At 72.5% G+C, this 56,727-nt stretch carries 52 protein-coding genes and 3 tRNA genes (2 of these 55 running past the window's edge); 33 read left to right on the top strand and 22 right to left on the bottom strand.

Going from position 1 to position 56,727, the window contains the following annotated elements; genetic code table 11:
• The 8 genes from recF to IF89_RS0106375 form a co-directional block, all read left to right on the top strand.
• On the top strand, positions 1-1,057 hold the 3' portion of the coding sequence (gene recF / locus IF89_RS0106410; protein ID WP_030762478.1) for a DNA replication/repair protein RecF. Its footprint begins 80 nt before the window's first position; the window shows 1,057 of its 1,137 coding nt (coding positions 81-1,137); the start codon falls outside the window, past its left edge; the stop codon is at positions 1,055-1,057.
• Positions 1,058-1,164: 107 nt separating this feature from the next.
• Positions 1,165-1,644, top strand: a complete 480-nt coding sequence (locus IF89_RS0106405; RefSeq protein ID WP_051806859.1) for a DUF721 domain-containing protein — start codon at positions 1,165-1,167, stop codon at positions 1,642-1,644.
• 305 nt (positions 1,645-1,949) lie between these two features.
• Positions 1,950-3,971, top strand: coding sequence for a DNA topoisomerase (ATP-hydrolyzing) subunit B (gyrB, locus tag IF89_RS0106400; protein ID WP_030762470.1), 2,022 nt, complete (start codon positions 1,950-1,952; stop codon positions 3,969-3,971).
• A 42-nt stretch (positions 3,972-4,013) separates the two neighbouring features.
• On the top strand, positions 4,014-6,620 hold the full coding sequence (gene gyrA / locus IF89_RS0106395) for a DNA gyrase subunit A (protein ID WP_030762467.1): 2,607 nt from the start codon (positions 4,014-4,016) through the stop codon (positions 6,618-6,620).
• Between the two features lie 3 nt (positions 6,621-6,623).
• Positions 6,624-7,256, top strand: coding sequence for a DUF3566 domain-containing protein (locus IF89_RS0106390; RefSeq protein WP_078628124.1), 633 nt, complete (start codon positions 6,624-6,626; stop codon positions 7,254-7,256).
• A gap of 117 nt (positions 7,257-7,373) precedes the next feature.
• A tRNA-Ile gene (locus IF89_RS0106385) sits at positions 7,374-7,447 on the top strand.
• A 145-nt stretch (positions 7,448-7,592) separates the two neighbouring features.
• Positions 7,593-7,727 (top strand): DLW-39 family protein, encoded by a 135-nt coding sequence (locus IF89_RS47510; RefSeq protein WP_208809277.1) that lies wholly within the window; start codon positions 7,593-7,595, stop codon positions 7,725-7,727.
• A gap of 119 nt (positions 7,728-7,846) precedes the next feature.
• Positions 7,847-9,157: a hypothetical protein gene (locus IF89_RS0106375; protein WP_043193153.1), complete on the top strand. Its 1,311-nt coding sequence runs from the start codon at positions 7,847-7,849 to the stop codon at positions 9,155-9,157.
• Here the strand turns inward: IF89_RS0106375 and IF89_RS0106370 are convergent.
• Complete coding sequence (locus IF89_RS0106370) at positions 9,144-10,436, bottom strand: serine/threonine-protein kinase (RefSeq protein WP_030762459.1); 1,293 nt, start codon at positions 10,434-10,436, stop codon at positions 9,144-9,146. The genes IF89_RS0106375 and IF89_RS0106370 overlap by 14 nt on opposite strands.
• Positions 10,437-10,480: 44 nt before the next feature.
• The gene (locus tag IF89_RS0106365) at positions 10,481-11,029 is read right to left on the bottom strand and encodes a helix-turn-helix domain-containing protein (protein ID WP_030762456.1); all 549 of its coding nucleotides are present in this window, start codon (positions 11,027-11,029) and stop codon (positions 10,481-10,483) included.
• A gap of 161 nt (positions 11,030-11,190) precedes the next feature.
• Here IF89_RS0106365 and IF89_RS0106360 point away from each other — a divergent pair.
• From IF89_RS0106360 to IF89_RS49000, 4 genes are all read left to right on the top strand, one after another.
• A tRNA-Ala gene (locus tag IF89_RS0106360) sits at positions 11,191-11,263 on the top strand.
• Positions 11,264-11,646: 383 nt separating this feature from the next.
• A complete protein-coding gene (locus IF89_RS0106355) occupies positions 11,647-12,660 on the top strand; it encodes a ScbA/BarX family gamma-butyrolactone biosynthesis protein (RefSeq protein WP_030762453.1) in 1,014 nt (337 codons plus the stop codon).
• A gap of 42 nt (positions 12,661-12,702) precedes the next feature.
• On the top strand, positions 12,703-13,359 hold the full coding sequence (locus tag IF89_RS0106350) for an HAD family hydrolase (RefSeq protein ID WP_234327676.1): 657 nt from the start codon (positions 12,703-12,705) through the stop codon (positions 13,357-13,359).
• A 27-nt stretch (positions 13,360-13,386) separates the two neighbouring features.
• Positions 13,387-14,595: a cytochrome P450 gene (locus tag IF89_RS49000; RefSeq protein ID WP_030762447.1), complete on the top strand. Its 1,209-nt coding sequence runs from the start codon at positions 13,387-13,389 to the stop codon at positions 14,593-14,595.
• Between the two features lie 102 nt (positions 14,596-14,697).
• Here IF89_RS49000 and IF89_RS0106340 read toward each other — a convergent pair whose 3' ends face one another.
• Both IF89_RS0106340 and IF89_RS0106335 read right to left on the bottom strand, forming a co-directional pair.
• Positions 14,698-16,209 (bottom strand): FAD-dependent monooxygenase, encoded by a 1,512-nt coding sequence (locus tag IF89_RS0106340; protein WP_051806845.1) that lies wholly within the window; start codon positions 16,207-16,209, stop codon positions 14,698-14,700.
• Between the two features lie 200 nt (positions 16,210-16,409).
• Complete coding sequence (locus IF89_RS0106335) at positions 16,410-17,975, bottom strand: MFS transporter (RefSeq protein ID WP_030762441.1); 1,566 nt, start codon at positions 17,973-17,975, stop codon at positions 16,410-16,412.
• A gap of 119 nt (positions 17,976-18,094) precedes the next feature.
• On the opposite strand from IF89_RS0106335, the gene IF89_RS0106330 reads away from it, so the two are divergent.
• Both IF89_RS0106330 and IF89_RS0106325 read left to right on the top strand, forming a co-directional pair.
• Positions 18,095-18,406 (top strand): ArsR/SmtB family transcription factor, encoded by a 312-nt coding sequence (locus tag IF89_RS0106330; protein ID WP_030762438.1) that lies wholly within the window; start codon positions 18,095-18,097, stop codon positions 18,404-18,406.
• Positions 18,407-18,603: 197 nt separating this feature from the next.
• Positions 18,604-19,704 carry an NAD(P)/FAD-dependent oxidoreductase gene (locus IF89_RS0106325; RefSeq protein ID WP_051806844.1) on the top strand — a complete coding sequence of 367 codons (1,101 nt, stop codon included), beginning with the start codon at positions 18,604-18,606 and terminating at the stop codon, positions 19,702-19,704.
• On the opposite strand, the gene IF89_RS0106320 is transcribed toward IF89_RS0106325, so the two are convergent.
• Positions 19,701-21,158: an NB-ARC domain-containing protein gene (locus IF89_RS0106320; protein WP_063831256.1), complete on the bottom strand. Its 1,458-nt coding sequence runs from the start codon at positions 21,156-21,158 to the stop codon at positions 19,701-19,703. The two genes, IF89_RS0106325 and IF89_RS0106320, sit on opposite strands and share 4 nt — an antisense overlap.
• A gap of 173 nt (positions 21,159-21,331) precedes the next feature.
• Here IF89_RS0106320 and IF89_RS0106315 point away from each other — a divergent pair, with 173 nt between their 5' ends.
• Positions 21,332-24,520 (top strand): AfsR/SARP family transcriptional regulator, encoded by a 3,189-nt coding sequence (locus tag IF89_RS0106315; RefSeq protein ID WP_199820465.1) that lies wholly within the window; start codon positions 21,332-21,334, stop codon positions 24,518-24,520.
• Between the two features lie 98 nt (positions 24,521-24,618).
• On the opposite strand, the gene IF89_RS45850 is transcribed toward IF89_RS0106315, so the two are convergent.
• Both IF89_RS45850 and IF89_RS0106305 read right to left on the bottom strand, forming a co-directional pair.
• A complete protein-coding gene (locus tag IF89_RS45850) occupies positions 24,619-24,783 on the bottom strand; it encodes a hypothetical protein (RefSeq protein WP_158717818.1) in 165 nt (54 codons plus the stop codon).
• Between the two features lie 84 nt (positions 24,784-24,867).
• Positions 24,868-25,773, bottom strand: coding sequence for a hypothetical protein (locus IF89_RS0106305; protein WP_158717817.1), 906 nt, complete (start codon positions 25,771-25,773; stop codon positions 24,868-24,870).
• A 183-nt stretch (positions 25,774-25,956) separates the two neighbouring features.
• On the opposite strand from IF89_RS0106305, the gene IF89_RS40655 reads away from it, so the two are divergent.
• Positions 25,957-26,481 carry a LysM peptidoglycan-binding domain-containing protein gene (locus IF89_RS40655; protein ID WP_030762423.1) on the top strand — a complete coding sequence of 175 codons (525 nt, stop codon included), beginning with the start codon at positions 25,957-25,959 and terminating at the stop codon, positions 26,479-26,481.
• A gap of 67 nt (positions 26,482-26,548) precedes the next feature.
• Here the strand turns inward: IF89_RS40655 and IF89_RS0106295 are convergent, their stop codons facing one another.
• Positions 26,549-27,274 (bottom strand): DUF5324 family protein, encoded by a 726-nt coding sequence (locus IF89_RS0106295; protein ID WP_234327675.1) that lies wholly within the window; start codon positions 27,272-27,274, stop codon positions 26,549-26,551.
• A gap of 147 nt (positions 27,275-27,421) precedes the next feature.
• Here IF89_RS0106295 and IF89_RS0106290 point away from each other — a divergent pair, with 147 nt between their 5' ends.
• Positions 27,422-27,949 (top strand): peptidylprolyl isomerase, encoded by a 528-nt coding sequence (locus IF89_RS0106290; protein ID WP_030762418.1) that lies wholly within the window; start codon positions 27,422-27,424, stop codon positions 27,947-27,949.
• Positions 27,950-28,127: 178 nt separating this feature from the next.
• The gene (locus IF89_RS0106285; protein WP_030762416.1) at positions 28,128-29,003 is read left to right on the top strand and encodes a rhomboid family intramembrane serine protease; all 876 of its coding nucleotides are present in this window, start codon (positions 28,128-28,130) and stop codon (positions 29,001-29,003) included.
• Between the two features lie 115 nt (positions 29,004-29,118).
• On the opposite strand, the gene crgA is transcribed toward IF89_RS0106285, so the two are convergent.
• Positions 29,119-29,373, bottom strand: a complete 255-nt coding sequence (crgA, locus tag IF89_RS0106280) for a cell division protein CrgA (protein ID WP_030762414.1) — start codon at positions 29,371-29,373, stop codon at positions 29,119-29,121.
• 91 nt (positions 29,374-29,464) lie between these two features.
• Between crgA and IF89_RS0106275 the strand changes: the two genes are divergently transcribed.
• From IF89_RS0106275 to IF89_RS0106250, 6 genes are all read left to right on the top strand, one after another.
• Complete coding sequence (locus IF89_RS0106275; RefSeq protein WP_030762412.1) at positions 29,465-30,238, top strand: DUF881 domain-containing protein; 774 nt, start codon at positions 29,465-29,467, stop codon at positions 30,236-30,238.
• A complete protein-coding gene (locus tag IF89_RS0106270; RefSeq protein ID WP_078628122.1) occupies positions 30,210-30,959 on the top strand; it encodes a class E sortase in 750 nt (249 codons plus the stop codon). The genes IF89_RS0106275 and IF89_RS0106270 overlap by 29 nt, the downstream gene beginning before the upstream one ends.
• Positions 30,960-31,048: 89 nt before the next feature.
• The gene (locus IF89_RS46895) at positions 31,049-31,225 is read left to right on the top strand and encodes a hypothetical protein (RefSeq protein ID WP_030011120.1); all 177 of its coding nucleotides are present in this window, start codon (positions 31,049-31,051) and stop codon (positions 31,223-31,225) included.
• Complete coding sequence (locus tag IF89_RS0106260; protein WP_030762406.1) at positions 31,222-31,860, top strand: aminodeoxychorismate/anthranilate synthase component II; 639 nt, start codon at positions 31,222-31,224, stop codon at positions 31,858-31,860. Before IF89_RS46895 ends, IF89_RS0106260 begins: the two co-directional genes overlap by 4 nt.
• Positions 31,857-32,678, top strand: a complete 822-nt coding sequence (locus tag IF89_RS0106255) for a class E sortase (protein WP_063831255.1) — start codon at positions 31,857-31,859, stop codon at positions 32,676-32,678. Before IF89_RS0106260 ends, IF89_RS0106255 begins: the two co-directional genes overlap by 4 nt.
• Positions 32,679-32,692: 14 nt before the next feature.
• On the top strand, positions 32,693-33,418 hold the full coding sequence (locus IF89_RS0106250; protein WP_030762400.1) for a class E sortase: 726 nt from the start codon (positions 32,693-32,695) through the stop codon (positions 33,416-33,418).
• 193 nt (positions 33,419-33,611) lie between these two features.
• Here the strand turns inward: IF89_RS0106250 and pknB are convergent, their stop codons facing one another.
• The 6 genes from pknB to IF89_RS0106220 all read right to left on the bottom strand — a co-directional run bounded on the left by pknB (position 33,612) and on the right by IF89_RS0106220 (position 41,694).
• On the bottom strand, positions 33,612-35,645 hold the full coding sequence (gene pknB, locus IF89_RS0106245) for a Stk1 family PASTA domain-containing Ser/Thr kinase (protein ID WP_030762397.1): 2,034 nt from the start codon (positions 35,643-35,645) through the stop codon (positions 33,612-33,614).
• A gap of 195 nt (positions 35,646-35,840) precedes the next feature.
• A complete protein-coding gene (locus tag IF89_RS0106240; protein WP_030762393.1) occupies positions 35,841-37,307 on the bottom strand; it encodes a peptidoglycan D,D-transpeptidase FtsI family protein in 1,467 nt (488 codons plus the stop codon).
• A complete protein-coding gene (locus tag IF89_RS0106235) occupies positions 37,304-38,728 on the bottom strand; it encodes an FtsW/RodA/SpoVE family cell cycle protein (RefSeq protein ID WP_030762390.1) in 1,425 nt (474 codons plus the stop codon). The genes IF89_RS0106240 and IF89_RS0106235 overlap by 4 nt, the downstream gene beginning before the upstream one ends.
• A 28-nt stretch (positions 38,729-38,756) precedes the next feature.
• Positions 38,757-40,271: a PP2C family protein-serine/threonine phosphatase gene (locus IF89_RS0106230; protein ID WP_078628120.1), complete on the bottom strand. Its 1,515-nt coding sequence runs from the start codon at positions 40,269-40,271 to the stop codon at positions 38,757-38,759.
• Positions 40,272-40,364: 93 nt separating this feature from the next.
• Entirely contained in the window at positions 40,365-40,865 is a 501-nt protein-coding gene (locus IF89_RS0106225; RefSeq protein WP_030762384.1) for an FHA domain-containing protein FhaB/FipA, read from the bottom strand.
• A 10-nt stretch (positions 40,866-40,875) separates the two neighbouring features.
• Positions 40,876-41,694: an FhaA domain-containing protein gene (locus IF89_RS0106220; protein ID WP_030762381.1), complete on the bottom strand. Its 819-nt coding sequence runs from the start codon at positions 41,692-41,694 to the stop codon at positions 40,876-40,878.
• A 292-nt stretch (positions 41,695-41,986) separates the two neighbouring features.
• Between IF89_RS0106220 and IF89_RS0106215 the strand changes: the two genes are divergently transcribed.
• From IF89_RS0106215 to IF89_RS0106190, 6 genes are all read left to right on the top strand, one after another.
• Positions 41,987-42,069 (top strand) — tRNA-Leu (locus IF89_RS0106215).
• Positions 42,070-42,302: 233 nt separating this feature from the next.
• Positions 42,303-44,009: a sensor histidine kinase gene (locus IF89_RS0106210; RefSeq protein WP_030762378.1), complete on the top strand. Its 1,707-nt coding sequence runs from the start codon at positions 42,303-42,305 to the stop codon at positions 44,007-44,009.
• A gap of 9 nt (positions 44,010-44,018) precedes the next feature.
• Positions 44,019-44,678: a response regulator gene (locus IF89_RS0106205; protein WP_043193146.1), complete on the top strand. Its 660-nt coding sequence runs from the start codon at positions 44,019-44,021 to the stop codon at positions 44,676-44,678.
• 57 nt (positions 44,679-44,735) lie between these two features.
• Positions 44,736-46,163, top strand: coding sequence for a DUF2252 domain-containing protein (locus IF89_RS0106200; RefSeq protein ID WP_051806842.1), 1,428 nt, complete (start codon positions 44,736-44,738; stop codon positions 46,161-46,163).
• Positions 46,164-46,329: 166 nt separating this feature from the next.
• Entirely contained in the window at positions 46,330-47,091 is a 762-nt protein-coding gene (locus tag IF89_RS0106195) for a hypothetical protein (RefSeq protein WP_107047217.1), read from the top strand.
• A gap of 83 nt (positions 47,092-47,174) precedes the next feature.
• On the top strand, positions 47,175-47,519 hold the full coding sequence (locus IF89_RS0106190) for a rhodanese-like domain-containing protein (protein WP_030026908.1): 345 nt from the start codon (positions 47,175-47,177) through the stop codon (positions 47,517-47,519).
• Between the two features lie 22 nt (positions 47,520-47,541).
• On the opposite strand, the gene IF89_RS0106185 is transcribed toward IF89_RS0106190, so the two are convergent.
• From IF89_RS0106185 to paaA, 6 genes are all read right to left on the bottom strand, one after another.
• Complete coding sequence (locus IF89_RS0106185) at positions 47,542-48,684, bottom strand: acyl-CoA dehydrogenase family protein (RefSeq protein WP_030762361.1); 1,143 nt, start codon at positions 48,682-48,684, stop codon at positions 47,542-47,544.
• A gap of 134 nt (positions 48,685-48,818) precedes the next feature.
• On the bottom strand, positions 48,819-49,925 hold the full coding sequence (gene paaE, locus IF89_RS0106180) for a 1,2-phenylacetyl-CoA epoxidase subunit PaaE (RefSeq protein WP_030762358.1): 1,107 nt from the start codon (positions 49,923-49,925) through the stop codon (positions 48,819-48,821).
• Entirely contained in the window at positions 49,926-50,435 is a 510-nt protein-coding gene (gene paaD, locus IF89_RS0106175) for a 1,2-phenylacetyl-CoA epoxidase subunit PaaD (RefSeq protein WP_030762355.1), read from the bottom strand. It lies immediately after the preceding gene.
• Positions 50,429-51,166, bottom strand: a complete 738-nt coding sequence (gene paaC, locus IF89_RS0106170; protein ID WP_078628119.1) for a 1,2-phenylacetyl-CoA epoxidase subunit PaaC — start codon at positions 51,164-51,166, stop codon at positions 50,429-50,431. The genes paaD and paaC overlap by 7 nt, the downstream gene beginning before the upstream one ends.
• Positions 51,163-51,447: a 1,2-phenylacetyl-CoA epoxidase subunit PaaB gene (gene paaB / locus IF89_RS0106165; RefSeq protein WP_030026914.1), complete on the bottom strand. Its 285-nt coding sequence runs from the start codon at positions 51,445-51,447 to the stop codon at positions 51,163-51,165. Before paaB ends, paaC begins: the two co-directional genes overlap by 4 nt.
• Entirely contained in the window at positions 51,444-52,496 is a 1,053-nt protein-coding gene (gene paaA / locus IF89_RS0106160; RefSeq protein ID WP_030762348.1) for a 1,2-phenylacetyl-CoA epoxidase subunit PaaA, read from the bottom strand. Before paaA ends, paaB begins: the two co-directional genes overlap by 4 nt.
• A gap of 144 nt (positions 52,497-52,640) precedes the next feature.
• On the opposite strand from paaA, the gene IF89_RS37750 reads away from it, so the two are divergent.
• From IF89_RS37750 to IF89_RS0106145, 3 genes are all read left to right on the top strand, one after another.
• Entirely contained in the window at positions 52,641-53,303 is a 663-nt protein-coding gene (locus IF89_RS37750) for a DUF5819 family protein (RefSeq protein ID WP_234327674.1), read from the top strand.
• On the top strand, positions 53,300-54,505 hold the full coding sequence (locus IF89_RS0106150) for an HTTM domain-containing protein (RefSeq protein WP_234327685.1): 1,206 nt from the start codon (positions 53,300-53,302) through the stop codon (positions 54,503-54,505). Before IF89_RS37750 ends, IF89_RS0106150 begins: the two co-directional genes overlap by 4 nt.
• A gap of 95 nt (positions 54,506-54,600) precedes the next feature.
• Positions 54,601-55,371: a TrmH family RNA methyltransferase gene (locus IF89_RS0106145; RefSeq protein WP_030762340.1), complete on the top strand. Its 771-nt coding sequence runs from the start codon at positions 54,601-54,603 to the stop codon at positions 55,369-55,371.
• Between the two features lie 16 nt (positions 55,372-55,387).
• On the opposite strand, the gene paaN is transcribed toward IF89_RS0106145, so the two are convergent.
• A protein-coding gene (gene paaN, locus IF89_RS0106140) for a phenylacetic acid degradation protein PaaN (RefSeq protein WP_030762337.1) crosses the window boundary here: on the bottom strand, positions 55,388-56,727 show its 3' portion. Its footprint extends 343 nt past the window's final position; only the last 1,340 of its 1,683 coding nucleotides appear in the window; the start codon falls outside the window, past its right edge; the stop codon is at positions 55,388-55,390.

The raw sequence follows: 56,727 nt of genomic DNA, 5'->3' as shown, positions 1-56,727 counted from the left end.
TTTCGTGGGTCCCAACGGCCAGGGCAAGACCAATCTCGTCGAGGCGATCGGCTATCTGGCGACGCTCGGCAGCCACCGCGTCTCCTCGGACGCCCCGCTCGTACGGATGGGCGCGGACCGGGCGGTCGTCCGCGCCGCGGTCGTCCAGGGCGAGCGTCGGCAGCTGGTCGAGCTGGAGCTGAACCCCGGCCGCGCGAACCGGGCCAGGATCAACCGGTCCTCGCAGGTCAGGCCGCGGGACGTGCTGGGGATCGTCCGGACGGTGCTGTTCGCGCCGGAGGACCTGGCCCTGGTCAAGGGCGACCCCGGTGAGCGGCGCAAGTTCCTCGACGAGCTGGTCACGGCGCGCTCGCCGCGGATGGCCGGGGTCCGCTCGGACTACGAGCGCGTGCTCAAGCAGCGCAACACCCTGCTGAAGTCCGCGGCGATGGCCCGCCGCCACGGCGGCCGCTCGATGGACCTGTCCACCCTGGACGTGTGGGACCAGCACCTGGCGCGGGCGGGCGCGGAGCTGCTGGCACAGCGCCTCGACCTGATCGCGACGCTGCTGCCGCTGGCGGACAAGGCGTACGAGCAGCTCGCGCCCGGCGGCGGCCCGCTGGGGCTGGCGTACAAGTGCTCGGCCGGCGAGTCGGTCGACAGCGGCGCGGCGCGCACCCGGGAGGCCCTGTACGAGGTGCTCCTGGCCGCCCTGGGCGAGGTGCGCAAGCAGGAGATCGAGCGCGGGGTGACCCTGGTCGGCCCGCACCGTGACGACGTGCTGCTGCGGCTGGGGGAGCTGCCGGCCAAGGGGTACGCGAGCCACGGCGAGTCCTGGTCGTACGCGCTGGCGCTGCGGCTGGCCTCCTACGAGCTGTTGCGCTCGGAGGGCGGCGAGCCGGTGCTGATCCTGGACGACGTCTTCGCGGAACTGGACGCGCGGCGCCGGGAGCGGCTGGCGGAGCTGGTGGCGCCGGGCGAGCAGGTGCTCGTGACGGCGGCGGTGGACGACGACGTCCCGGGCGTCCTGGTGGGAGCGCGGTTCGGGGTGTCCGGCGGTGAGGTGACCCGGTTGTGAACGAGCACGGCAAGGACGCGCAGTACGGCAAGGACCCGCAGCGCAGCAACGACCCGCAGCACGGCGCGGACCCCCGGTCGGGCCGCAGGGCCCCCGAGGCCTCCGGGGTGGACCTGGCCCGGCAGGCCCTCGCGGCGGCGCGGGAGCAGGCGCGGGCCCGGGGCAACGCGGCGGCCGGCCGCAAGCGACAGCCGCAGCCGGGGCTGCGGTCCGGCGCACGCGCGGACGGCCGGGACCCGATGCCGCTGATGGCGGCGCTGGACCGGCTGCGCACCGAGCGCGGCTGGGAGATGCCGATGGCGGTGGCGGGCGTGATGGAGCGCTGGCCGCAGATCGTCGGACCGGAGATCGCGGCGCACTGTGAACCGCAGCGGTACGAGAACCGTGAGCTGGTCGTGCGGTGCGACTCCTCGGCGTGGGCGGCTCAGCTGAAGCTGCTGGCCCCGCAGCTGGTGGCGCGGCTGAACGCGGAACTGGGACAGGGCACGGTCCGTCTCCTCAAGGTGCAGGGCCCGGGCGGACGCCCGAAGGGGTACGGGCCCTGGCGGGCTCCGGGGAGCACCGGACCCGGCGACACCTACGGGTGAGTAGCAACCGCTGGCGGGGGGCGTGCCCGCGGCGGCGGGTGGCGTCCCTCACGGTAGCCGGAGGTTGACAGGCCGAAGCGCTGGGTGCCCGCGTGAGCCTCTTTGAGCCCCTCCCCGGATGTGGGGAGTCGGAGAGAGGAGGTTCAGGGCGGCACATGCGTACTCAGGTACCAGCAAACCCCCATTCATGTCCGTGGTACCGGTAGACTGGAGGAAATCCCGCCCGTTTGCGGGATCACGCAGACAACGCAGATCGACGCGGCCGCTCCGCTGGCGCACTCGCTGGGTCCGGAGTACGGGCTGCGCTGTGCCAGAAAGGGCGCTTCGTGGCCGATTCCGGCGACTCCAACGAGAAGAATTACGACGCCAGTGCGATCCAGGTCCTCGAGGGCCTGGACGCGGTCCGCAAGCGGCCGGGTATGTACATCGGCTCGACGGGTGAGCGTGGTCTGCACCACCTCGTCTACGAGGTCGTCGACAACTCGGTCGACGAGGCGCTGGCCGGGCACGCGGACACCATCGACGTGACGATCCTCGCCGACGGCGGGGTCCGCGTCGTGGACAACGGCCGCGGTATCCCGGTCGGCATCGTTCCGTCCGAGGGGAAGCCGGCCGTCGAGGTCGTCCTGACGGTCCTGCACGCGGGCGGCAAGTTCGGCGGCGGCGGCTACGCCGTGTCCGGCGGTCTGCACGGCGTCGGCGTGTCCGTCGTGAACGCCCTGTCGACCAAGGTCGCGGTCGAGGTCAGGACGGACGGCCACCGCTGGACCCAGGACTACAAGCTGGGCGTGCCGACCGCTCCGCTGGCCAAGAACGAGGAGACGGCGGAGACGGGCACCTCGGTCACCTTCTGGGCCGACGGCGACATCTTCGAGACGACCGAGTACTCCTTCGAGACGCTGTCGCGGCGCTTCCAGGAGATGGCCTTCCTCAACAAGGGCCTCACCCTGTCGCTGACCGACGAGCGCGAGTCCGCGAAGGCGACCGTCGGCGCGGACGACCCGGACGCGGACACGGCGGAGCCCACGGCGCGCACGGTGAAGTACTACTACGAGGGCGGCATCGTCGACTTCGTGAAGTACCTCAACTCGCGCAAGGGCGAGCTGATCCACCCGACCGTCATCGACGTCGAGGCCGAGGACAAGGAGCGCATGCTCTCGGTCGAGATCGCGATGCAGTGGAACTCGCAGTACACCGAGGGCGTCTACTCCTTCGCCAACACGATCCACACGCACGAGGGCGGCACCCACGAGGAGGGCTTCCGCGCGGCGCTGACCGGTCTGGTCAACCGCTACGCGCGGGACAAGAAGCTGCTGCGCGAGAAGGACGACAACCTCGCCGGCGAGGACATCCGCGAGGGTCTGACGGCGATCATCTCGGTCAAGCTGGGCGAGCCGCAGTTCGAGGGCCAGACGAAGACCAAGCTGGGCAACACGGAGGCCAAGACCTTCGTGCAGAAGGTCGTCCACGAGCACCTGAACGACTGGTTCGACCGCAACCCGGTCGAGGCCGCGGACATCGTGCGCAAGGCGATCCAGGCGGCCGCGGCGCGCGTCGCGGCCCGGAAGGCCCGCGACCTGACGCGCCGCAAGGGCCTGCTGGAGAGCGCCTCGCTGCCGGGCAAGCTCTCCGACTGCCAGTCGAACGATCCGACCAAGTGCGAGATCTTCATCGTCGAGGGCGACTCCGCAGGCGGCAGCGCGAAGTCCGGCCGCAACCCGATGTACCAGGCCATCCTGCCGATCCGCGGCAAGATCCTGAACGTCGAGAAGGCGCGTATCGACAAGATCCTCCAGAACACCGAGGTGCAGGCGCTGATCAGCGCCTTCGGCACCGGTGTGCACGAGGACTTCGACATCGAGAAGCTCCGGTACCACAAGATCATCTTGATGGCGGACGCCGACGTCGACGGCCAGCACATCAACACCCTGCTGCTGACCTTCCTGTTCCGCTTCATGCGCCCGCTGGTCGAGGCCGGTCACGTGTACCTGTCGCGTCCGCCGCTCTACAAGATCAAGTGGGGTCGCGACGACTTCGAGTACGCCTACTCGGACCGCGAGCGCGACGCCCTGGTGGAGCTCGGCAAGCAGAACGGCAAGCGGATCAAGGAAGACTCGATCCAGCGCTTCAAGGGTCTGGGCGAGATGAACGCCGAGGAGCTGCGCGTCACCACCATGGACGTGGACCACCGCGTGCTCGGCCAGGTCACCCTCGACGACGCGGCGCAGGCCGACGACCTGTTCTCGGTGCTGATGGGTGAGGACGTCGAGGCCCGGCGCTCCTTCATCCAGCGCAACGCCAAGGACGTCCGCTTCCTCGACATCTGAGTCGGCCCGACGCTGACCGCCCGAAAGGACTTCTGACCGGCAATGGCCGACGAAACCACCCCCACCGCAGAGAATCCCGCGGACGAGGAGCCCCAGCTGCGCATCGAGCCCGTCGGGCTCGAGACGGAGATGCAGCGCTCCTACCTCGACTACGCGATGTCCGTCATCGTCTCGCGTGCGCTGCCCGACGTACGGGACGGCCTCAAGCCGGTCCACCGGCGCGTGCTGTACGCGATGTACGACGGCGGCTACCGCCCCGAGAAGGGCTTCTACAAGTGCGCCCGCGTCGTCGGCGACGTCATGGGCACCTACCACCCGCACGGTGACAGCTCGATCTACGACGCCCTGGTCCGCCTGGCCCAGCCGTGGTCGATGCGCATGCCGCTGGTGGACTCCAACGGCAACTTCGGCTCCCCGGGCAACGACCCGGCGGCCGCCATGCGCTACACCGAGTGCAAGCTGATGCCGCTGGCCATGGAGATGCTCCGGGACATCGACGAGGAGACCGTCGACTTCCAGGACAACTACGACGGCCGCAACCAGGAGCCGACGGTCCTGCCGGCCCGCTTCCCGAACCTGCTGGTCAACGGCAGCGCCGGCATCGCGGTCGGTATGGCGACCAACATCCCGCCGCACAACCTGCGCGAGGTCGCCGCCGGTGCCCAGTGGGCGCTGGAGCACCCGAACGCCACGCACGAGGAGCTGCTCGACGCGCTCATCGAGCGCATCAAGGGCCCGGACTTCCCGACCGGCGCGCTCGTCGTGGGCCGCAAGGGCATCGAGGAGGCGTACCGGACCGGCCGCGGCTCGATCACGATGCGCGCGGTGGTCGAGGTCGAGGAGATCCAGAACCGCCAGTGCCTGGTGGTCACGGAGCTGCCGTACCAGACCAACCCCGACAACCTCGCGCAGAAGATCGCCGACCTGGTCAAGGACGGCAGGATCGGCGGCATCGCCGACGTCCGTGACGAGACCTCCTCGCGGACCGGTCAGCGCCTGGTGATCGTGCTCAAGCGCGATGCCGTCGCCAAGGTCGTGCTGAACAACCTCTACAAGCACACCGACCTGCAGACGAACTTCGGCGCGAACATGCTGGCGCTGGTGGACGGCGTGCCGCGCACGCTGTCGATCGACGCCTTCATCCGCCACTGGGTGACGCACCAGATCGAGGTCATCGTCCGGCGCACGCGCTTCCGCCTGCGCAAGGCGGAGGAGCGCGCCCACATCCTGCGCGGTCTGCTCAAGGCGCTGGACGCGATCGACGAGGTCATCGCGCTGATCCGGCGCAGCAACACGGTCGAGATCGCGCGCGAGGGCCTGATGGGCCTGCTGGAGATCGACGAGATCCAGGCGAACGCGATCCTGGAGATGCAGCTGCGCCGCCTGGCCGCCCTGGAGCGGCAGAAGATCGTCGCCGAGCACGACGAGCTCCAGGCCCGGATCAACGAGTACAACGCGATCCTGGCCTCCGAGGACCGCCAGCGCTCCATCGTGAGCGAGGAACTGGCCGCGCTCGTGGAGAAGTTCGGCGACGACCGGCGCTCGAAGCTGGTGCCCTTCGACGGTGACATGTCCATGGAGGACCTGATCGCCGAAGAGGACATCGTCGTCACCATCACGCACGGCGGGTACGTCAAGCGCACCAAGACCGAGGACTACCGCTCGCAGAAGCGCGGCGGCAAGGGCGTGCGCGGCACCAAGCTGAAGCAGGACGACCTGGTCGACCACTTCTTCGTGTCCACCACGCACCACTGGCTGCTGTTCTTCACGAACAAGGGCCGGGTCTACCGGTCCAAGGCCTACGAGCTGCCGGACGCCGGCCGCGACGCGCGCGGGCAGCACGTGGCGAACCTGCTGGCCTTCCAGCCGGACGAGAAGATCGCGCAGATCCTCGCCATCCGCGACTACGAGGCCGCGCCCTACCTGATCCTGGCCACCAAGGGCGGCCTGGTGAAGAAGACGGCGCTGAAGGACTACGACTCCCCCCGTTCGGGCGGCGTGATCGCGATCAACCTCCGGGAGACCGAGGACGGCAGCGACGACGAGCTGATCGGCGCCGAGCTGGTGTCGGCCGAGGACGACCTGCTGCTGATCAGCAAGAAGGCGCAGTCGATCCGCTTCACGGCGACCGACGACGCGCTGCGTCCGATGGGCCGTGCCACGTCGGGCGTGAAGGGCATGAGTTTCCGCGAGGGGGACGAACTGCTCTCCATGAGCGTCGTCCGGCCCGGTACGTTCGTCTTCACCGCGACCGACGGCGGCTACGCCAAGCGGACGCCGGTCGACGAGTACCGCGTCCAGGGTCGTGGCGGACTGGGCATCAAGGCCGCGAAGATCGTGGAGGACCGCGGGTCGCTCGTCGGGGCGCTCGTGGTGGACGAAACGGACGAGATTCTCGCCATCACGCTCAGCGGTGGTGTGATTCGCACGCGCGTCAATGAAGTCAGGGAGACCGGCCGTGACACCATGGGCGTCCAGCTGATCAACCTGGGCAAGCGCGATGCCGTGGTCGGCATCGCCCGCAACGCCGAGGCCGGTCAGGAAGCTGACGAGGTCGAGGCCGACGAGAACGAGACCGAGGTGGCCGACGCACCGGCCGCCGAGGCCGCCGAGGGCACGCAGCCTTCGGCCGGGGAGCACGAGGAGTAAGTCGTGAGTGGAGCCACGGGCGCCGGACCGGCCAAGACTGGAGCGAACGGTGCCCGTGGCCCCGCCGCGGACTCCCAGGGGGGAACCGTGACGGACACCCGAGGACCGAAGGCGCCGGCCGAGGCGGAGACCGCCGAGGACCGTCCCGCCGAGCCCTACCAGCCGCCGCAGGCCTACGCCGCCCCCACGGGTCCGGGGGCGCCCCGGGGCGGCGGTGCGCCCGCCGCCCAGCGCAAGCCGCGTACGTCGGTCCGTACGGTCCCCAGGACGCGCAAGGCGCGGCTGCGGGTGGCCAAGGCCGACCCGTGGTCGGTGATGAAGGTCAGCTTCCTGCTGTCGATCGCGCTGGGCATCTGCACGATCGTGGCGGCGGCGGTGCTGTGGATGGTCATGGACGCGATGGGCGTCTTCTCGACCGTCGGCGGCACCATCAGCGAGGCGACCGGATCGAACGAGGGCAACGGCTTCGATCTGCAGGCGTTCATGTCGCTGCCGCGCGTGCTGATCTTCACGTCGGTGATCGCGGTGATCGACGTGGTGCTGGCGACGGCGCTGGCGACGCTGGGCGCGTTCATCTACAACCTGTCGGCGGGCTTCGTCGGCGGCGTCGAGCTCACCCTCGCCGAGGACGAGTAGGCCTCTCGGCGGAGCGCCTGCGAGGGGTCGGATGACCTGCGCAGACGCCCGCCGGGAACGGATTTTGGCCTGACCGGGTCTGTGCGCTAATCTTCAGGAGTCAGCGCGCAGCGCGGAGGGGCTATAGCTCAGTTGGTTAGAGCGCATCCCTGATAAGGATGAGGCCACAGGTTCAAATCCTGTTAGCCCCACAGTGTCGAAGACCCCCAGGCCCACGGCCTGGGGGTCTTCGCCGTTGGGCCAGTTGGTGGACCGCCAGGTCACCGATCGGTATCGGTCGGTGTGTATTGTTGGGCGCCAGAAGTCCCCTACGTCAACGAAAGACGAGGTCGCGCGGTGAAGAAGCTGCTCCTGGTCGCACTGGCCGCCATCGGCGGGCTCCTCGTGTACCGCCAGATCCAGGCGGACCGCGCCGAGCAGGACCTGTGGACGGAGGCAACCGACTCCGTGCCCTCCGGTTCCGGTGTGTGAGTCCGAAGGCTGAGTTCATGAAGCCCCGGTTGCCGCTGCGGCCGGGGCTTTGTGCTGTTCTGTGACGAAAAATTGCATTTTGCAAGGATTTGACTTGCGGTAGCAAATTCGGGGGCGTGATGGGTCGGGCACGGTCGACGGTGTGGGCTGCGGCCCTCGGCACGGTGGTGGCCGCGGTGCCCGCCACCGCCCACGCGGAGGGGAACGCTCCCCGGCCCCTGCCCGCCTACCGGACCGCCGACGGGGCCCGGCAGATCGAGGGCAGGCCCTCGACGGCGGACGCCCCGCTCATCGAGGCCGGGAACACCTACGCGGACACCATCGGCCCCGGGGACCGCCTCTACCGGCTCGTCCTGGACCAGGACGGCTCCAACGCCTACGTCTCCGCCGTGGTCCGGCCCCCGGCCGGCGCCAAGGTGACGGGCAGCGACGGCATCGAGGTCGAACTGATGACGACCGCCGGGCGCTCCTGCCCCGCGAGCACGGGCCGGTCGACCTTCGGCTACGACCCCGTGCCCCTCGCCGCCGCCGGCGTCCGCTGGGGCGCCGAGGACGCCGACTGCGCGCCCGCCGGCGTGTACTACGCGAAGGTCATCCGGACTTCGGCCAAGGACTCCGATCAGAGCCCGTGGCCGCTGGAGCTGACGGTCCAGCGCGAACCCGGGCGCGGGACGGGCGCTCCCACCACCGCGCCCTCCGGCAGGCCCACGGGAGCCCCGTCGCTGCCCGGCACCGAGGCGGTGGGCCGCGCCGGCGGCACCGGCTTCAACGACGCGCGGGCGCTGGGCGCCGGCGTGTGGCGCGACGAGCTGAGGCCCGGCCAGACGCGGTGGTACCGCGTCCCGCTGGACTGGGGACAGCAGCTCGGGCTCGGAGCCGAGCTCTCCGCGGCCCGGGTGACGAGGAAGTACAGCTCTGCCTCGGGCGGGCTGGCCGTCACCCTGTACAACCCCTACCGGGCACAGGTCGCGGACAGGAACACCTCGTACGACGGTGTGCAGGCCGGCGTCACCCTGGGACGGACCCCGCCGGTCGACTACGCGAACCGCTTCTCCGGCGACACCGGGGTCCGGCCGGTGAGCGTCGCGGGCTGGTACTACGTCGCCGTGACGATGGGCGGGAAGGTCGCCGACTTCACCGAGGACGCGGTACCCGTCCCGCTGACGCTGCGGCTGGAGGTGACGGGGGCGGCGGCCGGGGCGCCCGCCTACAAGGAGGATCCGGCCGCGGTCGGCTTCGCCGTCGGAGCCGAGGACAGGACGGCGGCGAGGGAGGGGCTCACCGCCCCGGAGGCCGCCGAGGCGGCCGGGACCCGCTCGCTGATGCGCGTCGTGGCGAGCGCCGGCTTCGGTACCGGGGCGATGCTCCTGGCCGTGCTGGGCGGCTGGGTCGTCCTCGGCCGGCGGGGGCGCGGCACTACAACCGGGTGAGGGCCCAGACGCCGACCGTGAAGCACAGCAGCGCCGCGGCGAGCAGCGAGGCCACCGCCTTCGGCGGGGGCGGGGCGAGGCGGCCGCCCGTACGGACCGGGGCGGCGGGGGTGACCGGGGCGGCGGGCGGGGGCAGGTGGAAACTGCCCGTCTCCGAAGGCCCGTACGGGGAGCCCTGCGGGGGCCCGTACGCCGGTGGGGGCACCGCGGCGGGGCCCTGCTGCGGGACGGGCGGCGCCGTGGCGGAGGCGCCACGGGGGTCGGTACGGGTGGGCTCCGCCGCCACGGCGGCCCCGGCGGTGGGAGCCTGCGCGGACGCCGCGGACGCCGCGGACGCCTGTTCGGACACGGGTGCGGAGGCGGCCCCTGCTGCACGTGCGGAGGCCGGGGCGCCCGTGCCGGTGGGGCCGTCGGGGCCGAAGCCGTCCGGGAGCGGGCCGAGTTGGTCGAACACCTCCACCGGATCCGCGTCCGGGGCGGGCTCGGGCAGCAGTTCCACCGCCGCGGCGAGGGCCTTGCGCGCCCCGGTGGCGGTACGGAAGCGGTTGCGGGGGTCGGGCTGCAGGAGGTTCGCGATGACGTCCCAGAGCGCGCCGGGGACGCCCTGCGGGGCGTCCGGGGTCCCCTGGGCGAGGAAGTGGTCCACCAGCGCCCGCGCGTCGGGCTTGGTGCCCTGGAGCAGGTACAGCGCGACCAGTCCCACGGCGAAGAGGTCCGCTGCGAAGTCGGGCTCCGCTCCCATGAGTTGCTCGGGTGCGAAATAACCCGGCGTGCCGACCACGTAGTCGGTCTCGGTCAGGCGCGGCTCGCCCTTGCGCATGGAGATGCCGAAGTCGGACAGCCGCAGGTGCGGCCGCCCGCTTCCGGTGGCCTCCATCAGGATGTTGGCCGGTTTGATGTCGCGGTGCACCACGCCTTCCGCGTGCACCGCGGCCAGGCCCGACAGGAGCTGGTCGAGCAGGGTGCACACGAAACGGGGCGGCAGGGCGCCGTAGTCCCCGATCACGTGGGCGAGGGAGCCGCCGCCGACCAGGTCCATGGTGAACAGGACCTTGTCGTCGTCGGCCGCCCAGCTGGCCGGTGCCAGTACGTGCGGGTGGTCGATCCGCAGCGCCTGCTCCCGTACGAACCGCAGGAGCGTGTGGGCGTCGCTCTGCAGGAGCACCTTGGCGGCGACATAGCGGCGACGGCGGTGGTCCCAGGCGCGCCACACGGCGCCCGCGCCCCCGCGCCCGATCGGATCGATCAACTCGTACCGGCCGGCGAAGACCTCACCCATCGCTGCGCCCGTCCCCCGTCCCCCGTTGTCCGCCGCCGTGCGTGTCAGTTCTGGTGCGCCTCGTAGTGGGCGACCGCGTCGGCGGTGCGGCCCGCTCCGTACACCCGGAGGAACTCTGCCAGTTCCGGGTGGCTGGGGGCGAGGCTGTTCGCCGCGTCGATGATGTCGCCGGCCGCGGAGACCGAGCGCAGCAGCGACTGGATCTCGCGCACCACGCGCTTGACGGTGGGTGCGCCGGAACCGGTGGTGGTCTGGCCGCTGCTGCTGAGGACGGAACCCCCCTGGGTCCTCTTGATCTCGTCCATGCGGTCGGTCGCCTCCGCCGCGCTGACGCTGCCGTCGGCCACCTGTCCGGCGAGGTCCTGGAGGGCCTGGACACGCTGGACCACGGCAGGGTTGCCGATCTTGGCGCGCTGGCCGCTCATCAGCTGGGAGAGCATGGGCGCCGACAGTCCGAGTACGGCAGCGAGACGGGCCTGGTTCAGGCCGAGGTCGTCTATGAGCCTGCGGAAGAGCGCTCCCAGCGGCTCTCCGTACCAGCTGCGCTGAAGCTCTCTGGCTCTGGCCGTGGCCTCTTGCTGCACTGCGTCCACTCTTACTACTCCCCTTCGCTGGTGCGAACCTCGCGAGCATCTTACGGAGAGTGGTCGCAGGGCGGGAGCCCTATCCTTTTGCGAGATGAGGGGGTGGACCCGGTACTCTGTTCTGCGGAACGAGGACATCCCGCGCGCGGGACCAGTGCGTCCGGTTCCTCGGGGCCTTAGCTCAGTTGGTAGAGCGCTGCCTTTGCAAGGCAGATGTCAGGAGTTCGAATCTCCTAGGCTCCACACTCAATGCCCTCCGACCTGCGAAAACGCGGGTCGGAGGGCATTTTTTCATGCCCTGCGGGCCGCCGGGCCTGCCCGACCGTCCCTCCGCCTGCGGCCCCCGGGGGCAGCGGGCGGGGGTCCGCGGTGCGATCCGGCGATCGCGGTGCCGGATCGGCGGCCGTCCGAAAGTATGGTGGATACACCTATCGACCGGAGCCCCGACCCGGCGGGCGGGCCGACCGGTGCCGGTGTCTCCGGGTCGGCTGAAGTCTCGCTAAAGCGGCGGGCATCCGGGCCGCGGGAGTGGCGTACGCCACGGTGGACGGCCCGCGGGTCAAGGTACGGTCGGATGCGTACCTCCGTTTGGAGACGTACCTGCATGCAAGAGGGGGAACTCAGCCATGTCCACGACCCTGGCCACCGAACTCAGTTACGCGAGCACCGTGACGCGGGCCCTGGTCCACCGAGCGGCCGTCTGCGAGGTGTTCCTCACGGACTCGGTCCGGGTGGCCGAGGACGCGTACCTCATCGCCGCGCAACTGCCGCGCGTGCACAGCTACTACAGCGACCAGACCACCTCGCCCGCCGTCTACGACCCGCTGCTCCTCGTCGAGGTCTTCCGCCAGGCGTCGATCTACGCCGCCCACACCTTCCTCGACGCCGCGATCGACGAGAAGTTCATCTTCAACGGCGGCGAGATGGTCGTCACCGACATCGCCGCTCTGCACATCGGCACCCGGCCGGGCCACGCGCGGATCCACGCCCGGCAGGCGGGGCTGAAGCACCGGGACGGCGTCGTCACCGGCAGCACGCTCGACATGGTCCTCACCGTGGACGGGCGTGAGGCCGCGACCATGACCACCACCTGCCAGTGGATGCCCGGCCGGGCCTGGGACCGGATGCGGGAGAAGGGCCGCGCCTCGCTCCCGCTCGCCACCGCCCGGCCCCACCACACGGGACGCCGGGTGCCCCCGGCGTCCGTGGGACGCGTCTCCCCGCACAACGTCGTGCTGTCCGAGACCGAGGTCCGCGAGCACGAGGTGCTCACCCGGATCGTCGTCGACCAGGCCAACCCGGCCCTCTTCGACCACCCGCTCGACCACATCCCGGGCGCGCTGATCTTCGAGGGCTTCCGCCAGTCCGCGGTGCACGCCGCGCACGCGCTGTTCGGGCTCTCGCCGCAGGGGCTGCTGCTCACGCGGGTGGAGACGGACTTCACCCGCTTCGGCGAGTTCGAGCTGCCGACGGACTGCCTGGTGCGGGTGGAGCAGTCGCCGACGCCGGACACGGTGGCCTTCGAGATCACCATGACCCAGGAGGACCAGATCGCGCGGGCCCGGGTGCACCTCGCCCTGACCAGCCCCATCGGCGGAGCGCTGCTGAGCCGGCTCTCCCCCGCCACCGCCGGCGCCTGAGCGCCCGTATCCCGTGTCCCGGCGAACCGAGGAGACACCGCAGTGCCCCAGCCCATGATCTGGTTCGACTTCGGCGGCGTGCTCTCACCGCCGCTCGACGAGCTCTTCGACTCGTACCACGCGCGTACGGGCATCACGCCGCGCCGACTGAAGGCCGCGCTGGCCGCGGTCGGCGCCGAACTGGGCGTCGAACCCCTGGCGCCCCTCGAACTGGCCCTGCTCACCGAGGCGGAGTGGGGACGGGCGATGGCCCGCGTGCTCGCGGAGGCCGAGCCGGGCATCGACCTGTCCCGCGCACGCTTCGAGGAGTTCGGCCGGCAGTGGTTCGAGGGGGTGCGCGCCAACCCGGTGATGGTGGCCACGGCGCTGCACGCCAAGGAGCACGGCTACCGGGTCGGGATCCTCAGCAACAACGTCGTCGAGTGGGAGCCCTACTGGCGCGCGATCGTCGCACCGGTCGGCGAGGTCGACTGCATCGTCGACTCCTGCGCGGTGGGCGTCCGCAAGCCCGACCCGGAGATCTTCCGCAGGGCGGAGAAGGAGGCGGACGTGCCCGCGGCGGAGTGCGTGCTGATCGACGACCTCGCCGAGAACTGCGCCGCGGCCCGCTCCGTCGGCTGGCGCGCGGTGCACTTCCGCAACAACGCCCGGACCGTACGCGAGCTGGCGGGCCTGACCGGGCTGCCCGCCCTCGTCTGACGCACCACTCTTCCCCACGGAGGGCACATGACCACCACCGTCACGTCCGCGGCCGTCACCGTCACGGACATACCCCACCTCGACCCCGCCCCGGCCTTCACCGTGCTCGACGAGCGCGGCCCGGGCGGCGTCCCGCTGATCCGGCTGCCGAGCGGCCACAAGGTCGCGCACCTGACCCGGTACGCCGACGTGCACAAGGTGCTGACCGACCCGGCGTCGGGCCGCACCGAGACCAACGTCGAGGACGGGCCCAGCTTCCTGCCGACCGTCATGCCGAAGGAACTCCTGCTCAACCTCGACGCCCCGCACCACGCGCGGGTCCGCGGCTTCGTCGCCGCCGACTACAGCGCCGCGGGCACCGAGCGGCTCCGCCCGGTGATCGACGAGGTGGTGGACGAGGGGATCCGGCGGTTGCGCGCCGGCACGTCCCCGGACCTGTTCACCGACCTCCTCGACCGGGTACCGGTCACCGTGAACGCGCACTTCCTGGGCTTCCCGGTCGAGGACGTCCCGTACTTCCGGCCGTCGTCGCGGATCGTGCAGATCGCCTCGCACGAGGACGTGCCGGACCTGGTGGAGCACTTCTACCGGGTGTACGGCTACGTCCAGGACCTGGTCACCGGCGCCCGCCCGGTGGTGCCCGGCGGCCTGATCGACCGCTTCCGTGCCGACCGGGACCGGGCCGAGCCGCCGATGGACGACGCCGAGCTCACCGGCATCTTCTTCGGCTCGCTGCTCGGGGGCGACCAGAACGTGGTGTCCGTACTGACCAAGTCGCTGTACGCGCTGCTCGCGGCGCCCGCACTGTGGCGCCGCCTCGCCGACGACCCCGCGATCGCCCCGCGCCTGGCGGAGGAGCTGATCCGGCTGATCCCGCTGGGGGCGATCTCCGCCTTCCCGCGGATCGCCGGCCGGGACCTGGAGACGACCGAGGGGGTCGTGGCGCGGGGCACCGTGGTCTACCCGGACGCCTTCGCCGCCAACCGGGACCCCGAGGCGTTCCCGGACCCGCTGACCGTCGACCCCGACCGGGTGCCGGCCAGGCGGCACCTGCAGTTCGGCTACGGGATGCACCACTGCATGGGTGCCGCGCTGGCCCGCATGGAGATCGTGACCGTCCTGACGCGCCTGGCCCGGGAGTTCCCGGACCTGGCTCTGGCCGTCCACCCGGCGGAGGTGCCGTGGGACGAGGGGACGGTGCTGCGGCGGCCGACGTCGCTGCCGGTGCGGTGGTGAGCCGGGGGACCGGCTGACCCGGCGGCGCCGGTAGGTGCGCAGGCAAGCGGTACAAGGGGCGGGCACGTGGTTCACGTGCCCGCCCTGCGCGCGTGGCGTCCGTCAGCGGGGTTCGCCGAACCACCGGCGCAGCGCGTCGGCCAGCGGTCCCCCGTCCGGGGCCCAGGCGACGTATCCGTCGGGCCGGAGGAGGACGGCGTCCCAGGGCATGGGCACGGGGGTGGTCGCGGGGACCGTGTGCAGGACGTGGCCCCAGCGCGCGGCCTGCTCGCGGTGGACCCGGCCGTCCTCGCCGAGCAGGATCAGCACGGGACGCCCGGGCAGCAGCAGCCGGATCAGGTCGGTCGGGCCGTCGTCCGTGGTGAGCGGCAGGTTGGGCAGGAAGCGGCCCTCCCAGCGCGAGCCGAGTCCGTCCGCCGGGGGGTACGCCGTCTCCTGGGCGCTGATCATCCGGCCGAGGCTTCCCTTCACCTCGTCGAGTCCGAGCAGCTCGGTGACGAGGTCGCGCAGCGGGTCGAGGCCGGGGTCGGGCCGCATGAGGGCCAGCTGGGCCCGCGTGTTGTCGATGACGCGCCGTGCGGCGGGCCGACGTTCGGTGCCGTAGGTGTCGAGCAGGTCCTTGCCGGCGGTGCCCGCGAGGGTGTGGGCGAGCTTCCAGGAGAGGTTGAGCGCGTCCTGGAGGCCGAGGTTGAGGCCCTGCCCGCCCACCGGGAAGTGCACGTGGGCGGCGTCACCGGCGAGGAACACCCGGTCCTTGCGGTAGTCGCGCACCAGGCGGGCGAAGTCGCTGAAGCGGGAGAAGAAGGCCGGGTCGGCCATCGGCACGTCCCGGCCGAGGATGCGCCGGCCCTCGCGGCGGAGCTCGTCGAGGGTGGGCGGGGAGTGCCGGTCGGGGTGCGGGCCGCGGAAGTCGATCGTGATGAACCGGCTGTGTCCGTACGGGTTGACGCCCGCCACCGTCCAGCCGCGGGGGGTGCGGTGCCAGCCGTAGGGCACGTGGTCCGGATCCGTCAGCCGGACCAGGCCCAGCAGGGCGGACACGCTCGCCGGGTGGGTGTCCTCGGCGAAGCCCAGCCGTTCGCGCACGGTGCTGCGGGCTCCGTCCGCACCGACGACGTACTCGGCGGTGAAGCGCCGTACGCCGTCCGGTCCCTCGGCGGTGACCGCGACGGAGTCGGGTCCCTGGTGGAGGCCGGTCACGCGGTGTCCGCGCAGCACGGTGACGCCTCCGGCCCGGGCCCGCTGCTCGAAGTCCCGCTCCAGGTCGGCCTGGGAGCGGCCGACGATGGGGCCGGGCTCGGTGGCGGGGCCGGTGATGACGAGCCCCGGCATGCCCGCGAAGTGGAACGCGTCGGCGCAGGTGCGCCGCAGCCGGTCCTCGGTCGCGGCGTGCGCGGGGAGGTGGCCGCGCCGGGCGAGACCCTGCACGGTGCGGGCGTGCAGGGTGCCGGCCTTGGGCTGGTCGAGGGTCCGCGGTTCGGCTTCGAGCACGATGGTGCAGATGCCGTGGTGCCCGAGCTCGGCGGCCAGGAGCATTCCGACGGGCCCGCCCCCGACGACCAGGACCTGGGCGGTGGCGGGGGCGGGGCGGACGGCGTGCAGGGCACGGTTCATGGGGCGCGGGTCCTTTCCTGGTGCCGCCCCGGCGGTCGGACGGGATGTGCCGCGGGAGGCGCGGCGGCGGCGCGGTGAACGCGGGAGGCCCGGCGCCGTGACGGGGGAATCGGGGCGCCGGGCCGGTCTCGGGGGTGTCGTCCGGGCGGGGAGCGCGCTGCGCGCTCCCCGCGCTCACAGGACGGTCGTGCGGGGGAGGGTCACGCGGCGCTCTTGGCGGGGCCGCCGCGCAGCAGGGCGGCGACGACGGCGCAGAGCACGACGCAGACCGCGGCGAGCCCCCACAGGACGGTGTGGAAGGCGGAGTCGTAGGACTGGGCGAGGAAGTGGGTGAAGCCCTCGGTGTCCACGGCGCCGGAGACCTCGGTGGCGCGCGCGAAGTCGCCGCCCGCGGCCTGGTCGGCGACCCGGTCGGCGTTCGAGGCGCCGGCGTGGTCGCCGATGCCGTCGTCGATGCGGGTGCGGAGGACGGTCGCGAGGGCCGATCCGTACACCGCCACGGCGATGGCCTCGCTGCCGAGCCGCAGCGTGTTGAGGAAGCCCGCGGCCATGCCGGCCTTGGCCGGGTCGATGAGTTCCAGTGCCTGGCCGTCGACGAGTCCTGCGGACAGGCCCATGCCGGCGCCGGTGACGAGCATCGGCAGGGCGACGACGAGGATCTGCACGTCCGGCGAGAAGAGCGTGAGGGCCAGGTCGCCGACGACCAGGCAGGCGAGGCTGACGTAGATGAGGGTGAGCGCCGAGACCCCCCGGGTGACCAGCTTCGCGGCGAGCATCGGGCACACCAGTACGGGCGCGGTGAGCAGCAGCATGATCAGACCGGCGGAGCCGGTGTCGCGGCCGGTGGCGGCGGTCAGGTAGCTCGGCAGGTAGGTGAGCATGGTGACGAAGCCGAAGGACGCGGCGACGGGCACCAGGCACAGGCCGACGAAGCGCCGGTTGCGCAGCACGCTCAGGTCCAGCATGGGGTGTTCCCTGCGGTTCTCGACCGCCGCGAAGACCGCGAGGACCACGACGGCACCCGCGAACAGCGACAGGACCCCGGTGCTGCCCCAGCCCCACTGCGAGCCCTGCACGATGGCGGTCGTCAGCAGGACCATGGCGACGACGAACAGCGCGCTGCCGGGGACGTCGATGCGTGCGCCGCTGCCGCCGTCGGCCGGCATGGCCTTGGCGATGGCGGGCACGGCGAACAGGACGAGGAGCAGGGCGACGGCGTGCACCGCGAACACCCAGCGCCAGCCGAGGCCCTGCACGAGGGCGCCGGCCAGCGAGGGGCCGATCGCCACGCCGACACCGGCGACGGTGCCGAACAGGGCGAACGCCTTGGCGCGGGCCGGGCCGTCGAACACGGTCGCGATGATCGCCGCGCCGCAGGAGAAGATCGCCGCGCCGCCGATGCCGGCGAGGGCGCGGGCCGCGTCCAGCCAGATCACGTCGGTCGCGAGGGCGCTGGCGAGCGAGGCCACGGCGTAGACGGCGGCGCCGGCCGCGAAGGCCTTGACCCGGCCGATGATGTCGGCGACGGATCCCCAGACGAGCGTGAAGCAGGCGAAGGCGACGTTGAAGGCGTTCACCACCCACTGCAGGGGTGCGAGGCCGGCGTCGGTGTCGGCGCCGATGTCCGGCAGCGCGACGGCAGTTCCGGAGATCGACATGGGGACGACGAACACCGCGAGGAGCACCGCGGCCAGGGTGAGGGTGCGGCCCGGCTGCCCTTGTGCCTGTACGGGTGGTGCGGCCGACGGCGTGGTCTGCGTACTCATGGGGGCACAACTCCAGGCTCGGCCCGGCCGGCGGCGCGACCAGGTACGGTTGAGATCGAACCTTAAGCTGACACAGGAGAGAGGTATGATGCAACCCGTACCTCAGGAAGGAGTCCGCGATGCCCGATGAGGACGGCCACCCCTCCGTCGAGGAGATGACCCTCCCGGCCGTACTGAGCGCGCTCGCCGACCCCCTGCGCTACGCGGTCGTCTCCGCGCTGCTGCGGGAGCCGGAGGGCACCGCGCGCACCTGCGCGTCCTTCAACCTGCCGGTCTCGAAGTCGACCATCACCCACCACTTCCGCGTCCTGCGCGAGGCGGGCCTGGTGGGACAGGTCGACCGCGGCAACAGCAGGGCCGCGACCCTGCGCCGGACGGAACTGGACGAGCGCTTCCCCGGCCTGCTGGATCTGATCCGCGCCAACCTCTGACATCCGCCGCGGGGTGGCCGTTGATTGTCCGGAGGCAGCGCGTGCTTCCGGCCAACGGGACGGTGCCGTGCAATGGGCCGGGTCCGACCGACGCCAAGGAGCCGCCGTGTCCCCCCTCGCCCCGACCGCTCCCTCCGGGGCCGCGCGCTCGCCCGTACGCGCCCCCGTCCCGGCCGGGACCTGAGGTGCCGGCCAGGGTGACGGTCGTCGGCGGCGGGGTGCTCGCCCTGCTCACGGCGGTCGAGTGCGTGCTCGACGGGCACCGCGTCACGGTCGTGGCGGAAGGCCCCGGCCCGGACGCCGGGGCCGGCCGCGCGGGCCCGAACCGGATCCTGCGGGCCCTGCACCCCGCTGACCCAGGGGCCACGGCGGCGGCGCTCCGGGCGCACCACCGCTGGATCGAACTGGAGGACCTGCTGCTGACCCGCTTCTACGAGCGGGTCGGCGCCCTCACCGTGCTGCCGCCCGCCGCGGCGGCGGCCGGCGCGGCCCTCCTCCGCACCGCCGGGGGCACCGCCAGGGAGCTGACCGCGGCCGGCCTGTCCGCCCGCTACCCGCACCTGAACGCGACCGGCGGCCTCGGTGCGGTACTGGAGGAGGAGGCGGGCGTCCTGCTGGCCGGGCGGGCCCTCGCCGCCTGCACCGGATGGCTGAGATGGCAGCGGGACGTGGAGCTGGTCGAGCACCGCGCCGTGACGGCAGTCGACGCGGGGAGCGGCACCGTACGGCTGGCGGACGGGCGGGTGCTGCACGGGGACGCGGTGCTGCTGGCGGCCGGCCCCCGGTCCCGGAAGCTGCTGCCGCCGGAGGTCGCCGGGCGGGCGACCCTCTACCGGCAGTCCTTCCTGCACTGCCGGGTCCCCCGGCAGCAGGCCCGGGCGTGGGCGGCCACCCCGGCCGTCGCCCTCGCGACCACGGGCGCAGTCCGGCTGGTCCCGCCGGTGGCGGGCGCGGGGCTGCGCCTCACCTCGGCCGCGGCCCGCCGGGTGGTGGACGGCATCACCGACCACACCACCGGCGCGCACTGGCAGCGCGTACTGGAGCGGGAGTTCGCCGACGTCCTGCCCGGCTTCGGGCCGGCCTGGGTGACCGCGGCCGAGGACGCCTACTCCACGGACTTCACCCCGGACGGCGGACCGCCGACGGCCGAGCTGGGCGCTGCCGGCTACGCCTGCGCCGCCGATGGCGGGCGGTCCTTCGGACTCGCACCGCTGCTCGCCCGGTCCCTCGCCGACCGGCTGACCGGCCCGGCCGCACCCTCGGCCGCCCCCGTGCCGCAGTTCGCGCCGACCGGCTAGGCGTGCGCGCCCCGGACCCGGGTGGCCACGGCCGGGACCGTGCGGGGGGCGGCGGCCGGGGGTTCCTGTGTCGGGTCCGGCTGGGTCAGGGCGAACGCCCGCGCCATCGGCGGCAGTCCGTACTGCCCCGGCAGGTCGCCGTGGTCGAGGAGCCCGGCGTCCAGGAGCCGTTCGAGAAGGTCCTCGACCGGCTGCGCGGACCGCTCGACCAGGGCGGCGAGTTCCTCGGCGGAGCCGTACACGACGTCGTCCACGGACGGCGGGTGCTCGGAGCCGGCGAACTGGCGCAGCATCAGGCGGGCCCACGGCGCCAACTGCCGGTAGGCGCCGTCGAGACGGGTGGCCAGGGCGTCGTCGCCCGCCCGCAACCGGGCCAGGAACCGGCCGGGCTCCCGCCGGCGGTCGCCGACCAGGTCCGCCACCGCGTGCCGGAGCATCCACTCCGGGCGGGCCGCGATGCGCCGTGCCGCCAGGTTCAGCGCCAGCGGCAGGTCCCCGCAGGCGTCGGCGAGGAGCAGGCAGGCACGCGGCTCGGCACCGACCCGGTCCCCGCCCAGCAGGTGCGCCAGCAGCTCCATGGACGCGTCACGTTCCAGGACGGGCACCCGGATCCGGCGCACTCCGTCCAGGCCGAGCAGCCGGGAGCGGCTGGTGATCAGGATGCGGCTCTCGGGCGCGGCCGCCAGCAGATCCCGCACCTGGTGCTCGTGCTGCACCCCGTCGAGTACGACGAGCAGCCGCCGGCGGTGGAGGAGGGACCGGTACAGACCCAGGCGCTGCCCGGGGGCGGCGGGGACGCGGTCGGCGGGGATGCCCAGCGCCTCCAGGAAGCCGCCCGCGATCCCGGCGGCGTCCCCGGGCCCGCCGACGGCCGGGTCCAGACACGCGTACAGCTGTCCGTCGGGCAGGCCCGCCGCCAGCTCGTGGGCCAGGCGCAGGGCGAACGCCGAAGTGCCCGCACCGACCTGGCCGCTGATCACCAGCGGTGATGGCGGCCGCTCCCCGCCGTGGCACCGGGCGGTCAGGGACCGGGCCTGCTGCAGCAGAGCGGCCCGTCCCACCAGGGGGTGGGCCTCCATCGGCAGCTGCGCCGGCGGGGGGACGACGGCCCGCACGTCGGCGGCCCGCAGTTCGTTCTCGTGGTGCGCCTGGAGCGCCTTGGCCGCCGGCCGCGGGGTGCCCGCGTCACGCTCGGTGCGCGCCGCCTCGTGCCAGCGCCGTTCCCAGCCCGCGCGGTCGCCGCCGCACGCCTCGGCGAAGGCGAGGGCCACCTGGAGGGTGGGCAGGCGGTACCCGGCGGCCGCCTCGGACAGCACCGACGCGGAGAACATCGCCCGGGTGGCCATCTCGCGGTAGCCGGGGCTGCCCGCGGCGGCCCGCAGCATGCGCAGTTCCCGGGCGAACGCGGTGACGGGTCCGGCGTCGGGGGCCAGCGGTCGCTCCAGTCTTCCCACACTCGTCTCCCTCGGCACTCGCTTCGGTCCGCGGCCCTGTCCGGGCCTGCCGTGAACTGTCCGCGGGGGGCTTCCTGATCCGCTCCCGGATGCTTACCGGCTGCCGGAGGGAACCCCTATGATCCGGTTGACATGGCCCTGGTCAGGGCCTGTTTCTTACGGGGGGATGTCCGATGGCGGGGGCGGATACGGGGACCGGGGAGAGAAGCGGGCAGGGCCCGGAGGGGGGTTGTCTGCGCTTCAACGTGCTCGGCTCGCTGGAAGGCTGGGCGGACGGGGAACGGCTGAGGCTGGGGGGATCGATCCAGGAACGCGTGCTGTGCACGCTGCTGCTCGCATCGGGCCGGGTGGTGCCCGTCGCCCGGCTGGTGGAGGCCACCTGGGAGACGGACCCGCCGGTGACCGCCGCGCACCAGGTCCGCAAGGCCGTCGCGGACCTGCGCCGCCGCATCCCGGCCGGCACGGCGGTGATCGCCACGGACGGGCCCGGCTACCGCGCCGTGGTGACGGACGGCCAGGTGGACCTGCTGGAGTTCGACGCGCTGTCCAGGGCGGCGGCGCAGGCCGTGCGGGAGGGGGACCGCCCGGCGGCCGCCGAGCACCTGCGGTCCGCGCTCGGGCTGTGGCGGGGCCCGGTCCTGTCCGGTACGGGCGGATCGGTGATCGGAGCCGCCGCGACGGCGCTGGAGGAGCGCCGGCTGGCCGCGGCCGAGCAGTTCTTCGACGTCTCCCTCGCGCTGGGCGAGAGCGGGGGGCTCGTGTCCGAGCTGCGTGCTCTGATCACGCAGCACCCGCTGCGGGAGACGCTGCGCGGGCAGTTGATGCTGGCGCTGTACCGCTCGGGACGGCAGGCCGAAGCGCTCAAGGAGTACGCCGAGGTCCGCGGGCTGCTCGTCGACGAGCTCGGGATCGACCCCGGCCCCCGGCTGGCCAGGCTGTACGAGGCGATCCTGCGGGACGACCCCGAACTGGCGGCCCCCCAACGGCCCGGCCCGGGGCGGCCCGCGGCCGGGACCGACGCGGGCGCCGCCGAACCGGCGGCCCCCGTGCCGTCGGCGCCGGCCCCCGCCATCGCCACCGCGCAGGCCGAGCCGGCCTCCGGGACGCCGCAGCCGCAGCCCTCGCCCACCGGGCCGGCGGCGGACGAGGCGCCGTGCACCCTCCCGTACGACCTGCCCGACTTCACCGGCCGCGCCCGCGAACTCGGCCGGCTCCTCGACTACGCCCGGAGCGCCTGCCGGGGCGGCGAGGGGTACTCCCGCATCGTGGCCATCGACGGCATGGGAGGCATGGGGAAGACCACCCTCGCCGTGCACGCCGCCCACCGGCTGGCCCGGCAGTACCCCGACGGGCAGCTCCACATCGACCTGCGCGGTTTCACCCCGGGCGGCAGCCCCGTCTCGCCCGCCGCGGCCCTCGACGCCCTGCTGCGCACCCTCGGCACACCCGGTGACCGGATCCCGGAGGACCTGGAGGGACGTACGGCCCTGTGGCGGGCCCGGCTGGACGGCCGCCGGGTGCTGCTGCTGCTCGACAACGCGGTCGACGCCCAGCAGATCCGGCCGCTGCTGCCGGCCTCGCCGGGCTGCCTCGTCCTGATCACGAGCCGCGGGCGGCTCCTCGACCTCGACGGGGTCGAGTGGGTGTCCATCGGGATGATGGAACCCGAGGACAGCGCCCGCCTGATGACCGAGACGCTCGGCGTGGCCAGGGTGACCGCCGAGCCGGAGGCCTCGGCCGAACTGGCCGAACTGTGCGGCCACTTGCCGCTCGCTCTGCGGATCGCCACCGCCCGGCTGCGCAACAGGCCGCGCTGGACGGTGCGCTACCTCGTCGAGCGGCTGCGCGACGAGACGCGGCGGATGGACGAGCTGAGTTCGGGGGAGCGCAGCGTCGCGGCTACCCTGCGCCTGTCGTACCTGGCGATGGACGAGGACTACCGCACCGCGTTCCGCATCCTCAGCCTCTACCCGTGCGCCGGTACTGACGTGTACTCGGCGGCCGCGCTCCTCGGCACGGCCGTGCGGGACGCCGAGGACGCACTGGAGTTCCTGCTGGACGTGCATCTCGTCCAGCAGCCGGACATCGGCCTGTACACCTTCCACGATCTGGTGCGGACCTTCGCGCAGAGCCTGCGGGGACCGGCGACGGCCCAGGACGACGCGGCGGCGGTCGAGCGGCTGCTCGGCTACTGCATGACGACCTCGGACGCGGCCTGCGAAGTGCTCTTCCCGGGCCGCGAGCAGCGGCCCACCGGGATCCCGCCCTACCGGGGGGAGCGGCCCTCCTTCCGGGCTGCCGACGAGGCCGTGAGCTGGTTCGACCGGGAACAGGCGGGGCTGCTCGCGGCGGTCTCCCTCGCCGAGCGCTCCGGCCACGACCGGTACGCGGCCTGCCTGAGCCGCAACGTCGGCTTCCACCTGCATGCGCAGGGGCAGCTCGACGAGTTCTGGAGCGTCGGGCACCTGGCTGTCGCCGCGGCCCGCCGGCTCGACGACCCCGCTCTGCTCGGTATCAGCCTGGCCAATCTGGGGGCGGCCTGCTGGAAGCTGGGCCGCTTCGAAGAGGGACTGGAGGTGGCCAAGGAGGCGCGGGCCACGGCGGTCCGCGCCGGGGACCGGCACACCGAGGCGCACAGCGACTCGACCACCGGCCTGCTGATGTCGATGCTCGGACGGTACGGGGAGGCCCTGCCCCTGCTGGAGCGGTCCGTCGCGCTGGCCCGGGACCTGGGCAACCTGCGGGCGGAGGCCGAGACGCTCAGCACGCTCAGCACGCTGTACGAGCGGTGGGGCCGCTATCCGGAAGCGGTCCGCGCCGCCCGGCGGGCCATCGGGATCGGCCGCGAACTCGGCTACCGCAGCAACGAGATCGCGGCCCTGACCGACCTGGCCTTCGCCCAGGTGGGCCTCGACGCGTACCCGGACGCGGACGACACGTTGAAGCGGGCCCGGGACCTGTGCGACGAGACGCGTTCGCCGGGGGACGTCGCCCTGGTGCTGGCCCTGTCCGCCCGGGTCGCCCACGAGCGCGAGGACGACGCGGCCGCGCGGGCGTTCGCCGGGCGGGCCCTGGCACTGGGCCGGGCCAGCGGGGCGCTGATCCGGCTCGCCAAGGTGGAGAACGTCCTCGGCCGGGTGCACGCGGCATGGGGGGAGCACCGGCAGGCCCATGGGCTGCACGCCCACGCCCACAGGGTGGCCTCGGCGACCAGCTTCCGGGCGGAGGAGGCCGCCGCCCTGGTCGGCCTCGCCCAGGCGGCCGAGGCGCTCGGGGACCCGTCGGCGGCGGCCGTGCACCGCACGGCGGCGGAGGCGCTGTTCGACGTCATGGGGCTGCCTGCGCACCGGCGCGCCTACTGACCACCCGCCCGCCGACGCGGAGGCGCCCCGTACCGGATCCGCGGTACGGGGCGCCTGTACCTCCTGCACGGCGGGCGGGCCGGGCCGGGCGGGGCGGGTCAGGGGGCGGGGTACGGGGAGGGCATGCCCGGGCCCTTGTCGTCCGCGAGCACCTCGTACGCCTGGTGTCCGGGGGTCCGGCCGGTCTCCTGCGACGCGGCGCCCGCTCCCATCACCAGGGCCGCCGCGAAGATCCCGATCAGTCCGACCAGCTTGCTGCGCATGTGCTGAACCCCCTGGTGTAGTACCGGTGTGCGGCTTCCGTGTGGTGGTGCCGCTCTCGACAGGACCCACAGTGGCCCAGTCCCTTACCGGTCCGTTCCCCTCTCGCTACCGCTCCCGGCGGTGGCGCGGGAACGGTGGTCGCCGGGCCGTCGCCGGTCCGGTTCCACGGCCGCCGCGATGCGCGATCCGCGCGCGCCGACCAGGACATCCGTGCGCGTGGTGCCGCGCTCGTAGCCGACCAGGTCCAGCAGCGCCCGCACCGTCGCGCGGATCCCGGCCCGCTCCGCCTCGGGCAGGGGCGGCGCATCACCCTCCGGAGTGATCCCGGCGACCAGGTGCATACCGTCGACGGTCAGCGTCTCGACGTGGAACTTCCACCCCGTCAGGAGCTCCTCGACGAGATAGGGGGCGCCGTGGCGGGCGGCCCGGGCCCGCTCGGCCCAGCGGTCGAGCCCGGGCCGGTCGTGCACCGGTACGGTCCACCAACGGCCGTACACGTCGGCGGACTTGATGACGACGGGCAGCGGGAAGTCCTCGGCGGTCGCGTACGCCTCGGCCACGGTGCGCGCCTCCTCGGCCCGTACGGCCGAGGTACGGCTCTGGTTCAGGACGCGCCGCACCGCGACCGCGTCGGGCAGGGTGCCCGCGGGACCGGGGCGGGGCGGGGCGAGGTCCTTGAGCACCGCCTCGGCGGCGGACGCCGCTCCGCCGGCGAGGCCCCGTGCGAGATCGCCCGCGAGGTACAGGACGTGCCCGATCCCGTGGGCGAGGACCGTGTCCGCCAGCAGGGCGCGCAGTGCGGCGGCGTCGCCGAAGTCCGCCCGCAGGATCCGCTCCGGCGGCAGCGGGGAGGGGAGGGCGCCGCCCGGGGGCCACCCCGCGGTGTCGGACACCACCCAGACGTCGAGGCCCGCGTCGACCGCGGCGTGCAGGAGCCCCGGCCCGGGCCTGGCCAGAACGACGCGCTCAGCGGCCTGTCTGATGCTCACAGTCTTCTCCTCCATCGTGTCCCACGATGCTGGGGCCGTCCCTTCCCGGTCCCTTACCGGTGCGTTCCCTGGCGGCTGCGGGTCCCCCGGGCGGCCCCGGTCGCCGGGCCGCCCGCCGCCCGGTGGCGGACAGTGGGGAGAAGGGCATCGGCCCAGGGGGAACCTCACGCCGGAGGCGCAGACATGGGACTCTTCGATTTCCTGAAGTCCGACAAGAAGAAGACGCAGGAGCAGGTGCAGCAGCGTACGGACCCGGGGGCGGGCCCCTCCCGGAGCGCCGCGGCCGACGCCGCCTCGGCGACGCGGGCCGCCGCCGAGCGCATGGCGGCCGCCGCGCCGCCCGGGCGGGGTACCGGTCCGGCCACCCCGACCCCCGGCTCCGCGGCCCACAAGGCCGTGCCCGCGACGCCCAGGCCCGCCGCGATGCCGAAGCCGGAGCCGCCGTCCACCCGGCCGGGGGCGGCGCACACGCCGACACCGCACTCGGCCGCCCACAAGGCGGTGCCCGCGGCGCCGGTGGGCAAGCCGCAGCCCGCCGCGGGGAAGCGCACGTACACCGTGCGGCAGGGCGACACGCTCGCCGCGATCGCCGCCCGCGAACTCGGCAACGAGGCCCGCTGGCGCGAACTCCACGCCATGAACCGGGCCGTCGTCGGCGCCGACCCCGAGCCGCTCCGGCCGGGCACCGTCCTGACGCTCCCGGGCTGACACCCCGCTGCGCCCGCACGCCAAAGGGCCCGGACCCCGAGGGGTCCGGGCCCTTGCGGCACCGTTCCTAGTGGCCCGGGCCCGGCTCCGGTCCGGCGGAGCCGGCCTCGCGCTCCTTCTCCGCCAGCTCGTCGTCGAAGTTCGCCGGGGCTGCGTCGCGGTCCGACAGCTCGGTGGCCGCCGGCGGCTCCACCAGCCAGTCGGGGTTCGACTGCTGGTCCCACCAACGCCACGCCGCGTAGGCGCCGGCTGCGAGCAGGCCGATCAGCGCGGCCCCCTTCAGCACCCGGCCGCGGCGCTGGGCCCGCTCGTGCTTGCGCACGAGCTTCTGCACTTCCTTCGCCGTCACCTGGCCGCGCAGCGCGGCCAGGGCCGCGGCCGAACGGGCCGCGGCCTCCTCGGCCACGGGCGTGGCGGCCGCGAGGGCGCTCTCGATCTTCGGCTGCGTGTAGTCGGCCGCATGACGGGCCGCCAGACGCGTCTGATGGACCGCCAGCGTCGCCGCCCGGTCCACGGGGGTCGGCACATGCGCCCGCGCCGCCTTCAGGCGTGGGTGCAGGTGGCAGTCGTACGTCATCCGGGCCTGGCGTGCGGCGCCGCTGGCTGCCTGGGACACCATCGGCGTCAGCCGTTCGTTGGCTTCGTGGGCGTAGTGCACCGCAGCGTCCCTGGCGGATTCCGCGTACGGCGCCACCATTTCAGCCGCGTACCGCACGCTCTCCTTGGCGCTCTCCGCTGCCAGGCGCGCGCTGTCCTTGCCGGTCACGGGATCCTCCTCCTCGGTGGCGGACACAGTTCACCTTTCCACCCTTTGTCGGATCATGCCTGTCACATCGCCGACCGGCATGCGTGACAGGGCATACGGGTGGAGGATTTCAGTGCCGCGGAGCCCTCCGTGCGACCATCTGGACCGACAGTTATGACTAGGGAAGGCAGATCCGTGGCCGAGAAGCTCTACGCCACCCTGAAGACCACCCACGGCGACATCGAGATCGAGCTGCTGGAGAACTTCGCGCCGAAGACCGTCCGGAACTTCGTCGAACTCGCCACGGGCGCCCGCGAGTGGACCCGTCCCACGGACGGCCAGAAGACCACGGACCCGCTGTACGACGGCACCGTCTTCCACCGCGTCATCAGCGGCTTCATGATCCAGGGCGGCGACCCCCTCGGCAACGGCACCGGCGGTCCGGGCTACGCGTTCGCGGACGAGTTCCACCCCGACCTGGCCTTCACCAAGCCGTACCTGCTCGCCATGGCCAACGCCGGCCCGGGCACCAACGGCTCGCAGTTCTTCATCACCGTCGCCCCCACCGCGTGGCTGACGCGCAAGCACACCATCTTCGGCGAGGTCACCGACCCGGCGAGCCGGAAGGTCGTCGACGCCATCGCCGCCGGCGCCACCAACGCGCGCACCGAGCGTCCGCTGGAGGACGTGGTCATCAAGTCCGTCGTCGTCGAGAGGCGCTGACGCACGCTGCCGCCGCGCACCGCCCCGTCCGCGCCGTCTTCCCGGCCGTCTCCCTCCGCTCCGCCCGATCCCCCGCACCGCCCCGGTCGCCCGGGAACCTTTCCGCCCCGCCCGTCCGTACTGGTTGTGTACCGGACCGGTGGGGCGCACGCCCTGCCGCCGCCGACCGAGGGGACCGATGGACACCGACCGTCTGCCGGGCTGCTACCGCCACCCGGACCGCGACACGGGGATCAGCTGCACCCGCTGCGAGCGCCCGATCTGCCCCGAGTGCATGATCAGCGCCTCGGTCGGCTTCCAGTGCCCCGAGTGCGTCCGCCAGGGCTCTGGCACCGGCCACCGCCCCGGCGCCAACGCGCCGCGCACCCTCGCGGGCGGCCGGGTGGCGGAGGACCCCCAGCTGGTCACCAAGATCCTCATCGGGACCAATGTCGCCGTCTTCTTCCTCGGTCTCCTGGCCCCGGCGCTGGCGGTGCAGCTCCAGCTGCTGGGCGGGTACGTCGACTACCCGGGCGGCCCCGTCCACGGCGTCGCCGTGGGCGAGTACCACCGGCTGCTCACCTCGGTGTTCCTGCACACCCAGTGGTGGCACATCATCAGCAACATGATCGCGCTGTGGGTGATCGGCGGTCCGCTGGAGGCCGCTCTCGGCCGCAGCCGGTACCTCGCCGTCTACCTGCTGTCCGGTCTGGGCGGGAGCGCCCTCGTCTATCTCCTGACCGAGCCGTACGTCCCGACCGTCGGCGCGTCGGGGGCGATCTTCGGCCTGCTCGGCGCGACCGTCGTGCTGGCCCGGCGGCTGCGGTACGAGATGCGGCCGCTGATCATCATGGTCGGGCTGATGCTGGTGCTGACCTTCGTACCGTTCGGCGGCTATGTGCGCGTGTCCTGGCAGGCCCACGTGGGCGGCCTGATCACCGGGGCGCTGGTCGGCCTGGGCATGCTCCTGCCGACCGGCGCCCGCAGTCGCGCCTACGTCCAGTGGGGCACCTGTGCGGTGGTGTTCCTGCTGGCAGCGGCGCTGATCATGGCCCGCACGGCGGAACTCACCTGATCACACCGGCGTCAACTCTCCACAGAGTTATCCACAGATCTTCTGTCTTTTCCTCAGGTGTGGATGACGCTGTGGATAACTCCTGGGGAGAGCTTCCGTCAGGGGCCGGGAGGTGCTACTTCCACTGCGTGGAGACGCCGAATCCCGCCGCGATGAAGCCGAAGCCGACCACGATGTTCCAGTTGCCGAGCGCCTCGACCGGCAGCTGGGTCTCGGTCACGTAGAAGACGACGATCCACGCGAGACCGATCAGGAAGAACGCCAGCATGACCGGGGCGACCCAGCTGCGGTTCGTCAACCGGATGCTCTGCGGCTGCCGCGTGGGCGGCGGGGTGTAGTCGTCCTTCTTGCGGATACGTGACTTCGGCACGAGGGGCTCTCCTGTCGATGCGCTGGGGACCTGGCCTGCCCCGGGCGTCCGTTAGCGTAGTGGACCTGTGGCGTTGAAGGAGAAGGGTACGTTGAGCAATTCAGACGACTCCTCCGCGGGTCCCCGTCGCCGGGCCAGGCCGGTCCGGTTGCTGACGGCCGCCGTCTTCGCCCTGGCCGGGCTGCTCTTCGTCACCAGCTTCAACACCTCCAAGGGTACGAACATCCGGACGGACGCCTCCCTCCTCAAACTGTCGGACCTGATCAAGGAACGCAGCCAGGACAACGCCGAGCTGGAGGAGAGCACCGCGGCGGCCCGCGGCCGCGTGGACGCCCTCGCCGACCGCGACGACGGCAGCACGCAGGCGCAGGACGCGAAGCTGGCCGCCCTGCGCGCCGCCTCCGGCACGGAGGAGCTGTCCGGCAAGGGCCTGACCGTCACCCTCAACGACGCCCCGCCGAACGCCACCGCGCGCATCCCCAACGTGCCCGAGCCGCAGCCCAACGACCTGGTGATCCACCAGCAGGACCTCCAGGCCGTGGTGAACGCCCTGTGGCAGGGCGGCGCCGAGGGCATCCAGGTCATGGACCAGCGGCTGATCTCCACCAGCGCGGTGCGCTGCGTGGGCAATACCCTGATCCTCCAGGGCCGCGTCTACTCGCCGCCGTACAAGATCTCTGCCGTTGGCGACCCGGCCGCGCTGAAGAAGGCCCTCGCCGCCTCCCCCGCCCTGCAGAACTACCAGCTGTACGTGAACGCCTACGGCCTCGGCTGGAAAGTGGACGAGCACAGGGCGCTGACACTTCCCGCCTACTCCGGCACAGTGGACCTCCATCATGCGAAGCCGGTGGGCACCACCCCGTGACCGGATCCGTCCCGATGCCGTCCTGCGTGCGGCGGTGCGGACGCTCAGCGAGGTGTGCCTGACGGCGGGCACGCTCATCGTGCTCTTCGTCGCCTACGTCCTGCTGTGGACGGGGGTCGAGGCGGACCGGGCCGCGGCCGGCGAGACGGCCCGGATGCGCGACCGCTGGGCGGCCGAAGCCGCCTCGCCGTCCCCGCCGGCGGCCCCGGCCGCCGCCCCCGGGTCCGCCGCCCCCGAGGAACCCCGGTACGCCCCCGGCCGGGCCTTCGCCGAGATGTACGTCCCCCGCTTCGGCCGGGACTGGGTCCGGCCCGTCCTGGAGGGTACGGACGCCGAGCTGCTCAAGCGGGGCCTGGGCCACTACGCCTCGACCGCCCGCCTCGGGGCCGTCGGGAACTTCTCCGTGGCCGGCCACCGCCGCACGTACGGGGACCCCTTCAAGGACTTCCCGAAGCTGCGCCCGGGGGACGAGGTCGTCCTCCAGGACGCGCGGACCCGGTACACGTACACGATCCGCGGCGGACCCGTGCGCACCCTGCCCACCGACGTCGCCGTGGTCGCCCCGGTCCCCGGGAAGTCCCCGTTCACGATGCCCGGCCGGTATCTGACGCTGACCACCTGCGACCCGGAATGGGGCCACAGCCACCGGCTGGTGGTGTGGGCGGAACTGACCGGGACGCGCGCGGCGGGCCAGGACGGGACCGGGGGTTCCTCCGGGTGACCCCCTCGGCCGGGCCGCTGGCTTTAGTCTGTTCGCGTACCGCCCCCGCGGTGCGGTGAACGAATGTGGACGAAAAGGAATCAGGCGGCATGTACGGCTGGATCTGGCGGCATCTGCCGGGCAACGCGTGGGTCCGCGCGCTGATCTCTCTCGTACTGGTCCTCGCCGTGGTCTTCGTACTGTTCCAGTACGTCTTCCCCTGGGCCGAGCCACTCCTTCCGTTCAATGACGTGACGGTGGACGAGGGATCGGGAGCCACTCCGTGAGCGCACGCATTCTGGTGGTAGACAACTACGACAGCTTCGTCTTCAACCTGGTCCAGTACCTCTACCAGCTCGGAGCCGAGTGCGAGGTACTGCGCAACGACGAGGTCGCCCTCGCCCATGCCCAGGACGGCTTCGACGGCGTGCTCCTCTCCCCCGGGCCGGGCACGCCGGAGGAGGCGGGCGTCTGCGTCGACATGGTCCGGCACTGCGCCGAAACCGGTGTCCCCGTCTTCGGCGTCTGCCTCGGCATGCAGTCGATGGCGGTCGCCTACGGCGGCGTCGTGGGCCGTGCCCCCGAGCTGCTGCACGGCAAGACCTCGCCGGTGGAGCACGAGGGCCTCGGCGTGTTCGCGGGCCTGCCCTCGCCGTTCACCGCTACCCGATACCACTCCCTCGCGGCCGAGCCCGCGACCCTGCCCGACGTCCTGGAGGTCACCGCCCGGACCGAGGACGGGATCATCATGGGCCTGCGCCACCGGGAGCACGACGTCGAGGGCGTGCAGTTCCACCCCGAGTCGGTGCTGACCGAGTGGGGCCACCGGATGCTCGCGAACTGGCTGGTGCGCTGCGGCGACGCGGGCGCGGTGGAACGCTCCGCGGGGCTGGCCCCGGTGGTGGGCAAGGCCGTCGCGTGACGACCGTCGCGCCGTCCGCGCCCACCGGGGGCCGGGCCGCGCGACGCAGGGCAGCGCAGGAGGCCGCGAAGCGGGCCGCCAGGAACACCCGCAGGCGGGGCGGGCGGCGGCGCAAGCGGCCGGCGTCCGGCGGCCCGGTGGTCATCGCGAGCCGGCTGGGCGGGGAGCTCTTCATCACGGCGGGTCTGGTGATGCTGCTGTTCGTCGCCTACCAGCTCTGGTACACGAACGTGGTGGCCGAACGCGCGGCGGACGGCGCGGCCGGCTCCCTGCGCCAGACCTGGGAGCGGCAGCCCGAGGGCGGCGCGGCGGCACCGCCGGTGACGGCCTTCGAGCCCGGCCAGGGCTTCGCCATCCTGCACATCCCCAAGCTCGACGTGAAGGTCCCCGTCGCCGAGGGCATCAGCAAGCCGAAGGTGCTGGACAAGGGCATGGTCGGGCACTACGGCGAGGGCGCCCTGAAGACCGCGATGCCGGCCGACCCGCAGGGCAACTTCGCGGTCGCCGGACACCGCAACACCCACGGCGAGCCGTTCCGCTACATCAACCGGCTGGTGCCCGGGGATCCGGTCGTGGTCGAGACCCGGGACGCCTACTACACGTACGAGATGACCTCGGCGCTCGCACAGACACCGCCGACGAACGTCGGGGTGATCAAACCGGTGCCGGAGGGCTCGGGGTTCACCTCCCCGGGCCGGTACATCACGCTGACCACCTGCACCCCGGAGTTCACCAGCACCTACCGGATGATCGTATGGGGCAGGATGACCGGTGAACGCCCCCGCAGCCAGGGCCCACCGCCCGCGCTGACCAGTTAAGGACGAAGCAAGCAGTGTCTCGTGCCAGTCGCCGCACCGCGGCCCCGCCCGCCCACGGCCGCAGTGTGCTCGCCGGGTTCCTGAGCCTGCTGGGCGAGGTCCTGATCACCGTGGGCCTCGTGCTGGGCCTGTTCGTGGCCTACTCGCTGTGGTGGACGAACGTGCTCGCGGACCGGCAGGCCGCCGCGCGCGGCGACGAGGTCCGCCGCCAGTGGCAGGACGCGCCCCCCGCGCAGGCCGGGCCCGGGGCGCTGGACACCCGGGGCGGGGTCGGCTTCCTGCACGTGCCGGCCATGAGGAACGGCGAGGTGCTCGTCAAGGCGGGCACGGCCCCGGACGTCCTCGACGACGGCGTCGCCGGCTACTACACGGAGCCGGTGAAGTCGGCGCTGCCCTGGGACGAGAAGGGGAACTTCTCGCTCGCAGCGCACCGGGACGGGCACGGCGCGAAGTTCCACCACATCGACAAGGTGAAGAACGGCGACGCGATCGTCTTCGAGACCCGCGACACCTGGTACGTGTACAAGGTCTTCGCGGAGCTGCGCCAGACCTCCAAGTACAACACCGACGTGATCAACCCGGTCCCCAAGCAGTCCGGCAGGACCGCCCCCGGCCGCTACATCACCCTCACCACCTGCACGCCCGTCTACACCTCGAAGTACCGCTACATCGTCTGGGGCGAACTGGTCCGCACGGAGAAGGTCGACGCCAAGCGCACCCCGCCCGCCGAACTGCGCTGAGGCCACGCCCGACCGGGCCTCCAGGGCCCGTCAGGGGCCCGCGGGCGCCCGGAAGCCCCCAGGGAGCCCCCGCAAGCCCGGACGGCGTCCACACGGCCGTCCGGAGCGCTCCGGACGGCCGTCGTACGAAAGGTCCGGCCCCTCCCGCGGGAGGGGCCGGACCTTTTCGCCGTACCGGGTGGTGCCGTCCGCACTACCGGCGGCCGTTGCCGCCGGTCAGGCCGCCGAAGATGCCGCCGTTGTTGCCGCCGTCCTGCTGGCCCGCGACCGTGAACAGGTTGACGGCCTGCCCGGAGGTGCCGGGGGTGCCGGGCTGCGGGTCGGTGCCGACCACGATCGCGTTGTCGTCCGACGGTCCGGCGACGATGCCGACCCGCAGGTTGGCGCGCTTGAGGTCGTCCTTGTACTGGCCGACCGTGCGGCCGGCGAAGTTCGGGACGACCGTCGCCTGCGCGGCCTTGGCGATGGTGATGTTCACCGTCTTGTTCTGCTCCAGCTGCTGGCCCGCGGCGAACTGCTGGCCGATGACCGTGCCGGGAGCGGCTCCGGGCTGGTCGGACTCCGTGACGCTGCCGAGCCGCAGGTTGACGGCCTTGAGCGCCTTCTCCGCCTCGTCCTTGGTCTTGCCCTTCAGCTCGGGCACCTCGGACTTGGACTGCTCCTTGGCGACCGTCAGCGTGATCACGCTGTTGCGCTCGGCCTCGGTACCGGCCTTCGGGCTCTGCTCCAGGACGGTCCCCGGGGTGCGTTCGGACTCCTGGGTCTTGCGCTCGACCTGGAAGCCCTTGTCCTTCAGCGCCTTCTCCGCCTCCTCGTACTTCATGTTGAGCACGTCGACGACGGAGATCTTCGGGGCGCCCGAGGAGACGGTCAGCGTGACCGTCGTGCCCTCGTCGACCTTGGTGCCGGCCGCCGGGTCCTGCTTGCAGACATTGCCCTTGGGCTGGTCCACGCAGGCCTCGTCGGCCGCCTTGGCCACCTTGAGCTTGGAGTTCACGACGCTCTTCGTCGCCTCGTCCAGCGTCTGGCCGACGACCTTGGGCACGTTGGGCCGGTTGTCGGCCGTGTCCCCGAACAGGGAGCGGCCGATGAGGATCGCGCCGACCAGGACGAGGATGCCGGCCGCCACCAGCAGCACGGTGGACGCCCTGCTCTTCTTCTGCTGGCGCCGGTGCGGGCCCTGGTCGTAACCGCCGGAGCCCTGGTCCCCGTAGCCGTAGCCGCCGTCGCCCGGGGGCATGGGCGGCATCATCGACGTCTGGGCGCCCGCGTCGGAGGTGCGCAGGGCCGTGGTCGGCTGGTCGTAGCCCTGGGGGCCGTAGCCGTGGCCCTGCTCGTGCGGGTAGCCGTAGCCGGCCGCGCCCATGGCGGCGGTGGCGGCGACCGGCTGGCCGTCGAGGCAGGCCTCGATGTCGGCGCGCATCTCGTCCGCCGACTGGTAGCGGTAGTCGGGGTCCTTGACCAGTGCCTTGAGGACGATGGCGTCCATCTCGGGCGTGATCTCGGGGTCGAAGTTCGACGGGGGCTGCGGCTCTTCCCGTACGTGCTGGTAGGCCACGGCCACCGGGGAGTCGCCGACGAACGGCGGCCGCACGCACAGGAGCTCGTAGAGCAGGCAGCCCGCGGAGTAGAGGTCGGAGCGCGCGTCGACCTGCTCGCCCTTGGCCTGCTCCGGGGAGAGGTACTGGGCGGTGCCGATCACGGCGGCCGTCTGCGTCATCGTCATGCCGGAGTCGCCCATGGCACGGGCGATGCCGAAGTCCATGACCTTGACCTGGCCCGTGCGGGTCAGCATCACGTTGGCCGGCTTGATGTCGCGGTGCACGATGCCGGCGCGGTGGGAGTACTCGAGGGCCTGGAGGATGCCGATGCACATCTCCAGCGTGCGCTCGGGCAGCAGCTTGCGGCCGGAGTGCAGCAGTTCGCGCAGGGTCGAACCGTCGACGTACTCCATCACGATGTACGGGATGGAGATGTTGTCGACGTAGTCCTCGCCGGTGTCGTAGACGGCGACGATCGCCGGGTGGTTCAGCGACGCGGCCGACTGGGCCTCGCGCCGGAACCGGGCCTGGAAGGACGGGTCGCGGGCGAGATCGGCACGCAGGGTCTTGACGGCGACGGTACGGCCGAGCCGGGTGTCGTGGGCGAGGTAGACCTCGGCCATGCCACCGCGGCCGAGCACGTGGCTCAGCTCGTACCGGCCGCCGAGGCGACGCGGCTCTTCCATAACGTTGCAGCCCTCTCCGTCGGTCCCGACCGCACCTGTGTGTGGTCCGGCGGTGTGCTGTTCGCGCAAAGGCTACCGGCCGATCGTCCGTGATCGGTTCGTGGCCACAGGCTGATACTGGACCGGTACCGTACGCGCGGATCCGCGGCGGAATCAGTGACGTGCGTCACGTGTTCCGGCCTGCGGCCCCTCCGTTCAGCCCTGGCTTCCCAGCACCGCTTCCATGACCGCCTTGGCGACGGGAGCGGCGAGACCGCCACCGCTGATGTCGTCGCGGGCGGTGCCCTCGCTGTCCTCGATGACGACGGCCACCGCCACCGGCGAGGTGCCGTCCGCGTTCTCGGCGTAGGAGATGAACCAGGCGTACGGGCGCTTCTTGTTGCCCTCGCCGTGCTGGGCGGTACCGGTCTTGCCGCCGACCGTCACGCCCTTGATCCGGGCCTTCTCGCCGGTGCCCTTCTCGACGACGTTGACCATCATCTGCTGGACCTTCTGCGCGTTGCCCGCGGACAGCGGCCGGCTCATCTCCTGCGGCTCGTGCTTCTCGATGATGTCCAGGTTGGGGGCCGTGAGGTTGTCCACCATGTAGGGCTTCATCAGCTTGCCGTCGTTGGCGATCGCCGCCGTGACCATGGCCATCTGCAGCGGGGTGGCCGCGGTGTTGAACTGGCCGATGGCGCTCTGCGCGTTGCCGTCCTTGCCCATCTTCTTGTCGTAGACGCTGGCGAAGGCACGGACCGGGATGTCGATCTTGTCGTTGTTGAAGCCGAACTTCTCGGCCGTCTCCACCATCTTGTCGCGGGTGACCTTGTCACCGAGGTTCGCGAAGACGGAGTTGCAGGAGATCCGCAGCGCCTCGTTCAGGCTGGCCTTCTCGCATCCCGTGTGGGAGTTGGGCAGCTGGGTCTTGGTGCCGGGCAGGATGTACGGCTCGGGGGTGTCCGTCGGGTCGTCGATCCCGTCGACCACGCCGTGCTCCAGGGCGGCCGCGGCGGTGACCACCTTGAAGGTGGAGCCGGGCGGGTAGGTCTCGCGCAGGGCGCGGTTGACCAGCTTCTTGTCCTCGCTGTCCTTCAGCTCCACCCACGCCTTCTCGTCCGCCTTGGAGTTGCCGGCGAAGGTGGACGGGTCGTACGAGGGGGTGGAGACCAGCGCGAGGATGGCACCGGTGCGCGGGTCGATCGCGGCGACCGCGCCCTTCTTACTGCCGAGCTTGTCGAAGGCGGCCTGCTGCGCGGCGCGGTTGAGCGTGGTGACGACGTTGCCGCCCTGCTTCTTCTCGCCCGTGAACATGCCGATGGTGCGGTCGAAGAACAGCCGGTCGTCGTTGCCGGTGAGGATGCCGTCCTCGAGCGATTCCAGCTGGGTGGCGCCGAAGGCCTGCGAGGCGTACCCGGTCACCGGGGACCACAGGGCCCCGTTCTCGTAGGTGCGCTTGTACTTGTAGTCGCTGCCGTCGGTGACGGTGGAGCCGGTGATCGGCTGGCCCTGGACGATGATGTTGCCGCGCTCGGTCGCGTACTGGGCGATCTGGACCCGTCGGTTCTCCTTGCGCGTGCTGAGTTCCTCGGCCTGGACGTACTGCAGCCAGTTGGTCCGGATCAGCAGCGCGAGGACGAGCAGCCCGCAGAACAGCGAGATGCGGCGCAGGGGCTTGTTCATGACGGACGGACCACCTGGGTCATCTCGGAGTCGGGGGACGGGGCGGGTGCCGGCGCCGGACGGCGGGCGGTGTCGCTGATCCGGATGAGGACGGCGATGAGAATCCAGTTCGCGAGGACGGAGGAACCGCCGGAGGCGAGGAAAGGCATCGTCATGCCGGTGAGGGGGATGAGCCCCATGACTCCGCCGGCGACGACGAAGATCTGGAGCGCGAAGGCACCGGAGAGGCCGATGGCGAAGAGCTTGCCGAACGGGTCGCGGGCGGCGAGGGCGGTGCGGACGCCCCGCTCGATGATGAGCCCGTAGACCAGCAGGAAGGCCATCACGCCGGAGAGGCCGAGCTCTTCGCCGACGGTGGAGAAGATGAAGTCGGAGTTGGCGGCGAAGCCGATGAGGTCGGAGTTGCCCTGGCCCCATCCGGCGCCGAGCACCCCGCCGGAACCGAAGCTCATGATCGACTGGCCGACCTGCTCACAGGCGCCGGAGGTGGCGTAGCAGCCGAAGGGGTCGAGCCAGGCGTTGACGCGGGCCTGGACGTGGCTGGCGAAGGAGGCCACCACGACCGCGCCGCCGACCGACATCAGCAGGCCGATGACGATCCAGCTGGTGCGCTCGGTGGCCACGTACAGCATGATCACGAACATGCCGAAGAAGAGCAGCGAGGTGCCGAGGTCGTTCTCGAAGACCAGGACCAGCAGGCTCATCGCCCAGATCATCAGGATCGGGCCGAGGTCGCGGCCGCGCGGCAGGTAGAGGCCCATGAAGCGGCGGCTGGCCAGTGCGAGCGCGTCGCGCTTCACCATCAGGTAGCCCGCGAAGAAGATCGCGATGACGATCTTCGCGAACTCGCCGGGCTGGATGGAGAAGCCGCCGACGCTGATCCAGATCTTGGCGCCGAAGACGTCGGCGCCCAGGCCCGGGACGACGGGCAGGATCAGCAGCACCAGGGCGCCGGCCATGGAGATGTAGGTGAACCGCTGCAGGACGCGGTGGTCCTTGAGGATGAGCAGGACGGCGGCGAACAGGGCGATGGCGAGCGCCGTGTAGAGCATCTGGTTGGGCGCGGAGGGCGAGAAGGCGCCGAAGCTGCGCTTGGCGAGGTTCTGCAGCCGGTCGGACTGGTCCAGGCGCCAGATCAGCACGACGCCCAGGCCGTTCAACAGGGTCGCGAGCGGCAGCAGCAGCGGGTCGGCGTACTTCGCGTACCGGCGTACGACGAAGTGCGCTATGCCGGCCAGGACGGCGAAGCCGGCCCCGTACGCGAACATGCCGGGGGGCAGCTCGCCGTGGATCGCCAGGCCCACGTTGGCGTAGGCGAAGATCGGGATGACCACGGCGAAGGCGAGCAGCAGAAGCTCGGTGTTCCGCCGGCTCGGCAGCTCGATGGCGCCGATGGTGGTCGTATTGGTGACAACGCTCATGGTGTGGCAGGCCCCCTGTGCCCGCGGGCTACTTTCCGCACAGGCCGACCAGCTGCTGCTCCTCGGGAGTCAGGCTGGGGCCGGGTGTCTGGCTGTTCTGCGCCTCGGCGCCTCGGCGCTCTTCGTCCTTCTTGCAGGCGGAGACCTGGACGCCGAGGTCGTCCAGCTTCTTGCGGGCCCCGTCGAGGCTGCCCTCGCTGATGGTGGCCTCGACCAGCTTGCGCTTGAAGGGCGGCAGGTACTTCAGTTCGATGTCGGGGCGGTCGGTCTCCACCTTGGAGAGCTCCAGCGGGCCGAGCTTCGGGCTGATGCCGCGGAAGAGTGCGACGTGCTCGCCCTTCACACCGACGTAGAACTGGGTCTGGGTCCAGCGCCAGCCGGCGTAGAGGCCGCCGCCGACGACACCGGCGACGACGAGCAGGGTCAGGGTGCGAGTGGTCCACTTGCGCCCTTTGCTGCGGCGCCTGCGGGGGTGGTCGTACGTGTCGTCGTAGCCGGAGCCGCCGTCGTAGCCGTCGGCCTCGCCGAAGGAGCCGTAGCCGCCGCCCTGGCCGTGCTCGCCGTACTCGCCGTAGCCGGGGGCGTCGCCGCTGCCGGGCGGGCCGAAGGCGCCTGCGGGGGGCGGGGCCTGGCGGCCGAGCCCGGAGGCACGGCCGGCCGGGGTCTGCATGGCGTTGTTGTTGTCGAAGAGCTGGTGCTGGTTCTCGGCGACCGCGCCGACGACCACCGGGGTGTCGTTGACCTGGGCGGCCAGGGTGTCGCCGCTGTCGGTGTCGAGCACGTCGGCGACGATGCAGGTGATGTTGTCGGGTCCGCCGCCGCGCAGCGCGAGCTGGATCAGGGACTGCACGGTCTCACGGGGGCCGTGGTAGTCGGCGAGGGTCTCCTCCAGCGTCTGGTGGGAGACCACGCCGGAGAGCCCGTCGGAGCAGATCAGGTAGCGGTCGCCGGCGCGGACCTCGCGGATGGAGAGGTCGGGCTCGACGATGTCGCCGCTGCCGAGCGCGCGCATCAGCAGGGAGCGCTGCGGGTGGGTCGTCGCCTCCTCCTCCGTGATGCGGCCCTCGTCGACCAGGCGCTGGACCCAGGTGTGGTCCTGCGTGATCTGCGTGAGGACGCCGTCGCGCAGCAGGTAGGCCCGGGAGTCGCCGACGTGGACGAGGCCGAGCCGCTGGCCGGTCCACAGCAGGGCGGTGAGGGTGGTGCCCATGCCCTCCAGCTGGGGGTCCTCCTCGACCATGACGCGCAGCTGGTCGTTGGCGCGCTGCACGGCGGTGGCGAGGGAGGTGAGGATGTCGGAGCCCGGGACGTCGTCGTCGAGCTGCACGAGGGTGGAGATCACCTCGGAGCTCGCGACCTCGCCGGCTGCCTGGCCGCCCATGCCGTCGGCGATCGCCAGGAGACGCGGGCCGGCGTAGCCGGAGTCCTCGTTCCCCTCGCGGATCATGCCCTTGTGGGAGCCGGCTGCGAACCGCAGGGACAGACTCATGCGCACCTGCCCTGTCGGCGAAGCTTCCTCCGGGTACAACCGGTCTCGAGCCACACTGCCCACCCTCCGGTCGGGAGCGCGCCCGTGTCCGTGTCGTCGGTGGCACGGATCACCGCCGCGCGCTCGCTCCGCTCGCTCATTCTCGTACTACTTCCGCAGCTCGATGACGGTCTTGCCGATGCGGATCGGTGCGCCCGGCGGAATGGGCGTCGGGGTGGTCAGCCGGGTCCGGTCGAGATACGTGCCGTTGGTGGACCCGAGATCCTCGACGATCCACTGGCCGTCACGGTCGGGGTAGATCCTGGCATGGCGGCTGGACGCGTAGTCGTCGTCCAGCACGATCGTGGAGTCGTGGGCGCGGCCCAGGGTGATCGTCTGCCCGTTGAGGGCCACGGTGGTGCCCGTGAGGATGCCCTCGGAGACGACCAGCTTGGTGGGCGCACCGCGACGCTGGCGCTGCTGCGGAGGCGCGGCCTGGCGGCCGCCCTGCTGCGGGGCGCCGCCGGCGCCGCCGCGGCGGGAGGAGCCGCGCTGGGTCACTCTCGTACCGAAGAGATCGCTGCGGATGACCTGGACGGCCACGATGACGAACAGCCACAGAACGGCCAGGAAACCCAACCGCATGACCGTCAGGGTCAGCTCTGACATTGCCCCCGCTTCACCCTTCGGCTTGCCGGTAAATGATGGTGGTGCTGCCCACGACGATCCGCGAGCCGTCGCGGAGCGTAGCGCGGGTGGTGTGCTGCCCGTCCACCACGATGCCGTTGGTGGACCCGAGATCCTGGATCGTCGAGGGCGTTCCGGTCCGGATCTCACAGTGCCGGCGGGATACGCCGGGGTCGTCGATCCGCACGTCGGCTTCGGTGCTTCGGCCGAGTACGAGCGTGGGGCGCGAGATCTGGTGGCGGGTGCCGTTGATCTCGATCCAGTGCCGCCGCGGGCCTGCGGAGCCCGCCACCGGGCCCGCGCCGGGGCCACCCGGGGCGGGCCGGCGGGCGCCGGGTCCGCCCGGGGGCGGGGCGCTGGGCATGGGCGGAGCGGCGACCGGCGGGTAGCCGTAGCCGCTCGCCGGGGACGGCGGCGCCCCCTGCGGCTGGGAGGTGCTGGAGGCGAGGGTGCGGCTGCGGACCCGGTAGAGCCCGGTGTCGAGGTCCTCGGCCTTCTCCAGGTGGACCTTGATGGGGCCCATGAAGCTGTAGCGCTGCTGCTTGGCGTAGTCGCGGACGAGGCCCGCGAGCTCGTCGCCGAGCTGCCCCGAGTAGGGGCTCAGGCGGTCGTAGTCGCCGGCGCTGAGCTCCACGATGAAGTCGTTGGGGACGACGGTCCGCTCGCGGTTCCAGATGGTGGCGTTGTTGTCGCACTCCCGCTGGAGGGCGCCGGCGATCTCCACCGGCTGGACCTCGGACTTGAACACCTTGGCGAAGGTGCCGTTCACCAGACCTTCGAGTCGCTGCTCGAACCGCTTCAGAACTCCCATGGGGCACCTCCTCCGTCGCTGTCGCCCTGTACTGCTTACTGATCGTATCCACGCGTGGCGGATTCGGGTGGTTCCCCATCGCTCCTGTGAGGACGAGTGTTGGTCCTCACAAGGGATCGTAGGGGCGCTCCGGGAACAGTGTCCCGCACCGGGAGCGGAGTGCGGGAGGGGCCGTCCGCACGAGGGCGTATGCCCCCGGGGAAAGCGATGTGAACTCACCCCGATCCCCGTGCTAATGTTTCGACGTCGCCAGGGGAACGGCCCGAAAGGGAAGACCACTGGGACGCTGCTCGGGCGAGTGGCGGAACGGCAGACGCGCTGGCTTCAGGTGCCAGTGTCCTTCGGGACGTGGGGGTTCAAATCCCCCCTCGCCCACAATGACGAGACGGTCGTCACCGCGAAATCGGTGGCGGCCGTTTCGCTTTGCCCGTGACGGTCCGTGGTCGCCCGCAGCGCGGCGGCGGGTGTCCGGTGTCCGGTGTGGCGTCGGTCACGGTGCGGCCCCGGAGCCGGACGCGGCCAACTGCCGGGCCGGATCCGACTTTCGTCGCGGCGGGTGAGACGAAAGAAGGCGGCTCGGGCGGGAGCCGGGTGTCTAGGGTCGGCACGTGGATGTGAGGGCGAAGACACGTGCGGGCCGGCAGTGGCTGCGGGGCCCCGAGCCGTGGACGCGGCGGATGCTGGCGGGGGATCTCGCCCTTGCCGGCGTGCTGGCCATCCTCGGACTGGGCGTCGAGGAACTCGACCATGGGTCCGGGCAACGGATGCTGCTGAGCGCCCTCGTCGTGCTGGTGCTGGCTCTGCTGCGCCGCCGGCTGCCGGCGGTGACGCTCGTGGCGGGTGCGGCGCTCAGCGCCGTCCTGCCCGGGCTGTTCTTCGTCCTGCCGCTGCTGGGCTGGTCGGCCGGGCGTCGGATCGTCGGCGTGAGCCGGGCGCTGGGCGCCTTCACACTGGCCTTCGCCGCATCGGTCGGCCTCAGCGTCCTGGACCAGTGGACGCAGATGCGACCGCTGCTGGTGATCGTGTTCTCCACGCTGATGTTCCTGGCGGTCACCGTGATGCCGGGCCTGGCCAGCCGGTACTGGTCGCAGCGCCGCACCCTGCTCGCGGCGCTGCACGAGCGCAACGGCCAGCTGCTGCGCGAGCGGGCCATGGTCGCCGGCCAGGCGCGGCTGCGCGAACGGCAGCGCATAGCCCAGGACATGCACGACAGCCTCGGCCACCAGCTGGCGTTGATCTCCGTGCACACGGGAGCCCTGGAGGTGGACCCCGAACTCACCGACCGTCAGCGGGAGGCCGTGGGCGTGCTGCGACAGGCCTCCGTGTCCGCGATGCACGAACTGCGCGAGGTCGTCGGCATCCTGCGCGACGGTGTGGAGGCGCCCGCGCCGGTGGAGGACGCCCAGCCCGCGGCACGCGGCGTGGCCGGGATCGCCGGGGTCGTGGAGGCGGCCCGGGGTGCGGGGACCGATGTGCGGTTGACCACCTCGGGGCGCCCGAGGCCGCTGGTCGCGGCGTGCGACCACGCCGCGTACCGGATCGTGCAGGAGGCCCTGACGAACGCCTACAAGCACGCTCCGGCCGCGCCGATCACGGTGGAGCTGCGGTACGAGGACGATTCGCTGGTGGTGGAGATCGCCAACGGGCCGTCGGCCGGAGCCGGCGAGGACGTGGTGTCGGGCGGTCAGGGGCTCACGGGGCTGCGCGAGCGGGCCCGGCTGGTCGGCGGCATGGTCCATGCCGGTCCCGCCGAGGGCGGCGGGTTCCGGGTGGCGGGCGTGCTGCCGTACGGCGCGGAGCCGGCCGGCGCCGAGGACGTGGCCGACGACTTCGGCCAGCAGGCGCAGGCGCAGAAGGGCACCCGGCCCCTGGTGCCGGGACAGCGCGGCGAGCAGCCGCCGATGGACTGGGCGGCCGTGGACCGGGAGCTGGCCGTACGGGTCCCCAGCCGCGCCGGCGGTATAGCGGTGGGCTGCGGGATCGCCTTCGCGGCGGTGGTGGTGCTGGTCATCGTGATGGTCGTCGCGATGGTGATGGTGATCGACACCGCGAGCGACTCGATGATCAGCCGGGACGAGTACGACGCCGTGCACGTGGGCGAGAGCGAGAAGTCGGTCCGCGACCGGCTGCCGGAGGGTGAGAGCTTCCTGACCGCTGGGGCCGACCGGAAGGGGCCTCCCCGGCCCGAGGGCTCCCAGTGCCTGGTGCTGCTGGCCGACCAGCAGCCCAGCACCCTGACCACGGACCTGGTTTTCCGCTTCTGCTTCCAGGACGGCAAGCTCGTGGACAAGCAGACGTACGAGGTCAAGCAGTAGGAGCACGGGGTGACAGCCGAAGTGATCAGAGTGGTGATCGCCGACGACGAGCCGCTGATCCGGGCCGGGATCAGGATGATCCTGACCTCGGCGCCGGACATCGAGGTCGTCGCGGAGGCGGCGAACGGCCGGGAGGCGGTGGAGCTGGCCCGCTCGCACGCCCCCGACGTGCTGCTGCTCGACATCCAGATGCCGGTGATGGACGGTCTGACCGCGCTCGGGGAGCTGCGGCGGGCCGCGCCGGAGGTGCGGGCCCTGATCCTGACCACCTTCGGCGAGAAGGAGAACGTCCTGCGGGCGCTGGGGCAGGGCGGCGCGGGATTCCTGCTGAAGGACTCGGCGCCGGGCGAGCTGATCGGGGCGGTCCGGGCGGCCGCGGCAGGGGACGCCTACCTCTCGCCCGGCGCCACCCGGCACGTGGTGGACCAGTTGGCGTCGGGGAAGGCCGCAGCGCGCGGTGAGGAGGCCCGTCGCCAGGTCGCCGCGCTGAGCGAGCGGGAGCGGGGTGTGCTGGCGCTGCTCGGCGAGGGGCTGTCCAACGCCGACGCGGGCCGGCGCCTGCACATGAGCGAGGCCACCGTGAAGACGTACGTGAGCCGGATCCTGGCGAAGCTGGGCTGCGAGAACCGGGTCCAGGCGGCCCTGCTGGCGCGCGACGCGGGTCTGTAGACGCTGGCCAGGGATGCCGGGCTCTCGGTACGGTCAGCGCGTTCTCGAAGCGATCACATGAACGAACGGGTGGGGGCAGCGCCGATGGCGTCGACAGCGGGACAGCGGATTCCGGACGTGGCGGGTTTCGCGCCGCGTGTGGCGGCGGACTCGCCGAAGGAGGCGGGCAAGGCACTGCGCGGCCGGGTGCCGCGGGCGGCGCACGCGGGCTTCACCCTGCCGGCCGGGCGGCCGGACGCGGTGCGGGCGGTGGAGGAGTCCAACGCCGGGCGGGTGGCCGAGCTGACGCCCATACGGGTCGGCCGGATGGCCGCCAACCCCTTCGCGTTCCTGCGCGGGGCGGCCGGGCTGATGGCGCACGACCTGTCCGGCGGTCCGGTGACGGGTGTCGGGGCGCAGATCTGCGGCGACGCGCACGCGGCGAACTTCGGCCTGTACGGGGACGCGCGCGGCCGGCTCGTCATCGACCTGAACGACTTCGACGAGACCGTGTTCGGCCCGTGGGAGTGGGACCTGAAGCGGCTGGCGGCCTCGCTGGTGCTGGCCGGCCGGGTGGTCGGGGCGGACGAGGACACCTGCCGGGCGGCCGCGCTGGACTCCGTGGGAGCCTACCGGCGGACCATGCGGCTGCTGGCCAAGCTGCCCGCCCTCGACGCGTGGAACGCCATCGCGGACGAGGAACTGGTCTCGCACGCCGACGCCCGCGACCTGCTGGGCACCTTGGAGCGGGTTTCGGAGAAGGCCCGGAACAACACCTCCGCGCGCTTCGCCACCAAGTCCACCGAGAAGGGTCCGGACGGCAGCTGCCGCTTCGTCGACGCGCTGCCCGTGCTGCGCCGTGTCGCGGACGAGGAGGCGGCGGCCGTGGCCGCCTCGCTGGGCCCGTACCTGCAGACCCTTCAGGGAGACCGGCTGCCGCTGCTGGCCCGGTACGCGATCCACGACGTCGCCTTCCGCGTGGTGGGCACCGGGAGCGTCGGCACCCGCTCGTACGTGGTCCTGCTGCTGGACCACCGGGGCGAGGCGCTGGTCCTTCAGGTGAAGGAGGCCCGGCCCTCGGTCCTGCTCCCGCACCTGCCGGGGCTGGGCTTCACCTCGCCGCCGGAGGAGCACGAGGGCCGCCGGGTGGTCGCGGGCCAGAAGCGGATGCAGGTGGTCTCCGACATCATGCTGGGCTGGACCACGGTGGACGGGCGCCCGTACCAGGTTCGCCAGTTCCGCAACCGCAAGGGCAGCGTGGACCCGGCGGCGCTGACCCCCGACGAGCTCGACGACTACGGGCGGATGACCGGAGCCCTGCTGGCCCGTGCGCACGCGCACAGCGTCGATCCCCGCCTGCTGGCCGGCTACTGCGGGAAGAACGAGGAGCTGGACGAGGCGATGGCGACCTTCGCCGTGGCCTACGCCGACCGGACCGAGGCCGATCACGCCGACCTGGTGGCCGCGGTGCGGGCGGGCCGGATCGCCGCGGAGACCGGAGTGTAGGTCGCGCAGGCGGCTGCGGGGCGGGCGGTGTTTCACGTGAAACACCGCCCGCGCGGGCGGGCCGTACCCTGGCCGGGTGAGCGAGCAGACCGAGCATCCTGAGCAGACAGTCCCCGGCGGGTCCGCCGACTCCTCGGCCACCGGCGAGGAGCGCCCCGAGGCGCGCCTGGAACGGGCCGTACGGGCCGCCGAGCAGGCGCTGATCGAGTTCGAGATCGCGGTGGAGACCTTCCGTGTGGAGGTCGAGAACTTCTCCCGCCTGCACCACCAGAAGCTCGGCCCCATGTACACGCGGCTCGACGAGCTGGAGGCGCTGATCGCCGAGGCGAAGGCGGCACGCACCGGTGACGCCGAGGATCTGAGGCGGGCCCGGGACGCGCGCTCGCTGGTGATGCCGATGCCGGGGGTGGACGAGCTGTTCCACGACTGGCTGGGCTCGGAGGGCATCTCCGACGACGCCGCGGCGATGCTCACCGACCGGCCCGTGCGGCCGCCCGAGCGGGTCCGCCCCTCCGAGGAGGTGCGCCGCCTCTACCGCGACCTGGTCCGCCGGGCCCACCCGGACCTCGCGCAGGAGGAGGGTGAGCGGGAGCGCCGCGACGCGTTCATCGCGCGGGTCAACGCCGCCTACGGGCGGGGCGACGAGGGGCTGCTGCGCGAGCTGGCCGAGGAGTGGGCGGCCGGGCCGGTGCCCGAGGCCTCCGTTCCCGGCGAGAGCGACGAGCTGTACGCCCGGCTGGAGTGGCTGGCGCGCCGCAAGGAGCTGCTGTCGCTGGTGGCGAAGGAGCTGGAGGAGAGCGCGATCGGGTCCATGCTGCGGATGGCCCCCGACGACCCGGACCGGCTGCTGGAGGAGATCGCGGAGCAGCTGCTGGCGCAGGTCTCCGAACGGGAGGCGCAGCTGGCGGCAGAGCTCGCCGCCGAGTGAGACGGGGCCGTCGGGGCGGACGCGGCTCGTCCTGCGGGTCCGATAGGTTGGCGGCAGACCGGTGAAGAGAGAAGGCGACAGTGATGAACTTCGGACCGCTGCCCTCGGTGGACGCCGCCGCGGTGCCCTCCGAAGGCTTTGTCCTCGACGTCCGTGAGGACGACGAATGGGCGGCCGGGCACGTCGAGGGTGCTCTGCACATTCCCATGAGCGACTTCGTGGCCCGCTTCGGGGAGCTGACGGAGGCCGTCGAGGACGGCCGCCGCGTGTACGTGATGTGCCGGGTCGGGGGGCGTTCCGCGCAGGTCACCCAGTACCTGGTGCGCCAGGACATCGACGCCGTGAACGTCGACGGCGGGATGCAGGCCTGGGACGGTGCCGGGCGGCCGATGGTGACGGACAACGGAAGCCCGGCCTTCGTGCTCTGAGCCGACCGCCCGGCCCTGGAGGTCAGGCGAGGGGGTGGGCGGCCAGCAGGTCGCCGAGGGCCTCCTCGTGGGCGGCGGCCGGCCCCAGCTGCAGCTCCAGCTGCTTGGCCCAGGCGTGGTAGCGGTGCAGCGGATAGTCGGTGTCGGCGCCGAAGCCGCCGTGCAGGTGCTGAGCGGTCTGGACGACCCTGCGTACGCCCTCCGATGCCCAGATCTTGGCGACGGCCACGTCGGCGGAGCTCGGTAGCGGACCGCCGGCGCCGCCCGTGGCGGCGTCGAGCCGCCAGGCGGCCTGCCACAGGGTGACGTCCATGGCCCGCAGGTCGATGTAGCGGTCGGCGGCCTGGACGGCGACCGCCTGGAAGGTGGCCACCGGGAAGCCGAACTGCTCGCGCTTGCTCGTGTACCGGCTCGTCATGCCGAGGACGGCCTCGCCCAGCCCGAGCGCCAGGGCACAGGTGCCGGTGGTGAGGACCTGGTGGAGCCGGTCCCAGGCTCCCGGGGTGTCGATCAGGTGGGTCCGCTCCACGCGCACGCCGTCCAAGGCGAGTTCGGCGAACCGCTCCCCGCTGGTGGAGACCTGCTCGGCGAGGGCGAGGCCCTCGGCGGAGCGCGGGACCAGCGCGAGGACGGCGTCGCCCTGACCCGTGTGGGCCGGTACGGCGATCCAGTCGGCGGTGTGCGCCCAGGGGACGGCGGTCTGGGTGCCCTCCAGGGTCCACGCATCGCCGTCGAGGCGTGCGGTGACGGCGAGTTCGGCCGGGTCGTGGCCGGAGCGGCCGTGCGCGGCTGCGGTCAGGACGAGCGTGCCGCTTCCGGCGCCCGGCAGCAGGGCGGCGGCCAGCTCGGCACTGCCGTGTGCCTGTACGGCCATGGCGGTCGCGCAGTGCTCCAGCAGCGGGACCCGGGCCAGCACCCGGGCTGCCTCGCGCAGGACGAGGCAGAGGGCGATGGTGTCCAGGCCCGCGCCGCCGTGCTCCTCGGCGAGGACGAGGCCGAGCAGGTCGGACGCGGCCAGCTTGGCCCACAGCGGGCGGTCGAAGTCGTCGGCGACGGCGCCCGGGGTGAGGGCGGGGCTGGGCACGCCGTCGGGTGCGACATCCGCGAACACGGCCGTGGCCGCCTCGACTGCGGCCCGCTGCTCCTCGGTGAAGGTGAAGTCCACTGCCTGTCCTCCCGCTCGACCTGACGGTGCGTCAAGATAGAGCAGGTTCATGGAAATGGACAGGGGAGGACAGCAGGAGGGACGGCCGAGCGCGGCCGGGCCGAACCGCGCGGATCCGGCCTGAGCGGCACCCCTCAGCGGTCGAAGTCGATCTCCACTTCCTCGGTGACCGGGTGTGACTGGCAGGCCAGCACGAAGCCGGCGTCCGTCTCCTCGGCCTCCAGGGCGAAGTTGCGGTCCATGCGGACCTCGCCCGACACCACGAAGGCCCGGCAGGTGCCGCAGACGCCGCCCTTGCAGGCGTACGGGGCATCCGCGCGGTTGCGGAGCACCGCGTCCAGCAGGGACTCCCCGTCCTGGACCGGCCAGGTGCCGGAGCGGCCGTCGAGCCGGGCGGTGACGCGGCCGGCCGCGGTGGTTGCCGACGACGTCGCGCGGACCGGCGCGGGGGCGGTGTCCTCGACGTGGAAGATCTCCTCGTGCACCCGGGCCCGGGCGACGCCGAGGGCGCTGAGCGCCCGCTCCGCCCCCTGCACCAGGCCGTAGGGCCCGCACAGGAACCAGCCCGTGACCTCCGCCACCGGCAGCAGTGCAGGCAGCAGCGACGTCAGCCGCTGCTCGTCCAGCCGACCGGAGGGCAGTCCGGACTCCTGCTCCTCCCGCGAGAGGACGGTGACCAGCTGGAACCGCGACGGATAGCGGTCCTTCAGGTCGGCGACCTCCTCCAGGAACATCGTCGAGGCAGCCGTGCGGTCGCTGCGCACGAGGCAGAAGCGGGCGTCGGGCCGGGCGGCCAGCACACTGGCGGCGATCGACAGCACCGGCGTGATCCCGCTGCCGCCGACGATCGCGGCGTAGTGCCCGGACGCGGGAGCCGCAGCCGGGTCCAGCACGAACCGCCCGGCGGGGACCATGACGTCCAGCACGTCCCCGGCCGCGATCTCCTTGTGGGCGAAGGTGGAGAACTCCCCGCCCTCCACCAGACGCACCCCGACGCGCAGCCGCGCCGGGCCCGGTCCGCCGGCCGTCGGCGCGGGCGAGCAGATCGAGTAGGTGCGGCGGACCTCCGCACCGCCGTCGGGCGCGGTGCGGCGCAGCGTCAGGTGCTGCCCGGGGGCGTGGCGGTAGTCCTCGCGCAGTTCCTCGGGGACCCGCAGGGTCAGCGCCACCGAGTCGTCGGTGAGCCGGTCGACTGCCGCCACCGTCAGCGGGTGGAACGCGCCGTGGCGGGGGGCGGCCATCTACAGCTCCTTGAAGTGGTCGAACGGTTCGCGGCAGGCGGTGCAGCGGCGCAGCGCCTTGCACGCGGTGGAGGAGAAACGGCTGAGCAGTTCGGTGTCGGTCGATCCGCAGTTGGGGCAGCGGACGGACAGGGTCACCGGGACCGGCCCGCCGGCCGCGTGCGGCCGGGGCGGGGCGATGCCGAACTCGGCCAGCTTGCGGCGCCCCTCGGCGCTGATGTCGTCCGTGGACCAGGCCGGGGCCAGCACGGTGGTCACCCGCACCTCGGGGATGCCGTGGCCGGTCAGGACCCGCTCGATGTCGGCGGACATGGCCTCGATGGCCGGGCAGCCGGTGTACGTGGGGGTCAGGGTGACCTCGGCGTGGCCGTCGTCGTGCATCCGCACGCCGCGCACCACGCCCAGCTCGCCGAGGGTGAGCACCGGCAGCTCGGGGTCCGGGACGGACCCCGCCAGCTCGGCCAGCTCGGCCTCCAGGCGGGTCGTCGCGACGTCCGTGGTGGTCACCATGACGCCCCCGGGTGGCTGCGGTGCAGATGCTGCATCTCGGCCAGCATCCGGCCGAAGGACTCGGTGTGCAGGCCCTGACGGCCGGCGCCGGCCGTCCAGGCGCCGGTGCGCGGTCCGTCGGGCAGGGTGAGCCCGGCCCGCTCCACGACGCCGGTCAGCGCGGCCAGCCAGCGCCCTTCGAGGGCCACCCAGTCCACGCCGTCGAGACCCTCCACCGGCTGGAACAGCTCCCCGGTGAACTTCCACAGAGCCGTCAGCGCCGCCTGCATGCGGGCTGCGCTCTCCTCGGTGCCGTCGCCGAGCCGCAGGGTCCACTGCTCGGCGTGGTCGCGGTGGTAGGCCGTCTCCTTGACGGCCTTGGCCGCGAGTGGCGCGAACGGGCTTTCCGCGCGAGCCAGTTCCGCGTAGAGCTCGTGCTGGTGGATCGAGAAGTAGAGCTGGCGCGCGATGGTGTGGGCGAAGTCGCCGTTGGGCTGCTCGACCAGCTGGAGGTTGCGGAAGGAGCGCTCCTCGCGCAGGAACGCCAGCTCGTCCTCGTCGCCGACCATGGACAGCAGGATGCGGGCCTGGCCGAGCAGGTCGAGGGCGATGTTGGCAAGGGCGACCTCCTCCTCCAGCACCGGGGCGTGCCCGGCCCACTCGCCGAGGCGGTGGGAGAGGATCAGTGCGTCGTCGCCGAGGGCGAGGGCCGCCGCGGTGACGGCGCCGGCGTGGATGTCGGTGCCGGTCACAGGTGGCTCACTCCCTCGGGGATGTCGTAGAAGGTGGGGTGCCGGTACGGCTTGTCGGCGGACGGGGCGAAGAAGGGATCGCGCTCGTCCGGCGAGGAGGCGGTGATCGCGGTGGACGGGACCACCCAGATCGAGATGCCCTCGTTGCGCCGGGTGTACAGGTCGCGGGCGTTGCGCAGGGCCATCTCCGCGTCGGGGGCGTGCAGGCTTCCCGCGTGCGTGTGCGACAGGCCGCGGCGCGAGCGCACGAACACCTCCCACAGGGGCCAGTTCTGCGTCATACCCGTGCCTCCTCGTTCTGTCCGGCGGGCTCCGCCGTCTGCTGCTGTGCCGCCTGCTTGCGTGCGTACGCGGCGGCCGCGTCACGCACCCAGGCGCCTTCTTCGTGTGCCCGGCGCCGTTGGCCGATCCTCTGGTCGTTGCAGGGCCCGTTGCCCTTGAGCACGTCCCAGAACTCGGCCCAGTCGATGGCGCCGAAGTCGTGGTGGCCGCGCTCCTCGTTCCACTTCAGGTCCGGGTCGGGCAGGGTCAGGCCGAGGGACTCGGCCTGCGGGACGGCGATGTCCACGAACCGCTGGCGCAGCTCGTCGTTGGAGTGGCGCTTGATGCGCCAGGCCATCGACTGCGCCGAGTGCGCCGACTCGTCGTCCGGCGGACCGAACATCATCAGCGAGGGCCACCACCAGCGGTTCACCGCGTCCTGGGCCATGGCGTGCTGCTCCTCGGTGCCCCGGGAAAGGGCCATGAGGAGCTCGAAGCCCTGCCGCTGGTGGAAGGACTCCTCCTTGCAGATCCGCACCATGGCGCGGGCGTAGGGCCCGTAGGAGCAGCGGCAGATCGGTACCTGGTTGGTGATCGCCGCGCCGTCCACGAGCCAGCCGATCGCGCCGACGTCCGCCCAGGTCAGGGTCGGGTAGTTGAAGATCGAGGAGTATTTCTGCTTGCCCGAGTGCAGCTTGTCGAGGAGCTCGTCGCGGCTGGTGCCGAGCGTCTCCGCCGCGCTGTAGAGGTACAGGCCGTGGCCCGCCTCGTCCTGGACCTTGGCCATGAGGATGGCCTTGCGGCGCAGCGAGGGCGCGCGGGTGATCCAGTTGGCCTCGGGCTGCATGCCGATGATCTCGGAGTGGGCGTGCTGTGCCATCTGGCGGACCAGGGAGGCGCGGTACTCATCGGGCATCCAGTCGCGGGGTTCCACGCGCTCGTCCGCCGCCACCGCGGCGTCGAACGCCGCTGCGAGCTGTGCGCCCAGGTCAGCCGTCATGCCCGTCCCGTCCGTCCCGTCCGTCCCCAGGGCCGCGTCCGGGCCCGTTTCCGGGGTCACTGCCACCATTTCCGGCCCCTTGAGGGTCTTTGCCGGCCGTCCGTCCACCCGACCGACCGATCGTTCGGTTCCTTTGCTTCAATGGTGAGACGGCGGCCCGTAGGGTGTCAACCTCTGTGGTCAACCCTGTGGACGCCGGACGATCGGGGCGGGATGGATTCGAACGAGCAGGAGCTCGCCGAAGGGGCCGCTCCACCACCCCCGCGGGCGCCCGGAATCGCCGGCCTATCGACCCCGTACCGGGTCGTGACCGTCCTCGCCCTGTGCGGCGTCGCCCTGGCGGCGTGCACCCACCTCGCGCTGGTCTTCCTGCACGTGGCGCCGTCCAACACGCTCAGCAAGCGGCACGCCGGGGCTGTCGACGCCTGGATCTACCCCGAGTTCGAACAGAACTGGAAACTCTTCGCGCCCAACCCGCTCCAGCAGAACATCGCCGTGGAGGCGCGCGCCGAGGTGCGGACCGCCGCCGGCGAGCTGATCACCACCGGCTGGCGGGACCTGAGCGCCGAGGACGCGGCGGCGATCCGGCACAGCCTGCTGCCGAGCCACACCCGGCAGAACGAGCTCCGGCGGGCCTGGGACTTCTACACCGGCTCCCACGACGAGGACGAGAAGCCCCTCGGCGAGCGGGGCGAGCTGTCCGAGGAGTACCTGCGCCGGATCGCGGTCAACCGGCTCTCCCAGGAACACCGCGGGGGCCGCCTCCTGCGGGTCCAGATGCGGTCGGCGACGACGGCCGTGCCCGCGCCGAAGTGGAGCACCGAGACCACGGACACCCAGACCTACTACCGGGAGCTGCCGTGGTGGAAGGTGTGAGACGGGCCCGCACCGCGCTGGCCGGGGCCGTCGCGAGGGTCAGCGGGCAGGCGCTCGGCCCCTACCAGAGCGCCGTCGTGCGCATCGGCTTCGCCGGCACCTGGCTCTTCTTCCTGCTGCGGGAGTTCCCCCACCGCGCCGAGCTGTACGGTCCGGACGGCCCGTGGAGCCAGGAGCTGGCGGAGCGGCTGCTCGACTCCAACGGCGCCTTCACGGTCCTGACGTGGTCCGCTTCGAAGCTGTGGTTCGAGACGGTCTACGCGGTGGCCGTACTGGCGAGCGTCGGCCTGCTGCTGGGCTGGCGGACGCGGGCGACGTCCGTGGTGTTCATGGTCGGCGTGCTGTCCCTGCAGAACCGCAGCGTGTTCATGGGCGACGGCGGGGACAACGTCATCCACCTCGTGGCGATCTACCTGGTGCTGACCCGGTGCGCGCAGGTGTGGTCGCTGGACGCGCGCCGGGCGCGGACGCGGGGCTCGGCCACGGCGGGCGCGGCCGGGCCGGTGCTGTGGGGGGTGCTGGGGGCGGTCCTCGCCCACGGGGCGGCCGCCGGGCGGTTCAGCCACGGCTGGCTCGCGGCGTTCGCGGCGGTGTGGGTGCTGAGCGGCCTGTGGTGGCTGGTCGACCGCCACGAGCCGGAGGGCGAGGGGCGGGCGGTCCTGGACGTCCTGGCGAACGTGCTGCACAACGCGGGCATGTTCGTGATCATGGCGGAGGTCTGCCTGATCTATGCGACGGCCGGCTGGTACAAGATCCAGGGATCGCGGTGGCAGGACGGCACGGCGCTGTACTACCCCCTCGGGCTGGACTACTTCACCCCGTGGCCGACGCTGTCCGCGCTGCTCGCGGGCAGTGGCACGCTGGTGATGCTGCTGTCGTACGGCACGGTGGCGGTGCAGGTCGCCTTCCCCTTCGCGCTGTTCAACCGTCGGCTGAAGAACGTGCTGCTGGTCCTGATGATGCTGGAGCACGCGGGGATCGCGGTGCTGCTGGGGCTGCCGTTCTTCTCGCTGGCGATGATCGCGGCCGATGCGGTGTTCCTGCCGACCGGGTTTCTGGTGCGGCTCGGGACCGGTGTGGTTGCGCTGTGGGGCCGGTGGAGCCCTGCGGGGCCTTCCCCCGCCCCGCCCCTTCCCGAAACCGGGCTCCGCCCGGACCCGGACCCCGATCCGGACCCGGCCCTCGAACCTCGGACGGGCTGAAGCACCGGGGGCTCCGCCCCGGACCCCCGCGCCTCAGACGCCGGTGAGGCTGTGGTGCCGCCGGGGCTGAGCGGGAGGCGGCGTAGGGTCGGGGGATGAGTGAGCGGGTGGACGGGGACGAGACGGTGCGGCAGTGGCTGGAGGGTGCCGGGCGGGCGGACCTCGTGCTCCTCGACGGGTTCCACGCGCTGAAGCACGCTCTGCGGTTCGGGGCCGAGGTACGCGCGGTCGTCGCCGACGACCCCGAGGCTGTAAGGGCTCTGGCGGGCGAGCTGGCTCCGGACGTCGAGGCCGACGTGGTCCGGCTGGTGCGGCCGGCGGTGCTCAAGGACCTGCTGCCGCGGGTCCACCCGACCGGCGTCGCGGCCCTCGCCGTCCGGCCCGACCGGGCCGCCGCCCTCGCCGGCCTGCGGCGCACGCCCAGGGCAGCGCCCGTCGTCGTCCTCGACAACCCCCGCAACCTCGGCAACGTCGGAGCCGTCGTCCGCCTCGCCGCCGGCCTCGGGGCCACCGGCGTGGTGACCCGCGGCGACCTCGACCCCTGGCACCCCAACGTGGTCCGGGCCGGGGCCGGCCTGCACTACGCCACCACCGTCGAACGCCTCGCACTGGAGGAGCTGCCGCCCGGGCCCCTCTACGCGCTCGACCCGGAGGGCGCGGACATCCGAGGCCTCACCCTCCCGGACGACGCCCTGCTGGCCTTCGGCTCGGAGCGGCACGGGATCTCCCCCGAGCTGCGCGCCCGCGCCGACCACCTGGTGTCCCTGCCGATGCGTCCGCGGGTGTCCAGCTACAACCTCGCCACCAGCGTCGCCATGGCGCTGTTCCACTGGGGCGGCCCCCCGCCCACCGCGCCGGACGCGTGAGCGGGGGACGGGCCCGTTACGCCTGGCGGCGGACCTCCACCACGCGGAAGCGGTTCGCGACGAAGGCGCCGTCGCACAGCGCGGCATTGGCCGCCGGGTTGCCGCCGGAGCCGTGGAAGTCGGAGAAGGCCGCGGTCTGGTTGACGTAGACCCCGCCGGTGAGGTTCAGGGAGAGCTGCGCGGACTCCTCCAGGCAGACCTCCTCGACGGCGCGCTCGGTGTCCGGGGAGGTGGTGTAGGCGCCCACCGTCATGGCGCCCTTCTCGCGCACCGTGCGGCGCAGCAGGTCCAGCGCGTCCGCCGTGGAGTCCACCGCCACCGCGAAGGAGACGGGGCCGAAGCACTCGGACAGGTACGGCGCGGAGTCGTCCGGCTTGGCGGCGTCCAGCTTGACCATGACGGGCGTGCGGACCACCGCGTCCGGGAACTCGGGGTTGGCGACCTCGCGCGAGGCGAGTGCGACCTCGCCGAGCGAGGCGGCCGCCTCCAGGCGGGTCTTCACGTCCGGGTTGACCAGCGCGCCGAGCAGCGCATTGGCCCGGGCGTCGTCACCGAGCAGACCGCCGACCGAGGCCGCGAGGTCGGCCACGACCTCGTCGTACGTCTTGTGGCCGGCATCCGTCGCGATGCCCTCGCGCGGGATCAGCAGGTTCTGCGGGGTGGTGCACATCTGGCCGCTGTACAGCGAGAGGGAGAAGGCCAGGTTGGCCAGCATGCCCTTGTAGTTGTCGGTGGAGTCCAGGACGACGGTGTTGACGCCGGCCTTCTCCGTGTAGACCTCCGCCTGGCGGGCGTTGGCCTCCAGCCAGTCGCCGAACTCGGTGGAGCCGGTGTAGTCGATCAGCTTGATCTCGGGGCGCACCGCGAGATCCTTGGCGATGCCCTCGCCCGGGCGCTCGACCGCGAGCGCCACCAGGTTGGGGTCGAAGCCCGCCTCGGCGAGGACCTGCCGCGCCACCTGCACGGTCAGGGCGAGCGGCAGGACGGCCCGCGGGTGCGGCTTGACCAGCACCGGGTTGCCGGTGGCCAGCGACGCGAACAGGCCCGGGTAGCCGTTCCAGGTCGGGAAGGTGTTGCAGCCGATCATGAGGGCGATGCCGCGGGGGACCGCGGTGAAGGTCTTGCCCAGCTCCAGCGGGTCCTTCTTGCCCTGCGGCTTCGACCAGTCGGCCCGACCCGGGACCCGGGTCTGCTCCTCGTAGGCGTACGCGACGGCCTCCAGGCCGCGGTCCTGCGCGTGGGGGCCGCCCGCCTGGAACGCCATCATGAAGGCCTGGCCGCTGGTGTGCATGACGGCGTGCGCGAACTCGTGGGTGCGCGCCGAGATGCGGGCCAGGATCTCGATGCAGACCAGGG

The organism is Streptomyces sp. NRRL F-2664 (assembly GCF_000719345.1).
In the GTDB taxonomy this organism is placed as follows: domain Bacteria; phylum Actinomycetota; class Actinomycetes; order Streptomycetales; family Streptomycetaceae; genus Streptomyces.
Note: the sequence above shows the minus strand (reverse complement) of the source record. Positions and strands in the feature narration are given on the sequence as shown.

Coding starts and splice junctions, on each gene's coding strand:
- gyrA (WP_030762467.1), top strand. CDS start 4,014: ATGGCCGACGAAACCACCCCCACCGCAGAGAATCCCGCGGACGAGGAG.
- IF89_RS0106375 (WP_043193153.1), top strand. CDS start 7,847: ATGGGTCGGGCACGGTCGACGGTGTGGGCTGCGGCCCTCGGCACGGTG.
- IF89_RS0106370 (WP_030762459.1), bottom strand. CDS start 10,436: ATGGGTGAGGTCTTCGCCGGCCGGTACGAGTTGATCGATCCGATCGGG.
- IF89_RS0106355 (WP_030762453.1), top strand. CDS start 11,647: ATGTCCACGACCCTGGCCACCGAACTCAGTTACGCGAGCACCGTGACG.
- IF89_RS49000 (WP_030762447.1), top strand. CDS start 13,387: ATGACCACCACCGTCACGTCCGCGGCCGTCACCGTCACGGACATACCC.
- IF89_RS0106340 (WP_051806845.1), bottom strand. CDS start 16,209: ATGAACCGTGCCCTGCACGCCGTCCGCCCCGCCCCCGCCACCGCCCAG.
- IF89_RS0106335 (WP_030762441.1), bottom strand. CDS start 17,975: ATGAGTACGCAGACCACGCCGTCGGCCGCACCACCCGTACAGGCACAA.
- IF89_RS0106330 (WP_030762438.1), top strand. CDS start 18,095: ATGCCCGATGAGGACGGCCACCCCTCCGTCGAGGAGATGACCCTCCCG.
- IF89_RS0106315 (WP_199820465.1), top strand. CDS start 21,332: ATGGCGGGGGCGGATACGGGGACCGGGGAGAGAAGCGGGCAGGGCCCG.
- IF89_RS45850 (WP_158717818.1), bottom strand. CDS start 24,783: ATGCGCAGCAAGCTGGTCGGACTGATCGGGATCTTCGCGGCGGCCCTG.
- IF89_RS40655 (WP_030762423.1), top strand. CDS start 25,957: ATGGGACTCTTCGATTTCCTGAAGTCCGACAAGAAGAAGACGCAGGAG.
- IF89_RS0106285 (WP_030762416.1), top strand. CDS start 28,128: ATGGACACCGACCGTCTGCCGGGCTGCTACCGCCACCCGGACCGCGAC.
- IF89_RS0106270 (WP_078628122.1), top strand. CDS start 30,210: ATGCGAAGCCGGTGGGCACCACCCCGTGACCGGATCCGTCCCGATGCC.
- IF89_RS46895 (WP_030011120.1), top strand. CDS start 31,049: ATGTACGGCTGGATCTGGCGGCATCTGCCGGGCAACGCGTGGGTCCGC.
- pknB (WP_030762397.1), bottom strand. CDS start 35,645: ATGGAAGAGCCGCGTCGCCTCGGCGGCCGGTACGAGCTGAGCCACGTG.
- IF89_RS0106240 (WP_030762393.1), bottom strand. CDS start 37,307: ATGAACAAGCCCCTGCGCCGCATCTCGCTGTTCTGCGGGCTGCTCGTC.
- IF89_RS0106235 (WP_030762390.1), bottom strand. CDS start 38,728: ATGAGCGTTGTCACCAATACGACCACCATCGGCGCCATCGAGCTGCCG.
- IF89_RS0106225 (WP_030762384.1), bottom strand. CDS start 40,865: ATGTCAGAGCTGACCCTGACGGTCATGCGGTTGGGTTTCCTGGCCGTT.
- IF89_RS0106220 (WP_030762381.1), bottom strand. CDS start 41,694: ATGGGAGTTCTGAAGCGGTTCGAGCAGCGACTCGAAGGTCTGGTGAAC.
- IF89_RS0106200 (WP_051806842.1), top strand. CDS start 44,736: ATGAACGAACGGGTGGGGGCAGCGCCGATGGCGTCGACAGCGGGACAG.
- IF89_RS0106190 (WP_030026908.1), top strand. CDS start 47,175: ATGAACTTCGGACCGCTGCCCTCGGTGGACGCCGCCGCGGTGCCCTCC.
- paaE (WP_030762358.1), bottom strand. CDS start 49,925: ATGGCCGCCCCCCGCCACGGCGCGTTCCACCCGCTGACGGTGGCGGCA.
- paaD (WP_030762355.1), bottom strand. CDS start 50,435: ATGGTGACCACCACGGACGTCGCGACGACCCGCCTGGAGGCCGAGCTG.
- paaB (WP_030026914.1), bottom strand. CDS start 51,447: ATGACGCAGAACTGGCCCCTGTGGGAGGTGTTCGTGCGCTCGCGCCGC.
- paaA (WP_030762348.1), bottom strand. CDS start 52,496: ATGGTGGCAGTGACCCCGGAAACGGGCCCGGACGCGGCCCTGGGGACG.
- IF89_RS37750 (WP_234327674.1), top strand. CDS start 52,641: ATGGATTCGAACGAGCAGGAGCTCGCCGAAGGGGCCGCTCCACCACCC.
- IF89_RS0106145 (WP_030762340.1), top strand. CDS start 54,601: ATGAGTGAGCGGGTGGACGGGGACGAGACGGTGCGGCAGTGGCTGGAG.